The sequence below is a fragment of the Actinomadura montaniterrae genome (assembly GCF_008923365.1).
GTDB lineage: Bacteria > Actinomycetota > Actinomycetes > Streptosporangiales > Streptosporangiaceae > Spirillospora > Spirillospora montaniterrae.
Genome location: NZ_WBMR01000064.1, coordinates 1 through 46,458, shown reverse-complemented (window position 1 = coordinate 46,458; position 46,458 = coordinate 1). Strand labels below are relative to the sequence as shown.

At 73.7% G+C, this 46,458-nt stretch carries 44 protein-coding genes and 1 riboswitch; of the genes, 35 read left to right on the top strand and 9 right to left on the bottom strand.

The features are described 5' to 3' along the window. The 3 genes from F9B16_RS22260 to F9B16_RS22250 all read right to left on the bottom strand — a co-directional run. Positions 1-386: hypothetical protein (locus F9B16_RS22260; RefSeq protein WP_225991849.1), on the bottom strand; the 386-nt coding region annotated here is incomplete at its 3' end. A gap of 72 nt (positions 387-458) precedes the next feature. After that, complete coding sequence (locus F9B16_RS22255) at positions 459-809, bottom strand: arsenate reductase family protein (protein WP_151542038.1); 351 nt, start codon at positions 807-809, stop codon at positions 459-461. A 10-nt stretch (positions 810-819) separates the two neighbouring features. Beyond that, positions 820-1,284, bottom strand: a complete 465-nt coding sequence (locus F9B16_RS22250) for a YbaK/EbsC family protein (RefSeq protein ID WP_151542037.1) — start codon at positions 1,282-1,284, stop codon at positions 820-822. 281 nt (positions 1,285-1,565) lie between these two features. On the opposite strand from F9B16_RS22250, the gene F9B16_RS22245 reads away from it, so the two are divergent. From F9B16_RS22245 to F9B16_RS22235, 3 genes are all read left to right on the top strand, one after another. Next, positions 1,566-2,048 (top strand): SAV_6107 family HEPN domain-containing protein, encoded by a 483-nt coding sequence (locus F9B16_RS22245; protein WP_151542036.1) that lies wholly within the window; start codon positions 1,566-1,568, stop codon positions 2,046-2,048. Between the two features lie 260 nt (positions 2,049-2,308). Continuing rightward, on the top strand, positions 2,309-3,514 hold the full coding sequence (locus F9B16_RS22240) for a CoA transferase (RefSeq protein ID WP_151542035.1): 1,206 nt from the start codon (positions 2,309-2,311) through the stop codon (positions 3,512-3,514). A gap of 89 nt (positions 3,515-3,603) precedes the next feature. Then, the gene (locus F9B16_RS22235; RefSeq protein ID WP_225991848.1) at positions 3,604-5,016 is read left to right on the top strand and encodes an MFS transporter; all 1,413 of its coding nucleotides are present in this window, start codon (positions 3,604-3,606) and stop codon (positions 5,014-5,016) included. A gap of 280 nt (positions 5,017-5,296) precedes the next feature. Here F9B16_RS22235 and bldD read toward each other — a convergent pair whose 3' ends face one another. Next, the gene (gene bldD, locus F9B16_RS22230) at positions 5,297-5,791 is read right to left on the bottom strand and encodes a transcriptional regulator BldD (protein ID WP_030145002.1); all 495 of its coding nucleotides are present in this window, start codon (positions 5,789-5,791) and stop codon (positions 5,297-5,299) included. A 404-nt stretch (positions 5,792-6,195) separates the two neighbouring features. On the opposite strand from bldD, the gene pyrR reads away from it, so the two are divergent. The 13 genes from pyrR to metK all read left to right on the top strand — a co-directional run bounded on the left by pyrR (position 6,196) and on the right by metK (position 21,292). Beyond that, positions 6,196-6,816: a bifunctional pyr operon transcriptional regulator/uracil phosphoribosyltransferase PyrR gene (gene pyrR, locus F9B16_RS22225; protein WP_151542043.1), complete on the top strand. Its 621-nt coding sequence runs from the start codon at positions 6,196-6,198 to the stop codon at positions 6,814-6,816. Next, a complete protein-coding gene (locus tag F9B16_RS22220; RefSeq protein WP_151542034.1) occupies positions 6,813-7,754 on the top strand; it encodes an aspartate carbamoyltransferase catalytic subunit in 942 nt (313 codons plus the stop codon). Before pyrR ends, F9B16_RS22220 begins: the two co-directional genes overlap by 4 nt. A gap of 61 nt (positions 7,755-7,815) precedes the next feature. Then, positions 7,816-9,102 (top strand): dihydroorotase, encoded by a 1,287-nt coding sequence (locus F9B16_RS22215; RefSeq protein ID WP_151542033.1) that lies wholly within the window; start codon positions 7,816-7,818, stop codon positions 9,100-9,102. After that, positions 9,099-10,217, top strand: coding sequence for a glutamine-hydrolyzing carbamoyl-phosphate synthase small subunit (gene carA, locus F9B16_RS22210; RefSeq protein ID WP_151542032.1), 1,119 nt, complete (start codon positions 9,099-9,101; stop codon positions 10,215-10,217). Before F9B16_RS22215 ends, carA begins: the two co-directional genes overlap by 4 nt. Next, a complete protein-coding gene (gene carB, locus F9B16_RS22205) occupies positions 10,217-13,585 on the top strand; it encodes a carbamoyl-phosphate synthase large subunit (protein ID WP_151542031.1) in 3,369 nt (1,122 codons plus the stop codon). The genes carA and carB overlap by 1 nt, the downstream gene beginning before the upstream one ends. A gap of 67 nt (positions 13,586-13,652) precedes the next feature. Next, positions 13,653-14,540, top strand: a complete 888-nt coding sequence (locus tag F9B16_RS22200) for an iron-sulfur cluster-binding protein (RefSeq protein ID WP_151542030.1) — start codon at positions 13,653-13,655, stop codon at positions 14,538-14,540. After that, positions 14,537-15,529 (top strand): dihydroorotate dehydrogenase, encoded by a 993-nt coding sequence (locus F9B16_RS22195; RefSeq protein WP_151542029.1) that lies wholly within the window; start codon positions 14,537-14,539, stop codon positions 15,527-15,529. The genes F9B16_RS22200 and F9B16_RS22195 overlap by 4 nt, the downstream gene beginning before the upstream one ends. Continuing rightward, on the top strand, positions 15,526-16,251 hold the full coding sequence (pyrF, locus tag F9B16_RS22190; protein ID WP_151542028.1) for an orotidine-5'-phosphate decarboxylase: 726 nt from the start codon (positions 15,526-15,528) through the stop codon (positions 16,249-16,251). Before F9B16_RS22195 ends, pyrF begins: the two co-directional genes overlap by 4 nt. A gap of 987 nt (positions 16,252-17,238) precedes the next feature. Further along, a complete protein-coding gene (gene mihF / locus F9B16_RS22185) occupies positions 17,239-17,565 on the top strand; it encodes an integration host factor, actinobacterial type (RefSeq protein WP_021597647.1) in 327 nt (108 codons plus the stop codon). 148 nt (positions 17,566-17,713) lie between these two features. Beyond that, entirely contained in the window at positions 17,714-18,262 is a 549-nt protein-coding gene (gmk, locus tag F9B16_RS22180) for a guanylate kinase (RefSeq protein ID WP_151542027.1), read from the top strand. Between the two features lie 62 nt (positions 18,263-18,324). Beyond that, entirely contained in the window at positions 18,325-18,579 is a 255-nt protein-coding gene (gene rpoZ / locus F9B16_RS22175; protein WP_151542026.1) for a DNA-directed RNA polymerase subunit omega, read from the top strand. Between the two features lie 131 nt (positions 18,580-18,710). Then, complete coding sequence (coaBC, locus tag F9B16_RS22170; RefSeq protein ID WP_151542025.1) at positions 18,711-19,931, top strand: bifunctional phosphopantothenoylcysteine decarboxylase/phosphopantothenate--cysteine ligase CoaBC; 1,221 nt, start codon at positions 18,711-18,713, stop codon at positions 19,929-19,931. A gap of 167 nt (positions 19,932-20,098) precedes the next feature. Then, on the top strand, positions 20,099-21,292 hold the full coding sequence (gene metK / locus F9B16_RS22165; RefSeq protein ID WP_151542024.1) for a methionine adenosyltransferase: 1,194 nt from the start codon (positions 20,099-20,101) through the stop codon (positions 21,290-21,292). 411 nt (positions 21,293-21,703) lie between these two features. On the opposite strand, the gene F9B16_RS22160 is transcribed toward metK, so the two are convergent. Beyond that, positions 21,704-23,374, bottom strand: coding sequence for an MFS transporter (locus F9B16_RS22160; protein WP_225991847.1), 1,671 nt, complete (start codon positions 23,372-23,374; stop codon positions 21,704-21,706). Positions 23,375-23,525: 151 nt separating this feature from the next. Here F9B16_RS22160 and F9B16_RS22155 point away from each other — a divergent pair, with 151 nt between their 5' ends. From F9B16_RS22155 to F9B16_RS22080, 16 genes are all read left to right on the top strand, one after another. Then, a complete protein-coding gene (locus tag F9B16_RS22155; RefSeq protein ID WP_151542023.1) occupies positions 23,526-25,622 on the top strand; it encodes a primosomal protein N' in 2,097 nt (698 codons plus the stop codon). A 50-nt stretch (positions 25,623-25,672) separates the two neighbouring features. Next, positions 25,673-27,499, top strand: coding sequence for a hypothetical protein (locus tag F9B16_RS22150; protein WP_151542022.1), 1,827 nt, complete (start codon positions 25,673-25,675; stop codon positions 27,497-27,499). A 108-nt stretch (positions 27,500-27,607) separates the two neighbouring features. Further along, positions 27,608-28,153 (top strand): peptide deformylase, encoded by a 546-nt coding sequence (gene def, locus F9B16_RS22145; RefSeq protein ID WP_151542021.1) that lies wholly within the window; start codon positions 27,608-27,610, stop codon positions 28,151-28,153. Positions 28,154-28,165: 12 nt separating this feature from the next. Further along, positions 28,166-29,092 (top strand): methionyl-tRNA formyltransferase, encoded by a 927-nt coding sequence (fmt, locus tag F9B16_RS22140; RefSeq protein WP_151542020.1) that lies wholly within the window; start codon positions 28,166-28,168, stop codon positions 29,090-29,092. After that, positions 29,092-30,510, top strand: coding sequence for an RsmB/NOP family class I SAM-dependent RNA methyltransferase (locus F9B16_RS22135; RefSeq protein WP_151542019.1), 1,419 nt, complete (start codon positions 29,092-29,094; stop codon positions 30,508-30,510). Before fmt ends, F9B16_RS22135 begins: the two co-directional genes overlap by 1 nt. A 7-nt stretch (positions 30,511-30,517) precedes the next feature. After that, positions 30,518-31,465 carry a phosphatase PAP2 family protein gene (locus F9B16_RS22130; protein WP_151542018.1) on the top strand — a complete coding sequence of 316 codons (948 nt, stop codon included), beginning with the start codon at positions 30,518-30,520 and terminating at the stop codon, positions 31,463-31,465. Between the two features lie 12 nt (positions 31,466-31,477). Continuing rightward, complete coding sequence (rpe, locus tag F9B16_RS22125; RefSeq protein WP_151542017.1) at positions 31,478-32,155, top strand: ribulose-phosphate 3-epimerase; 678 nt, start codon at positions 31,478-31,480, stop codon at positions 32,153-32,155. A gap of 15 nt (positions 32,156-32,170) precedes the next feature. After that, complete coding sequence (locus tag F9B16_RS22120) at positions 32,171-32,809, top strand: HAD-IA family hydrolase (protein ID WP_151542016.1); 639 nt, start codon at positions 32,171-32,173, stop codon at positions 32,807-32,809. Between the two features lie 266 nt (positions 32,810-33,075). Then, positions 33,076-33,206: riboswitch (FMN riboswitch) on the top strand. A gap of 95 nt (positions 33,207-33,301) precedes the next feature. Further along, positions 33,302-33,928 carry a riboflavin synthase gene (locus tag F9B16_RS22115; RefSeq protein WP_151542015.1) on the top strand — a complete coding sequence of 209 codons (627 nt, stop codon included), beginning with the start codon at positions 33,302-33,304 and terminating at the stop codon, positions 33,926-33,928. Continuing rightward, positions 33,925-34,566 (top strand): nicotinamide riboside transporter PnuC, encoded by a 642-nt coding sequence (pnuC, locus tag F9B16_RS22110; RefSeq protein WP_151542014.1) that lies wholly within the window; start codon positions 33,925-33,927, stop codon positions 34,564-34,566. The genes F9B16_RS22115 and pnuC overlap by 4 nt, the downstream gene beginning before the upstream one ends. Next, on the top strand, positions 34,563-35,801 hold the full coding sequence (locus F9B16_RS22105; RefSeq protein ID WP_151542013.1) for a bifunctional 3,4-dihydroxy-2-butanone-4-phosphate synthase/GTP cyclohydrolase II: 1,239 nt from the start codon (positions 34,563-34,565) through the stop codon (positions 35,799-35,801). The genes pnuC and F9B16_RS22105 overlap by 4 nt, the downstream gene beginning before the upstream one ends. Continuing rightward, entirely contained in the window at positions 35,798-36,310 is a 513-nt protein-coding gene (gene ribH, locus F9B16_RS22100; RefSeq protein ID WP_151542012.1) for a 6,7-dimethyl-8-ribityllumazine synthase, read from the top strand. The genes F9B16_RS22105 and ribH overlap by 4 nt, the downstream gene beginning before the upstream one ends. A 48-nt stretch (positions 36,311-36,358) precedes the next feature. Continuing rightward, positions 36,359-37,234 carry an ATP phosphoribosyltransferase gene (gene hisG, locus F9B16_RS22095; protein ID WP_151542011.1) on the top strand — a complete coding sequence of 292 codons (876 nt, stop codon included), beginning with the start codon at positions 36,359-36,361 and terminating at the stop codon, positions 37,232-37,234. Positions 37,235-37,280: 46 nt separating this feature from the next. Further along, positions 37,281-37,673 (top strand): PH domain-containing protein, encoded by a 393-nt coding sequence (locus F9B16_RS22090; RefSeq protein ID WP_225991846.1) that lies wholly within the window; start codon positions 37,281-37,283, stop codon positions 37,671-37,673. A gap of 58 nt (positions 37,674-37,731) precedes the next feature. Continuing rightward, on the top strand, positions 37,732-38,382 hold the full coding sequence (locus tag F9B16_RS22085; protein ID WP_225991845.1) for a Uma2 family endonuclease: 651 nt from the start codon (positions 37,732-37,734) through the stop codon (positions 38,380-38,382). A gap of 42 nt (positions 38,383-38,424) precedes the next feature. Then, positions 38,425-39,054 carry a Uma2 family endonuclease gene (locus tag F9B16_RS22080; protein WP_225991844.1) on the top strand — a complete coding sequence of 210 codons (630 nt, stop codon included), beginning with the start codon at positions 38,425-38,427 and terminating at the stop codon, positions 39,052-39,054. Between the two features lie 9 nt (positions 39,055-39,063). Here F9B16_RS22080 and F9B16_RS22075 read toward each other — a convergent pair whose 3' ends face one another. Continuing rightward, on the bottom strand, positions 39,064-39,987 hold the full coding sequence (locus tag F9B16_RS22075; protein WP_225991843.1) for a D-alanyl-D-alanine carboxypeptidase family protein: 924 nt from the start codon (positions 39,985-39,987) through the stop codon (positions 39,064-39,066). A gap of 129 nt (positions 39,988-40,116) precedes the next feature. On the opposite strand from F9B16_RS22075, the gene add reads away from it, so the two are divergent. Further along, positions 40,117-41,115 (top strand): adenosine deaminase, encoded by a 999-nt coding sequence (gene add, locus F9B16_RS22070; RefSeq protein WP_151542009.1) that lies wholly within the window; start codon positions 40,117-40,119, stop codon positions 41,113-41,115. 16 nt (positions 41,116-41,131) lie between these two features. Beyond that, positions 41,132-41,896, top strand: coding sequence for a GntR family transcriptional regulator (locus tag F9B16_RS22065; protein ID WP_151542008.1), 765 nt, complete (start codon positions 41,132-41,134; stop codon positions 41,894-41,896). Here the strand turns inward: F9B16_RS22065 and F9B16_RS22060 are convergent. Genes F9B16_RS22060 through F9B16_RS22050 form a run of 3 tightly spaced genes read right to left on the bottom strand, consistent with a single transcriptional unit; the run spans position 41,893 to position 45,255 of the window. After that, positions 41,893-42,531 (bottom strand): hypothetical protein, encoded by a 639-nt coding sequence (locus tag F9B16_RS22060; protein WP_151542007.1) that lies wholly within the window; start codon positions 42,529-42,531, stop codon positions 41,893-41,895. The two genes, F9B16_RS22065 and F9B16_RS22060, sit on opposite strands and share 4 nt — an antisense overlap. Positions 42,532-42,535: 4 nt before the next feature. Beyond that, on the bottom strand, positions 42,536-43,936 hold the full coding sequence (locus F9B16_RS22055; protein WP_151542006.1) for a selenium-binding protein SBP56-related protein: 1,401 nt from the start codon (positions 43,934-43,936) through the stop codon (positions 42,536-42,538). 11 nt (positions 43,937-43,947) lie between these two features. Next, positions 43,948-45,255, bottom strand: a complete 1,308-nt coding sequence (locus tag F9B16_RS22050) for a sulfite oxidase (RefSeq protein ID WP_151542005.1) — start codon at positions 45,253-45,255, stop codon at positions 43,948-43,950. A 127-nt stretch (positions 45,256-45,382) separates the two neighbouring features. Here F9B16_RS22050 and F9B16_RS22045 point away from each other — a divergent pair, with 127 nt between their 5' ends. Continuing rightward, complete coding sequence (locus F9B16_RS22045; RefSeq protein ID WP_151542004.1) at positions 45,383-46,285, top strand: AAA family ATPase; 903 nt, start codon at positions 45,383-45,385, stop codon at positions 46,283-46,285. Positions 46,286-46,458: the final 173 nt, after the last annotated feature.

The window sequence follows — 46,458 nt, the reverse complement described above, 5'->3', positions numbered from 1 at the left end:
GCGACCGTGCGCACGGGGGACGTCCGGCTCGGCGGGCGCACCGGGCGGGGCGTCCCGCCCGGGGTCCCGCCGGTCCGCTTCGGCGCCGGCGCGGGCTTCGGCGCGGGCGGGGCGTCCACCCCGCCGCCCGGGTCCGGATGGGTGATCGCGAAGTTGTACCGCCGCGCCAGCATGCCGAGCTGGCCGGACACCCAGTGCGCCACCTGGTCGGCCTCCCGGTAGCCGGCCGCCGAGACGCCCGCCGGCGGGCGGTGCCCGTTCAGCCAGCCCGCGATCGCGGCCTGCGCGTCGCGCAGCTGCTTGATCACCTGGTCGAGCGCGGGCGGGTCGATGCCCCGGAACTCCGGGTCGCGCGCCGCCGGGCCGGTGCGCATCTGAGCGGTCATCGCCCCTCCCGGACGTCACTCATCGTCGGCGTGGAACGTCGCAGCGTTCCGATCCCCAGAATCACACCCGCATCAGCGGCTGTCGAGGGCCTTCCGGACCGACTCGGGGTCGCGGGCGACCACGGCGTCCGCGCCGTTGAGCACGATCGGGCGCTGGATCAGCACCGGGTTCGCCACCATGATCTCGATCCACCGGGCGCGGTCGTGCTCCAGGTCCTTGAGGCCCAGCTCCTTGGCGACCGGCTCGCCGAGGCGCGCCACGTCCCACGGCTCGGCGCCGATGCGCGTGAGCACCGCGTCCAGCTCGTCCGCCGTGGGCGGCTCGTCCAGGTAGCGCCGCTCGGTGTACTCCACGCCCGCCTCGTCCAGCGCGGCCTTGGCGGCCCGGCTCTTCGAGCAGCGCGGGTTGTGCCAGATCTCCATGCTCAGCCTCTCAGCCCACTTCGGCCGGGTCGCCCCCGGTGATCTTCAGCAGTTCCCCGTAGGTGGTCGGGAAGACGGTGTGCGCGAGCCCGCCGGCGGCCCAGACCTCGTCGTACTTGTCCAGCCACACGTCCACGAGCGTGCGGATCGGGGCCGGGTGGCCGACCGGCGCGACGCCGCCGATCGTCTGCCCGGTCGCCGCCCGGACGAACTCGGGCGTCGCCCGCCGCACCTTCTCCGCGCCGACCAGCAGCGCGACCTTGCCGGTGTCCACGCGGTGCGCGCCGCTGGTCATCACCAGCAGCGGCGTCCCGTCGGCGTCGAACACCAGGCTGTTGGCGATCGCGCCGACCTCGCAGCCGAGCTGGTCGGCGGCGGCCTGCGCGGTGCGGGCCGAGTCCGGCAGCTCGACGATCTCCCCGGTGGCGCCGTGCGCGCGCAGCGCCGCGGCGACCCGTTCGACATTCGGATGCATGCCTGCACCTTACGGTGCGCCGGGCCGCCGGACCTCCTCGTTCGCCTGCGCGAACGGCTCCGGCCTGCGGGAAGCGACACCCGTTCGAACACGTTGACGAATCGGCGGCAGGGCGCTTTACTGTGAGTGCGTCGAACTTATGTTCGATGTGGTGCGGGACTCGCGGCCCGCACCAGGGCGACGTCCCCGACCGGCGCAGCGGTGGCCGGCGGGACGGACGGCCGGGCGGAGTGAGGGGAAGCTCTCCGCCCGGCCGGCCCGAGCCCCGGAAGGAGGCAGTCATGTCCGCAACGACGGCCGCGCGCGGAGTCCACTCCGCCGCCCAGCCCGCGCCGGGCCCGCGCCACCGCGCGCTCCCCGCGCCGCGCCCCGCCCACACGGCGGTCGGCCAGCTGCACGCCGCCCGCATGGGCCTCGCCGAGGCGGCCGAGGCCACCTCGCCCGCCGTCCGCTACGTCTGCGCCCACCTGGCCGCGCTGCGCGCCGCCGCCGCGGTGCTGGCGTCCAAGGAGCCCCTGGAGACCCACCGCCGAGGGCGGCCGCGCAGCGTCTGGGTGCTGCTGCCCGAGGCCGAGCCCGCGCTGCGCGAGTGGGCCGCGTTCTTCGCCGCCGGCGCCGACAAGCGCGCCGCCGCCGAGGCCGGCCTCCCGCGCGCCGTCAGCCCGCGCGAGGCGGAGGAGCTCCTCCACGACGCGGAGGTCTTCGTCACCCTCGTCGAGGACACCCTCGGCGTCACCAGCCAGCCCACGTTGCCGACGTCCTGACCCGAGACCCCCTCGAAGGGCCGCCCGACCCTCCCCAGGGCACGGCCCTGCCGCGGCCGGGCCGCCGCTCTCACCGAGCGGGCGGCCCGGCCCGGCCCTCCCGCCCCCCGACGATCGCGCCGGCGCCGGTCGCATCCCCCCGAGCCGACCGGTGCCGGCGCGGTCCCGCCCGTCGAGGTCGGCGGCGAGGTGCTCGGTGCGGAGGAGGCCGGGCGCTCCCGGCGCGCCGATCGTGATGGCCGCGCGGAATACTCCGTGGAATGCAGAATGACGTGACGTCGCCGCCGCTCGCGGGGCTGCGGGTGGTCGAGCTGTCCAGCTTCGTCGCCTCGCCGCTCGGCGGGATGACCCTCGCCCAGCTCGGCGCGGACGTGATCCGCGTCGACCAGACCGGCGGCGGCCCCGACATCGACCGGTGGCCGCTCGCCCCGTCCGGCCGCAGCCTGTACTGGGCCGGGCTGAACAAGGGCAAGCGGTCCCTCACCGCGGACCTGCGGTCGGCCGAGGGGCGCGCCCTCGTCGCCCGGCTGGCCGCCGACGCCGGCGTGGTGCTGACGAACGCGCCGCCCCGCGACGGCCTCACCTACGAGGCGCTGCGCGAGGCGCGGCCCGATCTGATCCACGTCCAGCTCCTCGGCACCCGCGACGGCGGCAACGCCGTGGACTACACGGTGAACGCCGCGGTGGGCTTCCCGTCGATCACCGGGCCGTCCGGGAGCGCCGAGCCGTCCAACCACGTCATGCCCGCCTGGGACGTCGCGTGCGGGCTGTACCTCGCGATCGGGCTGCTGGCCGCCGAGCGGCACCGGCTGCGGACCGGGGAGGGGACGCGGCTGCGCGTCGCGCTGTCCGACGTCGCGCTCGCCACCGCCGGGAACCTCGGCATGCTCGCCGAGGCGCAGTTCGGGCAGGTCCGGCCGCGGCTCGGCAACCACCTGTTCGGCGACTTCGGCCGCGACTTCGCCACCGCCGACGGGCGCGTCATGGTCGCCGTCCTCAGCGCCCGCCACTGGCGCGACCTGGTCGCCGCCACCGGCCTCACCGAGGTCGCGGACGCCCTGGAGCGCGCGCTCGGCGCCGACTTCCGCACCGCCGGCGACCGCTACGCCTACCGGGACGCGCTCGGCGGCGTCCTCGTCCCGTGGTTCGCGTCCCGCACGTGCGCCGAGGTCGAGGACGCCCTGAAGGGCACCTCCGTGCTGTGCTCCCGGTACCGCGGCTTCGCCGAGGTCGCCGCGGGCCTGCACGACGAGCCGCTCATGGGCGAGATCGACCAGCCGGGCATCGGCCGCCACCTCGCCCCGGCGTCCCCGATGCGGCTGGGCGACGAGGACCCCGTCCCGGCGCCCGCCCCGGAGCTGGGCCGGCACACCGCCGAGATCCTCCGTGACGTGCTGGGCCTCTCCGACGCGGAGATCGCGTCCCTCCGGTCCCGCGGCGTGGCCGGGGAGCCCCGGCCACGCTGACACGCCGCACGCCAGCGGAGCGGTGGGCCGCCGATGTCGCTTTTGGGGGGATGTGGGATCGTTAGGGCGGCGAAGTAAGGGAGGGCGCGGTGCGGTCGCGGGGCGGGCGCGGGCTGGTGCCGCTGCTGGCGTTCCTCGGCGTGATGGCGTACTCGCTGTCGATGGCGGTCGTGACGCCCGCGCTCGCGCTGATCCAGCAGGGCCTGCACACCACGGCGGCCGGCGCCGCCTGGGCGATCACGTCGATGACGCTGTCGGCGGCCGTGGCGACGCCCGTGGTCGGCCGGCTCGGCGACCTGTACGGGCCGCGCCGCGTGCTGCTCGCGGTCCTGGCCGTCGCCACCGTCGGCATGGTGATCGCGGCGGCGGCCGGGTCGCTCCCGCTGATGCTGTTCGGCCGGATGCTGAGCGGGATCGGCGGCGGCGTCTTCCCGCTCGCCTACACGATCATCCGGGACGTGTTCCCGCCCGCCCGGACGGCGTCGGCGGTCGGCCTGATGTCGTCCATGCTGGGCCTCGGCGGCGCGGTGTCGTGGTGCCTGGCCGGCCCGATCATCGACCTGCTGGGCTGGCGCTGGCTGCTCTGGGTGCCGGTGGCCGGGCTGCTGCCGGGCGTCCTGCTCGCCTGGTGGATCGTTCCGGCCGCGGAGCCCCGGGAGGCCGCCAGGGTCGACTGGTGGGGCGCCGCGCTGTTCGCCGGCTGGCTGGTCGCGGCGCTGACCGCGCTCACCGAGGGGATGGACTGGGGCTGGACGTCCCCGGGCGTCCTCGGCCTGCTCGGCCTCGCCGCGGTGCTGGCGGCGGCGTGGCTGCGGGTCGAGGCCCGCGTCGCCGAACCCCTCGTCGACCTGCGGCTGATGCGCGTCCGCGGGGTCTGGACGGCGAACGCCGCGTCGCTGCTGTCGGGGTACGCGCTGATGGCGGGCGGGCTGCTGTTCCCGCTGCTCGTCCAGCTGCCCGCGAGCACCGGGTACGGCTTCGGCGGGACGGCCACGCAGGCGGCGCTGCTGCAGCTGCCCGCCAGCATCGGGATGACGGCGGCGGGGATGACCGCCGGGCTCCTCGACCGCCGGATCGGGTCCCGCCTGGTCCTGCTCGGCGGGGCGGTCCTGACCGCCGCCGGCTACGCGTTCGTGGTCGTCGAGCACGCGGCGATGTGGCAGCTCTACGTCGGCGGGCTCGGCCGCGGCATCGGGCTCGGGTTCGCCTACGCCGCCGTCGCGAACCTCGTCGTCGCGGCCGTCCCGGCGGGGGAGACGGGCGTCGCCACCGGCATCAACACCCTCATCCGCACCGTCGGCGCGTCCCTCGGCACGCAGGTCAGCGCCGTGATCGTGGCGGGCCTGCCGGGCGAGCGCGGCTTCTCGTCCGGGTTCGCGGTCAGCGCCGCCGTCATGGTCGCCGTGCTCCCGCTCGCCCTGCTCGTCCCGCGCCGGGGCCGCCGCCCGGACGGCCGCGTCCCGTCCCGCGGCGAGGAGCGCCGGGCCGCCCCCGTGTCGTGACGCGGCGGGGTGGACGCAGAGTGATGGCTGCGGCCCGCGGGCCGCGGGAACCGCGCGCGTGCGGGAGGGACCGCCGCGCTTTTCGGGAAATTCGCTGCCCCGGGGGAATCCGGGCGGAATCGCTATCGAGTTCCCCGCGCGCCCGGCCGGCCGCGCGCGGGCGAAACGGAACGGGACCCGGCGGTGAGCCGGGCCCCGTCACGGTGATGCGCCGAACTGGTGAAGCGCCGAACTGGTGATGCGTCGAACCGGTGGTGCCTGGAACTGGTGGTGCGGTCGATCAGAACGACTCGACGGCGCGGCGCGCCTCCGGGTCGAGCACGCCCCAGGTGATGAGCTCTTCGGTCAGCTCGGTCGGGGACTTGTCATAGATGACCGCCAGGGAGCGCAGGTCTTCCTGGCGGATGGACAGGACCTTTCCGTTGTAGTCGCCCCGCTGGCTCTGGATCGTCGCGGCGTAACGGGCGAGAGGACCGGCCTTGTCCTTCGGAAGCTGCTGCAGCCGCTCAAGGTCGATGACGAGCTTGGGCGTGGGCCCGAGCGGGCTCGGCGCGGCTCCGCCGGGCAGCAACTCGGAAACCGGCACGCCGTAGAAATCGGCGAGCTCGGCCAGCTTCTGAACGGTGACGGCGCGGTCGCCCCGCTCGTACGAACCCACGACGACGGCCTTCCAGCGGCCGCGGGACTTCTCCTCCACACCGTGCAGCGACAGCCCCTGCTGGGTGCGGATGGCGCGCAGGCGCGCGCCGAGAGCCTTAGCGTATTCAGACGGCATTCTGCGGCCCCCCAGGCTCACTTTCGTCGTCGTTGGACCCCGGCGGATGCCGGGGGGGAGACAGATTCCCGGAGCCTTTCGGGCCCAAGACCCTGTCCCCAGGGATGGTTACGGACAGTGACGGTAAAACGGTGAGGGCCCTAGGTCAAGCTGATTGGAAAAAAGCGGTCGAATCCGCAGGTCTCGATCCGGGCCGTCCGGATCCCCGCAGGCCCTGCCGGGCAGGGCCGCGCGGGCCCGCCGGCGGGCGCCGGACGGCCTCCCGCGCAGGCCGAGTGTGACCCCTCTCACCAGGCAAGACGCGGGAGGCCCGGGTGCGGGGCAGCCGCGCCCGGCTGCTACCGTGTCGGGGACAAGACGTCCTTTAAGACCCGTCCCGTGAGGCGGGAAAGGAGGTTCCGGTGGTGAATGCTGCCTCCAGGCCGGACCGGCCTGCGGGGGCGCGCCCGGACACGGACCCCCGGCCCAAGGCCGTTCTGGAGGGTCCCGACATCAGGCGGGCGCTGACCCGGATCGCGCACGAGATCCTCGAACGCACCAAGGGCGGGCACGACGTCCTGCTCCTCGGCATCCAGACGCGCGGCGTGACGCTCGCCGAGCGGCTCGCCGGGCTGCTGCACGACGTCGAGGGCCGGCCGGTGCCGTGGGGCTCCCTCGACGTGACCATGTACCGCGACGACCTGCGCATGCGTCCCGCGCGCGCGCTCGGCCGCACCGAGCTGCCGTCCGACGGGATCGACGACCGCGTCGTCGTGCTGGTCGACGACGTGCTGTTCTCCGGCCGGACGGTCCGCGCCGCGCTCGACGCGCTCAACGACCTCGGGCGGCCGCGCGCCGTGCAGCTCGCCGTCCTGGTGGACCGCGGGCACCGGGAGCTGCCCATCCGCGCCGACTACGTGGGCAAGAACCTGCCCACCTCGATGCGCGAGAACGTGAAGGTGCTGCTGGCCGAGAACGACGGCCGCGACGCCGTCCTGCTCGGCCCCGCGGCAGGGGCGCCCGTCCCCGCGGAGGGAGCCAAGTGAAACGCCATCTGATCTCGGCGGCCGACCTGACCCGCGACGACGCGCTGCTGGTCCTGGACACGGCCGAGGAGCTCGCGCAGATCGCGAGCCGCGCCGTCAAGAAGCTGCCGACGCTGCGCGGCCGGACGGTCGTCAACCTGTTCTTCGAGGACTCCACCCGGACCCGGATCTCGTTCGAGGCGGCCGCCAAGCGGCTGTCCGCCGACGTGATCAACTTTTCGGCGAAGGGGTCGAGCGTGTCCAAGGGCGAGAGCCTGAAGGACACCGCGCTCACCCTGGAGGCGATGGGCGCCGACGGCGTCGTCATCCGGCACGGCGCGTCCGGCGCCCCGCACCGGCTCGCGGGCTGGGTGCAGGGCAGCGTCGTCAACGCCGGCGACGGCACCCACGAGCACCCGACGCAGGCGCTGCTGGACGCGTTCACGATGCGCAAGCGGCTCGGCGACCTGGAGGGCCGCCGCGTCACGATCGTCGGCGACGTCCTGCACAGCCGGGTGGCACGATCCAACGTGCTGCTGCTGGACACGCTCGGCGCGGACGTCACCGTCGTCGCGCCGCCGACGCTGCTGCCGGTCGCGATCGACACCTGGCCCTGCTCGGTCTCCTACGACCTGGACGGCGTGCTCCCCAAGAGCGACGTGATCATGATGCTGCGGGTCCAGCAGGAGCGGATGAACGCCGCGTACTTCCCGACGGTGCGCGAGTACAGCCGCCGCTACGGCCTCGACGCCGAGCGCATGGCGGCGCTGCCCGACCACGCCATCGTCATGCACCCCGGCCCGATGAACCGCGGCGTCGAGATCGCCGCGGAGGTCGCCGACTCCGTCCGTTCCACGATCGTCGAGCAGGTCGCCAACGGCGTCAGCGCCCGCATGGCGGTCCTGTACCTGCTGCTCGGGGGCTCCGAGCCCGCGATCGGCCAGGAGGTCTCCCAGTGAGCGGTCTTTCCTGCTGCTCGGCGGCAGTGCTGAATCCCGCGATCGGCCAGGAGGTCTCCCAGTGAGCACGTACATCATCAAGGGCGCCCGGATCCTCGGCGGCGAGCCCGCCGACCTCCTCGTCCGCGACGGCGTCATCGCCGAGGTCGGCTCCGGCCTGGACGAGACGGGCGCGCAGGTCGTCGACGCCGAGGGCCTCGTCGCGCTGCCCGGCCTCGTCGACCTGCACACGCACCTGCGCGAGCCCGGGCGCGAGGACGCCGAGACCGTCGAGTCCGGCACGAAGGCGGCGGCGATGGGCGGCTACACGGCCGTCCACGCGATGGCCAACACCGACCCGGTCGCCGACACCGCCGGCGTCGTCGAGCAGGTGTGGCGGCTCGGCCGCGAGGCCGGGTACTGCGACGTCCAGCCCGTCGGCGCGGTGACGCGCGGGATCGCCGGCGAGCAGCTCGCCGAGCTCGGCGCGATGGCCGACTCCGCCGCCGCGGTCCGGGTGTTCTCCGACGACGGGCACTGCGTGTCCGACGCGGTGATCATGCGGCGGGCGCTGGAGTACGTGAAGGCGTTCGACGGCGTCGTCGCGCAGCACGCGCAGGAGCCCCGGCTCACCGAGGGCGCGCAGATGAACGAGGGCGAGATGTCGGCCGCGCTCGGGCTGCGCGGCTGGCCCGCGGTCGCCGAGGAGGCGATCATCGCCCGGGACGTGCTGCTCGCCCAGCACGTCGGGTCGCGGCTGCACGTCTGCCACGTGTCCACCGCCGGCTCGGTGGAGATCATCCGCTGGGCGAAGAGCAAGGGCTGCCCGGTGACCGCCGAGGTCACCCCGCACCACCTGCTGCTGAACGACGCCAAGGCCGGCACCTACGACCCGATCTTCAAGGTCAACCCGCCGCTGCGCACCGCCGACGACGTCACCGCGCTGCGGCACGCGCTCGCCGACGGCACCATCGACTGCGTCGCCACCGACCACGCCCCCCACCCGGTCGAGGCCAAGGAGACCGAGTGGGCGGTCGCCGCGATGGGCATGATCGGGCTGGAGACGGCGCTGCCGGTCGTCCAGGAGGCCATGGTCGAGACCGGCCTGCTGGACTGGGCCGGCGTCGCCGACCGGATGTCGTACCGTCCCGCCGAGATCGGCCGCCTTACCGGACAGGGTCGTCCGCTGGAGGCAGGTTCGCCCGCCAACATCACGCTGTACGACCCGTCGCCGCGCCGCGCGGTGGACCCGTCGGCGATGACCTCCAAGAGCCGCAACACCCCGTTCGCGGGGCTGGAGCTGCCGGGCCGGGTCGTCGCGACGTTCCTGCGCGGCGAGCCGACCGTCCTGGAAGGGAAGCTTCAGTGACCCCTGCACTGCTCGTTCTGGAAGACGGCAGGGTCTTCCGCGGGACCGCCTACGGCGCCACGGGGGAGACCTTCGGCGAGATGGTCTTCAACACCGGCATGACCGGCTACCAGGAGACGCTGACCGACCCCTCGTACGCCCGCCAGATCGTCGCGATGACGTCCCCCCACATCGGCAACACCGGCGTCAACACCGAGGACCCGGAGTCCGCGCGCATCCAGGTCGCCGGGTACGTGGTGCGCGAGCCCGCGCGCGTGGCGTCCAACTGGCGCGCGACCGGCTCGCTCGGGTCGGCGCTGCGCGAGCAGGGGATCGTCGGCATCGCGATCCCCGGGACCCGCGCGCTGACGCGGCACCTGCGCGACAAGGGCGCGATGCGCGCCGCGATCTTCAGCGGCCCGGACGCCGTCGCGCCCGGCGAGGACGCGCTGGTGGAGCGCGTCCGGCAGAGCCCGTCGATGGAGGGCGCCGACCTCGCCCGGGACGTCTCGGCCGCCGAGCCGTACGTCGTCGCGGCGCAGGGCGAGAAGCGCTACACCGTCGCCGCCGTCGACCTCGGCATCAAGGCGATGACGCCGTACCGGATGTCCGAGCGGGGCTGCGAGGTGCACGTGCTGCCCGCGGGCAGCACCGCCGAGGACATCCTCGCGCTGAACCCCGACGGGGTGTTCTTCTCCAACGGCCCCGGCGACCCCGCCGCCGCCGGGTACGCCGTCGACGCGCTGCGCGGCGTCCTGGACGCGGGCAAGCCGTTCTTCGGCATCTGCTTCGGCAACCAGATCTTCGGCCGCGCGCTCGGCCTCGGCACCTACAAGCTGCGGTTCGGGCACCGGGGCATCAACCAGCCCGTCCAGGACAAGGCGACCGGCAAGGTCGACGTGTCCGCGCACAACCACGGGTTCGCCGTGGACGCGCCCGCCGACGGCCCGTTCGACACCCCGTACGGCCGCGCCGAGGTCAGCCACGTGAACCTCAACGACGGCTGCGTCGAGGGGCTGCGGCTCCTGGACCGCCCGGCGTTCAGCGTCCAGTACCACCCGGAGGCCGCGGCGGGCCCGCACGACGCGTCCGGGCTCTTCGACCGTTTCTGCGAGATCATGGAGGCGTCGAAGTAATGCCGCGCCGCGAAGACCTGAAGTCCGTCCTGGTCATCGGCTCGGGGCCGATCGTCATCGGCCAGGCGTGCGAGTTCGACTACTCCGGCACCCAGGCGTGCCGGGTGCTGAAGGCCGAGGGCCTGCGGGTGACGCTGGTCAACAGCAACCCCGCCACGATCATGACCGACCCGGAGTTCGCCGACGCCACCTACGTCGAGCCGATCACCCCCGAGGTCGTCGAGAAGATCATCGCCAAGGAGCGGCCGGACGCGCTGCTGCCCACCCTGGGCGGCCAGACGGCCCTCAACACCGCGATCGCGCTGTTCGAGAGCGGCGTCCTCGCCAAGTACGGGGTCGAGCTGATCGGCGCCGACGTCGACGCGATCCAGGCGGGCGAGAACCGGGAGAGGTTCAAGGAGATCGTCGCCAAGGTCGCGCGCGAGCAGGGCCTGAACGCCGAGTCCGCCCGGTCCGTCATCTGCCACACGATGGACGAGATCATCGCGGCGGCCGGCGAGCTCGGCTACCCGCTCGTCGTCCGGCCGTCGTTCACCATGGGCGGCCGCGGCTCCGGCTTCGCCCACGACGAGGACGAGCTGCGCCGCATCGCCGGCGCCGGCCTCGACGCGTCCCCGACCAGCGAGGTGCTCCTGGAGGAGTCGATCCTCGGCTGGAAGGAGTACGAGCTGGAGGTCATGCGGGACCGCGCCGACAACGTGGTCATCGTCTGCTCCATCGAGAACCTCGACCCGATGGGCGTGCACACCGGCGACTCGATCACCGTCGCGCCCGCGATGACGCTGACCGATCGCGAGTACCAGAACATGCGCGACGTCGCGATCGCGGTGATCCGCGAGGTCGGCGTCGACACCGGCGGCTGCAACATCCAGTTCGCCGTGCACCCCGGCACCGGCCGGATGATCGTCATCGAGATGAACCCGCGGGTGTCGCGCTCGTCGGCCCTGGCGTCCAAGGCCACCGGCTTCCCGATCGCCAAGATCGCCGCGAAGCTCGCCATCGGCTACACCCTCGACGAGATCCCCAATGACATCACCCGCGAGACCCCCGCGTCGTTCGAGCCGACCCTCGACTACGTCGTGGTGAAGGTGCCGCGGTTCGCGTTCGAGAAGTTCCCCGGCGCCGACCCGACCCTCACCACGCACATGAAGTCGGTCGGCGAGGCGATGGCGATCGGCCGCTGCTTCACCGAGGCGCTGCAGAAGGCGCTGCGGTCCCTGGAGCGCAAGGGCTCGTCGTTCAGCTGGGCCGGCGCCGCCGACGACCGGGAGCTGCTGGAGTCGGCCCGGCGCCCGCACGACGGGCGGCTCCGCGACGTCCAGCGGGCGCTGTGGGCGGGCGCGAGCATCCAGGAGGTCTACGAGGCGACCGGGATCGACCCCTGGTTCCTCGACCAGATCGCCGCGATCAACGAGATCGCCGAGGAGATCCGCACCGCCGACGACGCGCTCACCCGCGACAAGATCCTGCGCGCCAAGCGGCACGGGTTCTCCGACGCGCAGATCGGCGAGCTGCGGGGCCTGTCGGAGGAGGTCGTCCGGGAACTGCGGCACGCGCTCGGCGTCCGCCCCGTCTACCTGACCGTCGACACCTGCGCCGCCGAGTTCGCCGCCCAGACCCCGTACCTGTACTCCGCCTACGACGAGGAGACCGAGGTCCCGCCGGGCGCGAAGCCCAAGGTGATCATCCTCGGCAGCGGGCCCAACCGGATCGGGCAGGGCGTCGAGTTCGACTACTCGTGCGTCCACGCCTCGTTCGCGCTCGCCGAGGCGGGCTACGAGACCGTGATGGTCAACTGCAACCCCGAGACCGTCTCCACCGACTACGACACCTCCGACCGGCTCTACTTCGAGCCGCTCACCCTGGAGGACGTCCTCGAGGTGGTGTACGCCGAGCAGCAGTCCGGCGAGGTCGCGGGCGTCATCGTCCAGCTCGGCGGGCAGACCCCGCTCGGCCTGGCGCAGAAGCTCAAGGACGCGGGCGTGCCGATCGTCGGGACGTCCCCCGAGAGCATCCACCTCGCCGAGGAGCGCGGCGCGTTCGGGCACGTCCTGCACCGCGCCGGGCTGCTCGCGCCCAAGCACGGCACCGCCACCTCCTACGAGGAGGCCCTCGAGATCGCCGCGGAGATCGGCTACCCCGTCCTCGTCCGGCCCTCCTACGTGCTCGGCGGGCGCGGCATGGAGATCGTGTACGACGACACCACGCTGGAGTCGTACATGGCGCGGGCGACCGAGGCGAGCCCCGAGCACCCGGTGCTCGTCGACCGGTTCCTGGACGAGGCCATCGAGATCGACGTCGACGCCCTCTACGACGGCGAGGAGCTGTACCTCGGCGGCGTCATGGAGCACATCGAGGAGGCCGGCATCCACTCCGGCGACTCGGCGTGCGCGCTGCCGCCCATCACCCTCGGCCACGACGACATCCGCCGCATCCGGGAGTCCACCGAGGCGCTCGCCAAGGGCGTCGGGGTCCGCGGGCTGATGAACGTCCAGTACGCGCTGTCGGCGGGCGTCCTGTACGTCCTGGAGGCCAACCCGCGCGCGTCCCGGACCGTCCCGTTCGTGTCGAAGGCGACCGCGGTGCAGCTCGCCAAGGCCGCCGCCCGCGTCATGATGGGCGCCACGATCGCCGAGCTGCGCGCCGAGGGCCTGCTCCCCGAGGCCGGCGACGGCGGCACCCTGCCGCTGGACGCGCCGATCGCCGTCAAGGAGGCCGTGCTGCCCTTCGACCGGTTCCGCAACGAGCGCGGCCAGGGCGTCGACACGATCCTCGGCCCCGAGATGCGCTCCACCGGCGAGGTCATGGGCATCGACGAGGTGTTCGGCACCGCGTTCGCCAAGTCGCAGCAGGCCGCCTACGGCTCGCTGCCCACCAAGGGCCGCGCGTTCGTGTCGGTCGCGAACCGGGACAAGCGGCACATGATCTTCCCGGTCAAGCGGCTCGCTGACCTGGGCTTTGAGATTCTTGCCACGGAAGGGACCGCGGAGGTCCTGCGCCGCAACGGCGTGCGTGCCAAGATCGTGCGCAAGCACAGCGAAGGCCCGGGCCCGGACGGCGAGCCCACCATCGTGCGGCGCGTCCTGGACGGCGAGGTCGACCTCATCGTCAATACTCCCTTCGGAAGCCCCGGCCAGTCGGGGCCGCGGCTCGACGGGTACGAGATCCGCACCGCGGCCGTGCTGCGGGGCGTACCGTGCGTGACGACCGTCCAGGGGCTCGCCGCCGCCGTCCAGGGCATCGAGGCCGTCGCGGGCGGCCAGGTCGGCGTCCGCTCCCTCCAGGAGCACGCCGAGCGGCTCAGCGGCGCCCACGGGCGCACCGGCGCGGTCGCCCCGGCGGGTGACGGCACGGTGGCGCCCGGGTGACAGCCGCCCCGCGGGCGGGGCCGCCGGCCCCGCCCGCGCGGCGGACGCGACGAGGAGAGGGAGACGGGTGTCCGACACGCCGGTGCAGACGTCGGCGACGGTCCTCACGGTCCGCCAGGTGCAGGACTACCACGCGATGACGCTGGTGGCGCCCGCCATCGCCGAGCGGTTCCGGCCCGGCCAGTTCGTGGCCGTCGCCGTCGGCGGCGAGCACACCGCCCGGCTGGTCCGCCGCTGCTTCGGCGTCCACCAGGTCCAGTCCGACTACGGCGGCACCGTCGAGGTCGTGTTCGCCGACACCGAGCCCGGCACCGGCTGGCTCGCCGGCCGCCGCGCCCGCGACCAGCTCGACCTGCTCGGCCCGCTCGGCCGCCCCTTCCGGCTGCCCCGCGACCCCGTCAGCTGCCTGCTGGCCGCCGGCGGCCCCGGCGGCGCCGCCGTGTTCGCGCTCGCCGACACGCTGGTGCGGCGCGGCTGCCAGGTCCACTTCGTGCTCGCCGGGCCGTCCGCCAAGCAGGTGTTCGGGTCCCGGATGGCGCAGCGCATCGGCGACTCCGCCACCGTCGTCACCGAGGACGGCTCGCTCGGCGAGAAGGGCACCATGCGCGACGTGCTGCCCCGCGTCGTCCAGGAGACCGGCGCCGACGTCGTCTACGCCTGCGGGCCGACCGGGCTGCTGCGCTCGGTCACCCAGATCGCCGGCGAGTTCGGGCTGCCGTCCCAGGTGTCGGTCGAGGAGTTCCTGCAGCGCACCGGCGCCTGCGGCATCGGCGTCTGCATGACCTGCATGCTGCCCGTCCACGGCGAGGACGGCGTCACCCGCATGGTCCGCGCCTGCGCCGACGGGCCCGTCCTGCGCGGCGACCGCGTCCGCTGGGGCGACCTCGGCACCATCCCGTTCGACGCGCTCGGCGCGCCGCGCGTCCTCAGCGTCACGGAAGGAGGCTCCAAGTGAGCGACCGGGCGAGCGACCGGGTGCGGACCGCCCTCGGCGCCCTGGAGCTTCCCAACCCCGTCCTGACGGCCTCCGGATGCGGCGGCACCGGACGCGAACTCGCCCAGTTCTTCGACCTCGCCCGCCTCGGCGCGTTCGTCACCACCTCGGTGATGCCGCAAGCGCGCGCGGGACGCCCCACACCGCGCGTGACCGAGACCCCCAGCGGCCTCCTCACCGCCATGGGCCTCCCCGGCCCCGGCATCGAGACGTTCCTGGAACGCGACCTTCCCTGGCTCATCGAGCAGGACGTCCGCACCATCGTGTCCATCGCCGGCAACAGCGTCGAGGAGTTCGGCGACCTCGCCCGCCGGCTCCGCCACGTCCCCGGCGTCGCCGCAATCGAGGTCAACGTCGCCTGCCCCAACGTCGAGGACCGCGGCCGCATGTTCGGCTGGCACCCGTCCGCCGCCGCGTCCGTGCTCCGCGCCGTCCGCGCCGCCGCCCGGCCCGGCACCCCGATCTTCGCCAAGCTCGCCCCCGACGTCACCGACATCGTCGGGATCGCGCTCGCCTGCGTCGACGCCGGCGCCGACGGCCTCACCCTGATCAACACCATGGACGGCATGGCCATCGACCCGCACACCCTCCGGCCCGCCCTCACCGGCGTGTCCGGCGGCCTGTCCGGGCCCGCGATCCGGCCCGTCGCCGTCCGCTGCGTCTACCAGGTGCACGCCGCGCTGCCCAGCACCCCGATCATCGGCGTCGGCGGCATCGCCACCGGCCTCGACGCCCTCGAGTTCATCCTGGCCGGCGCGTCCGCCGTCGCCGTCGGCACCGCCCTGTTCCACGACCCCGCGGCCGGCCCCCGCGTCCTGCGCGAGCTGGACGAGGCCCTCGCCGCCCGCCGCATCGGGCGCCTCGCCGACGCCGTCGGGCTCGCCCACAAGCCCGCCGGCTACGTGCCGCCCCAGGTGCGGCCCCAAGAGCCCGAGAAGGAGAAGCTGTGACCGCAGCCCCCATCGCCGTCGCGCTGGACGCGCCCGACCTGGACACGGCCGCGCGCTGGGCCACCCTGGTCACGCCGCACGTCTCCACCGTCAAGGTGGGCCTCGAGCTGTACCTGCGGTACGGGCCCGACGTCGTCGCCAGCGTCCGCGGCGCGAGCCGCGTCCAGGTCTTCCTCGACCTCAAGCTGCACGACATCCCCGCCACCGTGCGCGGCGCCGCCCGCGCCGTCGCCCGGCTCAAGCCGTCCTACCTCACCGTGCACGCCGCCGGCGGCCCCGCCATGATCCGCGAGGCGGTCGAGGCGGCCCCCGCCACCACGATCGCCGCGGTGACCGTGCTGACCTCCCTGGACGACGCCGACCTGCGCGCCGTCGGCATCGAGGGGCCCGCCCCCGACGCCGTCCGCCGCCTCGCCGCCCTCGCCGTCGGCGCGGGCGCCCAGGCCCTCGTCTGCTCCCCGCAGGAGGCCGCCGCCGTCCGCGCCGAGGTCGGCCCCGGCATCACCCTCATCACCCCCGGCGTCCGCCCCGCCGGCGCCGACACCCAGGACCAGGCCCGCGTCGCCACCCCCGAGGCCGCGCTCGCCGCCGGCGCCGACCTCCTCGTCATCGGCCGCCCCATCACCGCCGCCCCCGACCCCGGCGCCGCCGCCGCGGCCATGGCCGCCGCGCTCAGAAAATTCCCGGGGGAGCGACCCCCCGGAACCCCCCGTCACGGCTGACAGGCCGTTTCCCCGCTCCGCTGGCGCTCCGCGGCGAAACGGCCTGCCAGCCGGCGGGCATGCCCGCTGCGCTCGCTGCACTCGCTCCGCGGGCCTGCCCGTGGCGGTGGCCGGGGTCCGGCCTTCCGCGCCGGCGCTCAGCCGGGTTTCACGTCCTGGGGTCGCGCAAGCTCAACTCTTCGCGGCGGCGCTCGGCGGGCCCCGCGTCGTGGCGGTGTTCGGGCGGGATCGCGCGCGGGGGAGTGGGCGCGGGGGGATTGGGGCGCGGGGGATGGATTTGGTTTTGGGGGTGGATTTAGCGCGGGTGTTGTTGGGCGTGCGGGAGCGCGCATTGTCGATTTACTTCGCGTGCGAATGCCGGGCCGGGGATCCGCAAAGCGATACGGGGGGACGGCGAAGTCGGTTCGGCCCGATTCGCGGTCCGGGACGCCCGCGGTGCCGGACGGGGGCGTCCGGGCGCACTGGGGGGAGGCGGGCGTGCGCGGGAGGGGAGCTGGGGGGTGCGGGCGGAGGCGGCTCCGGTCTGCTGAACGATCTTGGCGGGTGTGTTGTCGAGGATGGCAGTTGCGGTGCCCCCGCGACGTGCGGAACGGCCCGGCGTGACGAGCGTCACTCGGTCGGGACCGGCTGTGGGGGACCTCACACGGGCCCGTCGCGGGGGGCCGGATCCGGCCCGGCGGCCGGTGGCGGGATCATGGTGGGGAGGCCCCCGGAGGGAGTGGACCGCCGCGCCGGGGCGGTGCCGAGTGCCGTAAATCGGGGCAGAATGGGCGGATTTTCACGATCATGCGAAAGTCCCAGCAAGGCAAGGGGATGGGCCGCCGGAGGGCCCGAGTCGAGTACACTCTGTATTCAGGACACTCCAGGGAGTGATTTTCGTGATTTTGTGGCGGGCTAAACGGCACTTCACGTTGCCTTATGGGGCGTGAACTCGCTAGTTTCCCAACCCGTCCGACTCCGTCGAGTGGAAACCTGAGGTGACCCGGCGTGGCTCTTCCGCCCCTAACCCCCGAACAGCGCGCCGCAGCCCTGGAGAAGGCTGCCAAGGCTCGCAAGGAGCGGGCCGAGGTTAAGAACAAGCTCAAGCACGGGGGGACCTCGCTCGCCGAGGTTCTCAAGGAGGGTCAGTCCGACGACGTCATCGGGAAGATGAAGGTGTCGGCCCTCCTGGAGTCCCTGCCCGGTGTGGGCAAGGTCCGTGCGAAGCAGATCATGGAGCGTCTGGGCATCGCCGAGTCCCGCCGCGTGCGGGGCCTCGGCGCCAACCAGCGCGCCTCCCTGGAGCGTGAGTTCGGCGGAAGTGCGAACCGCTGACGCGCGACTCACGGGCGGGCGCGGCGGCCCTTCGCACGAAGGAGCCGCCGCGGCCGGGTCCGGGCTCCCCGGATCCGGCACCATCCCGTCCGGCTCCGGCGCACCCATCACTGCGCCGGCGGGCTCCGAACAACCGCATGGCCCGCTCATGTCCCGCCTGACGGTCCTGTCCGGGCCGTCGGGCGTCGGCAAGAGCACGGTCGTCGCCGAGATCCGGCGCTCACACCCCCGGGTGTGGCTGTCGGTCTCGGTGACCACCCGGGCCCCCCGCCCGGGTGAGACCCACGGTGTGCAGTACTTCTTCGTCGACGACGCCGGTTTCGACCGGCTCGTCGCCGAAGGGGAGCTGCTCGAATGGGCCGAGTTCGCGGGCAACCGCTACGGCACCCCGCGCCGGCCCGTGCAGGAGCGCCTCGCCCGCGGCGAGCCGGTCCTGCTCGAGATCGACCTCCAGGGCGCCCGGCAGGTCCGCGAGACGATGCCCGGCGCGCGCCTGGTGTTCCTCGCGCCGCCCAGCTGGGACGAGCTGGTCCGCCGCCTCACCGGCCGCGGCACCGAGCCCCCCGAGGTGATCGAGCGCCGCCTGGACGCGGCCCGCGTCGAGCTCGCCGCCGAAAAGGAGTTCGACGTCACCCTCGTGAACACGTCCGTCCAGGGCGTGTGCCATGAGCTGCTAACCTTGATGGCTGTTCGTTAGTGTCGGCGACCGCCGTGTCCGGCGGCCGGCACCGCAGTGAATCACTAGTGGAAGGCCACGGAGTGGCAGCCAGCAGCGAAGGCATCACCAACCCGTCGATCGACGAGCTCCTCGAGGTCGTCGAGACCAAGTACGGCCTCGTGAGCATCGCGGCCAAGCGCGCCCGGCAGATCAACGCCTACTACGCCCAGCTCGGCGAGGGCCTGCTGGAGTACGTCGGCCCGCTCGTCGAGACGCAGGTGCAGGAGAAGCCCCTGTCGATCGCGCTGCGCGAGACCCGCGAGGGCCTCCTCAACGCCGAGCCGATCGAGGGCTGAGCGCCCGCCGGCCCGGCAGGGGCGGCCGTCGCGCTCTCCGGCGCGGCCGGCCCTCGCGATGCCCCGGAGCGCCGCCCTGAGGGCGGCCCCCGGGTGCGGCCGGGCCCCGGGCCTGATGGGACAGTGTCCGCATGACCTCCCGTAAGCCGCGCGTCGTCCTCGGTGTGAGCGCCGGGATCGCCGCGTACAAGGTGTGCGAGCTGCTGCGGCGGCTCACCGAGTCGGGCCACGACGTCACCGTCGTCCCGACGCGGGACGCGCTGCGCTTCGTCGGCGAGCCGACCTGGGCGGCGCTGTCGGGCAACCCTGTCTCCACCGAGGTGTGGGACGGGGTCGCGCGGGTCCCGCACGTCCGGCTCGGGCAGGACGCCGACCTGGTGTTCGTCGCCCCCGCGACCGCAGACCTGCTCGCCCGGGCCGCGCACGGCCTGGCCGACGACCTGCTCACCAACACCCTGCTCACCGCCCGCTGCCCGGTCGTGTTCGCGCCCGCGATGCACACCGAGATGTGGGAGCACCCGGCGACCCGCGCGAACGTCGCGACGCTCCGCGCCCGCGGAGCGATCGTGGTGGAGCCCGCGTCCGGCCGGCTGACCGGCAAGGACACCGGCCCCGGCCGGCTGCCCGACCCCGCCGAGCTGTTCGAGGTGGCGCGCCGCGTCCTCGCCCGCGGGTCCGCCGGGCGCGACCTCGCCGGACGGCACGTGGTCGTGTCCGCCGGCGGCACCCGCGAACCCCTCGACCCCGTCCGGTTCATCGGCAACCGCTCGTCGGGCCTGCAGGGGTACGCGCTGGCCCGCACGGCGGCGGCCCGCGGCGCGCGCGTGACGCTCGTCGCGGCCAACGTGGCGCTGCCCGACCCGGCCGGCGCGCACGTCGTGCCGGTGGGGTCCGCCGAGGAGATGCGGAAGGCCGTGCTGGAGGCCGCCGGCGACGCCGACGCGGTGGTGATGGCCGCCGCCGTCGCCGACTTCCGCCCCGTCGACTACCGCGGCTCGAAGATCAAGAAGGCGGAGGGCAGCGAACCGGAGCCGATCCGGCTCGCCAAGAACGCCGACATCCTGGCCGAGCTCGGCGAGCGCCGCCGCGCCGGGCAGGTGATCGTCGGGTTCGCGGCCGAGACCGACGACGTGCTCGCCAACGGCCGCGCCAAGCTCGCCCGCAAGCGCAGCGACCTGCTGGTCGTCAACCAGGTCGGGGAGGACCTCACCTTCGGCCGCCCCGACAACGCCGCGGTGATCCTCGGCGCGGACGGGTCGAGCACCGAGGTCGAGCGCGGCGCCAAGGAGGCCCTGGCCGACGTCGTCTGGGACCTCGTCGCCGCGCGCCTCGACCCCCTGCCCGCGGATTGACCGGAGGCTGCCCGACCGCGACCAACGCCATACCGGCGTCCGGGGATGATCCCGCTAGACTGCGGGCTTACCACCCTTGAATGCCCGTGCGGGGAGGTCCCCGCCGAACTCGAAGACATATCCGTCCTGCGACGTCAGTCAGCAGCCGCTGCAAGGAGCTCACGTACGTGTCTCGCCGCCTGTTCACCTCGGAGTCCGTCACCGAAGGACACCCCGACAAGATCGCGGACCAGATCAGCGACGCGATCCTCGACTCGATGCTCAAGGACGACCCGAAGAGCCGGGTCGCCGTCGAGACGATGATCACGACCGGTCAGGTGCATGTGGCCGGTGAGGTCACCACCGAGACCTATGTGGACATCCCCGGCGTCATCCGGGAGAAGATCCTCGAGATCGGCTACGACTCGTCCAAGAAGGGCTTCGACGGCCACTCCTGCGGCGTGTCGGTGTCCATCGGCGCGCAGTCCCCCGACATCGCGCAGGGCGTCGACGACGCCTACGAGACCCGCGAGGGCGAGGGCGTCGACGACCTGGACCGGCAGGGCGCCGGCGACCAGGGCCTGATGTTCGGCTACGCCACCAACGAGACCCCCGAGCTGATGCCGCTGCCGATCACGCTGGCGCACCGGCTCGCGCAGCGGCTGTCCGCGGTCCGCAAGGAGGGCACCGTCCCCTACCTGCGCCCGGACGGCAAGACCCAGGTCACCATCGAGTACGACGGCGACCGCGGCGTCCGCCTCGACACCGTCGTGGTGTCCAGCCAGCACGCTCCCGACATCGACCTGAAGGAGCTGCTCGCCCCGGACGTCAAGGAGCACGTCGTCGACCCGGTGCTCGCCCAGTTCGACCTGGAGACCGACGGCTACCGGCTGCTGGTCAACCCGACCGGCCGCTTCGAGATCGGCGGCCCGATGGGCGACGCCGGCCTCACCGGCCGCAAGATCATCGTCGACACCTACGGCGGCATGGCCCGGCACGGCGGCGGCGCGTTCTCCGGCAAGGACCCGTCCAAGGTCGACCGGTCCGCCGCGTACGCGATGCGCTGGGTCGCCAAGAACATCGTCGCCGCGCAGCTCGCGGACCGCGCCGAGGTCCAGGTCGCCTACGCGATCGGCAAGGCGCACCCGGTCGGCGTGTTCGTCGAGACGTTCGGCACCGAGAAGGTCGCCCCGGAGAAGATCGAGAAGGCCGTCGCGGACGTCTTCGACCTGCGTCCGGCCGCGATCGTCCGCGACCTGGACCTGCTCCGCCCGATCTACTCGCAGACCGCCGCGTACGGCCACTTCGGCCGCGAGGTGCCGGACTTCTCCTGGGAGTCCACGGACCGCGCGAAGGACCTGGCCTCCGCCGCCGGCCTCTGACGAGCCGTAAGCGTCCCTGACGCACCGGAAGGGCCCTGGAGCACCTCCAGGGCCCTTCCGCATGCCCGAGCCGTCCTGACCGCTCTCAGCCCCGCCCAAGCCCCTCTGCCTGCACGGGACGGCCGTGTGGAGGCTGGAGAGCCGCTCAGGGCCGTCGCAGACGGCCCCGGCGCGCGCGGGAAGCCGCAAGCCGATCAGCGAGCGGACCGGCGGAACCGCCCAAGGACCTCAGCCGTCACGCGAGCGCGTTATCTGACCGGTGGGGGCGAAGCCGAAGGCGAGCCCCCACCGGGAAGCTCGCGAAGCGAGGCCGCGCTCGCCCAAGCACGGTCAAGGCGCGAGCCGCTAGGCGAGTGCCTTGGGCCGGGATTGAGTGAACACAGCCGCTAGGCGAGCCCTTTGGGCTGGGATTCAGCCAACACAGTGGTTGCCGCGGTGGAGGCCGTAGTGGGCGGCGATGGTGTAGTGGCCGGGGTCTTTGGCGGTCATGCGGACGAAGTCGCCGGCGCGGGCGAGGCAGGCGTCGCCGCCGGTGACGCTGAGCCAGGGGGACCAGGAGACGCGGACGAGGACGGAGCCGGGCGACGGCATCTCCACGACGAGTTCGCCGGAGTTGAGGGTCTGGACGGTGGCGGGCGGGTCGACGAGCGGTGTGGGGTAGGCGACGCGGTAGAGGCGCCAGTGCTCGTCGTGCCAGACCTCCGCCAGGTACGGCTGGCCGGCCTTGACGAGGGCGGCCTCGTTCTTGCCGGACCAGTCGGCTTCCTGTTCGGGCAGCACGACGTACTGGACGGCCCATTTCCGCAGCCAGTCGTGGTAGCTGGCGGGGGTGAGGGCGCCGTCCTTGTAGAAGAGGCCGTGGCGTTCGGCGTCGACCTGGCGGTTCCAGCCGCGGGCGAGGATGAAGTGGCGGCTGAGGCCGGCGGCCTCCCAGTGGGAGCGGAGGGGGACGACCTCGATGCGGGTCCGCTGGGCGCCGAGGGCGTGGAGTTCGTCGACGAGGCCCTGGGCGTTGGCGGCGGCGGACGCGGCGGGGGTGGTGTGGACGAGGTCCTCGATGGGTTTCACGACCTGCCATGAGCCGGTGATGATGAACGCCAGGGAGAGCACGGCGATGCGGACGCGGCCGTGTGCGCGCGCGACGGCGGCCAGGCAGAACATCGCGCCGAAGACCAGGGAGAGGCGTTCGACGTTGCTTCCGACGGGCGAGGGGATCGCCCAGGTGAGCAGGATGCCGAGCAGGTAGACGCCGGCGCCGACGCGGACGAACCGCCAGCTGGGCGGGGCGAAGACCAGGACGGCGACGACGCTGATGACGGCCCACAGCACGATCGCGGTGAAGGAGATCGGCTGGACGCCGTTGAAGGGGAACAGCAGGCTCGTGGTCCCGACGACGACGGGCATGCCGATCGCGACGGAGATCCCGGCGCGGCGCCGTCCGGTCAGGAAGAGGGTGGCGGCGAGGACGAGCAGGAACAGGCCGGCGACGGGGCTGGACGCGGTGGCGAGCAGGCCGAGGCCGACCATCCCGGCGAAGCGGAGCGCGGGCGTGCCGCGCGGGGTGAACGCGACGATCACCGCCATCAGCGCGAACATGAGGCCGAGCCCGAACGTCACGCGTCCGGAGGCGGTGTTGCACGACAGCGCGAACGCGGCCCACAGCGCGGCGGGCAGCGCCATGCGCGCCTTGAACCGCCTCAGGAGGTGCGCGGTGAGCCCCGCGGAGACGGTGCCGGCGATCACGGCGACGGTCCGGATGCCGAACAGCGCCATCAGGTACGGGGACAGGAGGCTGTAGGAGGCGGGGTGCATGCCGCCGTACCAGGCGAAGCTGTAGGCGGCGGTGGGGTGCTTCCAGGCGAAGTCGGTCCAGGCGGCCTGGGCGGCGAGGTCGCCGCCCTCGGTCGCCAGGTAGAGGGCCCAGATCAGGTGCATGACGGCCGCGGCGACCGTGGCGGCCACGACGGGGTTGCGGGGGTTGGTCCACCGCTTCCACCAGGCCGCGCCGGGGCGGCCCGGGCGGGCCGATGATCCGGCCCGGGTCCGGGCGTCGGTCAGCTCTGGAGTATGCGCTGTGGTCACATCGCCTGCACGTGCTCGTCGGACGGCGGGTGCGCGAAGGGCGTCGGGCGATCTCACTTGTTCGCGGATCGGCCGGATGCGCGCCCCGTTCAAACGGACCACACCTTAGCGCGCGCCGATGGCTGTCGGGCTGATCTGGTAGGACGGGGGCGTGACGGAGGACGGAGGGGGAGCGGACCTGATCCCGGGCCTGGACGACGTGCCCAGGGTGCCCGCGGGCAAGGCGCGGCAGGCGAAGGGGCCCGCCGGGAAGAGCGCTGGCAAGGCCCCCAAGAAGGGGGCGCGGCGCCCGGCGGAGGAGCGGCCCGTCGCCCGTGTCGCGGTCGACATGTCCCTTCCGCATCTGGACCGTCCGTTCGACTACCTGGTCCCGGTGGAGCTCGACGGGAAGGCCGTGCCGGGGTGCCGGGTGAGGGTGCGGTTCGCGGGGCAGCTCGTCGACGGGTTCCTGCTGGAGCGCGTCGAGGAGAGCGGGCATGGCGGGAAGCTCCTGTACCTGGAGCGCGTGACGTCTTCGGAGGCCGTCCTCACGCCGGAGGTCGCCTCGCTGGCGCGGGAGGTCGCCGACCGTTATGCCGGGACGTTCGCGGACGTGCTGCGGCTGGCGGTCCCGCCGCGGCACGCCCGCGTGGAGGCGGAGCCCGTCAAGGACGACGCGGGCGAGGAACCCGCGAAAGGTCACGACGAGGGGGACGACCCGTGGCTGGAGTATCCGGCCGGTGCGTCGTTCCTGAACGCGCTGGCGGAGGGGAGGGCGCCGCGGGCGGTGTGGACGGCGCTGCCGGGCCCGGAGTGGGCGGCGGCCATCGCGCGGGCCGTGGCGGTGACGCTGCGCGCCGGGCGCGGGGCGCTCGTCGTGGTGGCGGACGGCCGTGACGTGGCGCGGGTGGACGCGGCGCTGTCCGCGGAGCTGGGGGAGGGGCGGCACGTCGCGCTGACGGCGGAGCTGGGCCCGGCGGAGCGGTACCGGCGGTGGCTGGCGGTGCTGCGGGGGAAGGCGCGGGCGGTGGTCGGGACGCGGGCCGCGATGTTCGCGCCCGTCGCGGATCTGGGGCTCGTCGTGCTGTGGGACGACGGCGACGACGTGCACGCCGAGCCGCACGCCCCCTATCCGCATCCGCGCGAGGTGCTGGCGCTGCGCGCGCACCGGGCGAAGGCGGCGGCGCTGATCGGCGGGTTCACCCGGACCACGGACGCGACCGTGCTGGTCGAGACGGGATGGGCACACGCCTTGGCCGCCGACCGGGCGCGGGTACGGCGCGCGATGCCGCGTGTCCGGTACGTGGGGGAGGACGCGCAGCTCGCCCGGGACGCGGCGGCGCGCACGGCGCGGCTTCCGAATCTGGCGTTCGAGGCGGCGAGGCGCGCGCTGGAGGAGGGGCCGGTGCTCGTGCAGGTGCCCAGGCGCGGTTACGTGCCGGGCATCGCGTGCGGGCGATGCCGTACTCCGGCGCACTGCGTCGCCTGCCAGGGGCCGTTGGCGTTGCCGTCGTCGCATGCGGCGCCCTACTGCCGGTGGTGCGGCCGCATAGCGGGCGACTGGCATTGCCCCGAATGCGGCTTCTTCCAGGTGCGCGCGATCGTGGTAGGCGCGAAGCGCACGGCGGAGGAGCTGGGCCGGGCGTTCCCAGGCGTGCCGGTGCGGACGTCCGGGCGGGAGGCGATCCTGGAGCGGGTCGGCCCGGAGCGGGCGCTGGTGGTGTCGACGCCGGGCGCGGAACCCCCCGCCGACGGCGGTTACACGGCCGGGCTGCTGCTGGACGGCTGGGTGCTGCTGGGGCGGCCCGACCTGCGGGCGGGGGAGGAGACGCTGCGGCGCTGGATGAACGCGGCGGCGCTCGTCCGGCCGGAGGCGCCGGTGGTGGTGGCGGCGGAGGGGGCGCTGCCGGCGGTCCAGGCGCTCGTCCGGTGGGATCCGGTCACCTACGCCGAGCGGGAGCTGGCCGAGCGCCGGGAGGCGGGGTTCCCGCCGGCGGCGCGGATGGCGTCGCTGACCGCGACCCCGGCCGCGATCCGGGAGCTGCTGGCGGACGCGCGGCTGCCGGACGGGGCGGAGGTGCTCGGGCCGGTGCCCGTCCCGCGGCAGCCGGGAGCGGAGGGGCCGGAGAAGGAGCGCGCTCTTGTCCGGGTGCCACGTGCGGCGGGGCCCGCGCTCGCGCGCGCGCTCAAGGAGGCTCAGGGCGTCCGCAGCGCCCGCAAAGCGACCGAGACCGTCCGCGTCCAGATCGACCCGCTGGAACTCATCTGACCGCGCCGGAGTTGGCCCGCGCGGGAGGCGCGGGCCAATAGGGTTCTCGGGTGGCCGACAACTGGGTGGAGACGACCGCGGGCGACCTGCGGCGCTGGGCGGACGAACGCGGCGAGAAGGTCGACGGGCAGGGCGCTCACCTGCTGTTCGACCTCGCCGCGCGGGAGATGGGGCTGGAGGGCCCGGACGCCCTCACCCCCGGCGCGCTCCGCGCGCTGCTGCTGGAGGTGTTCCCGGAGACGGTGGTCGCGGGCGCCGACGAGGTCCCGTCCGTGCTGGACACGCTGCGCGCCGTCGCGGCGTTCCTCGGCGACACCGGCGCCGTGACCGCGGAGCGCGCCGCGGAGCTGGCCGCCGAGATCGACCGGCTCGCGCCCGAGTTCGCCGCGGTGGTCGCCGAGACCGACAGCGCCGAGCGGCAGGTCGCCGCCGAGGTCGTCGCCGGGCTGATGGAGGCCGACGGGATCCCCCTCGACGACCAGGACGCCGTCGAGGAGTGGATGCGCGAGTTCGAGGCGCTGCCCGACGAGGAGCGCTACGCCCGCGCCGAGGACTACCTGCGGCGCACCGAGGACCTCGTCGTCCCGCCGGTCCGGCTGGCCCCGGCGGCCGAGCTCGCGGACGCGGCGCGCCGCTCCGGCCTGACCGCCGAGGTCCGCGCGCTGGCCGAGTGGACGGGCGAGCGGGTGCTCACCGAGCTGGACGAGCTGACCGCGGCGGACGCCGAGGCCGCCGTCGCCGCGCTGGGCCTCGCCACCCCGCGCCGCCTCCCCGGCGTCGAGGTCGGCGACCAGACCGACCTGCCGGAGCTCGACCGCCTCTGGTGGGCCGCGACCGAGGCGGAGGTGATCCGCGCGGAGGGCGGCAAGGCCGCGCCCGGGCCGGCGCTGCCCGACCTCGGCTCCGGCGACGACGAGCGCGCGCTGCGCGTCTGGCTGCGGCTGCTGGACTCCGTCGCCGTCCCCGAGCACGACCCGTCCGACGGCCTCGACGCGATCGAGCTGGTGCAGAACGAGCTGACCGGCGTGCTGATCCACCTGTACGAGCAGGAGGAGCCCGCCACCCCCGGCGAACTGGCCGACGCGCTGCTCGGCCACGTCGCCGAGGCCTACGAGATCTCCGACGAGCGGTCGCTGGCGACGGCGGTGCGCGACGCGCTCACCCTGGAGCTGGACGACCTGGCCCGCTGGGGCGTCGTCGAGCCCGCCGGCGACGGGGGCCGCGCGCTGACCCCGCTCGGCGTGTGGGGCGTGCGGGAGCTGCTGCTGTCGGACGGGTTCACCGCGCCGGTCGTCGGGGAGCTGGCCGGCGCGCCGGCCGCCGAGCTGGTCGCGGGGCTCGCCTGGCACCGGCCGGAGACCGCCGACGAGGAGATCGACGGCTGGCTCGCGTCCCACGACGTCAAGGACGCCGCCGCCGACCTGCTCGACGTGATGCGCGGCGGCGGGCCCGGTGCCCGCAACCTCGCCGCCGCCGTCCTGCACCGCGTCGGCCCGGAGGCCGCGCCGGTGGTGCGGGCCGCGCAGGAGCACCCGCTCGTGTCGCCGTACGCGGCGCTGTGGCTGAACGCGGCGGGCGACCCGGCGGGCCGGGAGCTGTCCCGCGCCGAGTACCTGTGGGTGTTCGTCGACACGGTCGCCGGGATGCTGGAGACCGCCGAGCCGGAGGAGGCCGTCGCCGCCGCGCTGGTCGACGCGCCGCCCGGGGCGGAGATGCGGGAGATGGTGGACGAGCTGTGGCGCACCGACCACCCGGGCGTCGCCGACGTCCTGGAGGCGCTCGGCGACCACCATCCCGACAAGGCGACCGCCAAGGCCGCCCGTACCGCCGCCTACAAGGCCCGCTCCGCGCACGCCGCCGGGAACGGCGGCGTGTGAGGTCCGCGTGATCCCTCCGTAGACTGGAGGCCGCGACATCCACGGTCCCGCCCGGCGCGCCCCCTTCGAGCGGCGCGCGGCGCCCCACCCGCAGGAACGGAGTCCTCGTTGGCCGTCAAGCCCATCCGCCTCTTCGGCGACCCTGTGCTGCGCACGCCCGCGGAGCCGGTGAAGGACTTCGACAAGGAGCTGCGCCAGCTCGTCAAGGACCTCACCGACACGATGATCGACGCGCCGGGGGCGGGCCTGGCGGCGCCGCAGCTCGGCGTGGGCCTGCGGGTGTTCACCTACTACGTCGACGACCGGCTCGGGCACGTGGTGAACCCGACGCTCGACCTGTCGGACGAGCAGGAGACCGACGACGAGGGCTGCCTGTCGCTGCCCGGCCTGGCGTTCCCGACGCCGCGCTCGGTCGGCGTCGTGGCGAAGGGCTTCAACATGCACGGCGAGCCGATCACGCTGGAGGGCACGCACCTGCTGGCCCGCTGCGTGCAGCACGAGACCGACCACCTGGACGGGATCATCTTCATCGACCGGATGGACCCCGAGCAGCGCAAGGCCGCGATGAAGGCGATCCGGGAGGCCGAGTGGTTCGGCGACCCGGCGCCCGTCGTGAAGGAGTCGCCGCACCGCACCTTCGGGAAGGCGATCTGAGGTGAGCGCCTGATGCGGCTGGTCTTCGCCGGCACGCCGGAGACGTCCGTTCCCGCCCTGGACGCGCTGCTCGCGTCCGACCACGAGGTGGCCGCGGTGGTGACGCGACCGGACGCCCGGTCCGGGCGCGGCCGCCACCTGGAGGCCAGTCCGGTCGCCGTACGGGCCGCCGAGGCGGGCGTCGAGGTGCTGAAGCCCGCCAAGGCCCGCGACCCGGAGTTCCTCGACCGGCTCCGCGCGATCGCGCCGGACTGCTGCCCGGTCGTCGCGTACGGGGCGCTGCTCCCGCGCGAGGCGCTGGACATCCCGCGGCACGGGTGGGTGAACCTGCACTTCTCGCTGCTGCCCGCGTGGCGCGGCGCGGCGCCCGTCCAGCGGGCGATCCTGCACGGCGACGACGTGACCGGCGCGGCCACCTTCCAGATCGAGGAGGGCCTCGACACCGGCCCGGTCTACGGGGTCCTCACCGAGCCCATCCGCCCCACCGACACCACGGGCGACCTGCTCGGACGGCTCGCCGTCGCGGGCGCCGGCCTGCTGCTCGACACGATGAACGGCATCGAGGCGGGCGTGCTGGAGCCGCGCCCGCAGCCCACCGAGGGCGTGTCGCACGCGGCCAAGCTGAACCCGGAGGACGGGCACGTCGACTGGCGGACGCCCGCCCTGCACATCGACCGCCTGGTCCGCGCCTGCACGCCCGCGCCGGGCGCGTGGACGACGTTCCGCGACGCCCGCGTCAAGCTCGGCCCCGTCCGCCTCGTCCCGGAGGCGGAGAAGCTGGCGCCGGGCGAGCTGCGTCCCGGGAAGAAGGAGGTGCTGGTCGGCACGGCCACGCACCCCGTCGCGCTCGGCGACGTGCAGCCGCAGGGCAAGCGCCGCATGGCCGCCGCCGACTGGGCGCGCGGCGTGGACCTCACCGGCAAGGACGCGTTGCACTGATGCCGCCGACCCGTGGCCGACGAGGCCGTCCCGACACCCGCAGGCCCGGCGGGCCCCGCCGGACGGGCCGTCCGGAGGACCTCGTCCGGCGTACCGCGTTCGACGTGATCCGCGCCGTGGAGACCCGCGACGCGTACGCGAACCTGCTGCTGCCCACCCGCCTGCGCGACCGCGGCATCACCGGCCGCGACGCCGCCCTCGCCACCGAGCTGACCTACGGCACGCTGCGCGGCCGCGGCACCTACGACGCGGTGCTCGCGCTGTGCAGCGACCGGGAGCTGCGCCGGATCGACGCGCCGCTGCTGGACGTGCTGCGCCTCGGCGCGCACCAGATCCTCGCCACCCGCATCCCGCCGCACGCCGCGGTCGGGACGGCGGTGGAGCTGGCGCGGTCGGTGTCGGGCCCCGGCCAGGCGAAGTTCGCGAACGCGGTGCTGCGCAAGGTCGCGACCCGCGACCTGGACGCGTGGCTCGCGATCGTCGCGCCCGCCGACGCCGACGCCACCGCCCGGCTGTCGATCGCGCACAGCCACCCCAAGTGGATCGTGTCGGCGCTGCGCGACGCGCTCGGCCCCGACCGCGGCGAGATCGGCGCGCTGCTGGAGGCCGACAACGCCCGCCCGCGGGTGACGCTGGTCGCCCGTCCCGGCCGCGCGACCCCGCAGGAGCTGTACGACGCGGGCGCCGAACCCGCCCCGTACTCGCCGTACGCGGCCGTGCTGGCGGAGGGCGACCCGGGGCACATCGGCGCCGTCCGGGACGGCCGCGCCGCCGTCCAGGACGAGGCGAGCCAGCTCGTCGCCCTCGCGCTCGCCGCGGCCCCGCTGGACGGCGCGGACGCCCGCTGGGCCGACATCTGCGCCGGTCCCGGCGGCAAGGCGGGCCTGCTGTCGGCAGTGGCGGCCGAGCGCGGCGCGCGCCTGCTCGCCGCCGACGTGCAGCCGCACCGCGCGGGCCTCGTCCGCCGCGCGGTCGACGACCGGACCGGCGTCGTCGCGGCGGACGGCACCGCCCCGGCGTGGCGGCCCGGCGCGTTCGACCGCGTCATGGTGGACGCGCCCTGCACCGGCCTCGGCGCGCTGCGGCGCCGTCCCGAGGCGCGCTGGCGCCGCGGCCCCGAGTCGGTCGCCGAGCTGGGCCCGCTGCAGCGGCGGCTGCTGGCGACCGCGCTGGAGTCGGTCCGTCCCGGCGGCGTCGTCGCCTACGTCACCTGCTCCCCGCACCTCGCCGAGACGCGGGTGGTGGTCGACGACGTGCTCCGCGACCGCGACGGCGTCGAGCGGCTCGACGCGCCCGCCGTCCTCGCGTCCGTCGCGGCGGATCTCACCGGCGTGGGCGACGGCCCGTACGCGCAGTTCTGGCCGCACCGGCACGGCACCGACGCGATGTTCCTCGCCCTCCTGCGCCGCGGGGACTGACACGCCGGTGCTCACCGGCTTCATGTTCGCGATGACGTACCTCGGCAGCGCCGGGTTCTATATCCCGGCGCTGGTCGTCCTTTTCTGGTGCGTGCATCCGCGGCTCGCCGCGCGCGCGATCGTCATCCTGTCGTTCGGGTCGACGCTCAACACCGTCCTGAAGCTGGTGTGGCACGCGCCGCGCCCGTTCTGGACGGACCCGGCCGTCCGCGGGCGGCAGCCGCTCGCCTCGTTCGGCATGCCGTCGGGGCACGCGCAGAACGCCGTCGTGACGTGGGGCTTCTTCGCGTCCCGCACGCGGCGCGCGGGCGTGTGGGCGGCGGCGGCCGCCGTGATCGTGCTGATCGGTGTGTCGCGGGTCTACCTCGGCGTGCACTCGTGGGGCCAGGTCCTCGCCGGCTGGGCGATCGGCCTGGGCGTCCTGATCCTGGCGCTGTGGCTGGAGCCGCGCGCCGTCCCGTGGTGGAGCCGCCGCCCGCTGCCCCTGCAGCTGGCGATGGCGCTGGTGATCTCGCTGGCGTTCCTGGGCGCCGCCTGGCTCGCCGTCCGCTCCCTGCACGGCTGGCGGTGGCCCGCCGCGTGGGCGGAGGCCCTCGTCGCGGCCGGCGGGCACACCCGTCCGATCACCGTGAACGAGGCGGCCGCCGCCACCGGCGGCCTGTTCGGGATCCTGGCGGGGATGTCGGTCCTCGCCGCGCGCGGCTGGTTCGACGCGGGCGGCACCCTCGGGCGCCGCCTCGCGCGCCTGGTCGTCGGCGCCGCGGGCGCGGGCGTGATCTCCTCGCTCGACCTGCTCCCGTGGCCCCGCGCGGGGGAGGCGTTCGCGGTGCAGGCGCTGCTGGCCCTGTGGGCGACGGCGGGCGCGCCGGAGGCGTTCGTCCGGCTCGGGCTGGCGTGCCGGGCCACCCCCGCGCTCACCCGGCCGGGTGATGGGCAGGACGAACCGGCCCAATAGACTCGGGGCATCATGGCACCACAGATCGCACCCAGCATCCTCTCCGCGGACTTCGCCCGCCTGGCCGAGGACGTCGCGCTCATCTCCGGCACCGCCGACTGGGTGCACGTCGACGTCATGGACAACCACTTCGTGCCCAACCTGACCCTCGGGCTCCCGGTCGTCGAGGCGCTGCTCAAGCACAGCGCGCTGCCCCTCGACTGCCACCTGATGATCGAGGACCCGGACCGGTGGGCGCCGCAGTACGCCGAGGCCGGGGCGGGCAGCGTCACGATCCACGCCGAGGCCGCCAAGGCGCCGATCCGGACCCTGCGCGCCATCCGCGCCGCCGGCGCGCGCGCCGGGCTCGGTGTGAATCCCGCCACGCCGGTCGAGGGCTTCGAAGACCTCCTCGGCGAGATCGACATGCTCCTGCTCATGACCGTCGAGCCCGGGTTCGGGGGGCAGAAGTTCCTCGACGTCGTGCTCCCGAAGGTCCGCCGCGCCCGCGACATGATCAAGGGCCGCGACCTGCCCGTCTGGGTGCAGGTGGACGGCGGCGTCAGCGCCGAGACGATCGAGCGCTGCGCGGACGCCGGCGCGGACGTGTTCGTCGCGGGCAGCGCCGTCTACGGCGCCGACGACCCGTCCGAGGCCGTCCGGCGGCTGAAGGCGCAGGCGGAGAAGGCGACCGCCGCCGCCTCCTGGTGAGGGCCGGGTGACCTCATGGTGACACTGCCCTGTACGGCCGTCCTGTTCGACGTGGACGGCACGCTCGTCGACTCGACCCCGCTGGTCGAGGCGGCCGCCCGCGTCTGGGCGGCGGAGTACGGGCTCGACGCCGACGAGTTCCTGTCGGGCGCGCACGGCCGCCGCACGAGCGACCGCGTCGCCGACTTCCTGCCCGCCGACCGGGTCGCCGCGGCCACCGCGCGCCTCGACGCCCTGGAGGCCGAGCGCACCGACGGGATCACCGCGCTGCCGGGCGCCCTGGCCCTGCTCACCGCGATGAACGGCATGCCGTGGGCGATGGTGACGTCGATGGACAAGGAGCAGCTCCGGGTCCGCACCGGGGTCGCCGGCGTCCCGCTGCCGCCCGTCGTGATCACCGCCGAGGACGTCCCGCGCGGGAAGCCCGACCCGACCGGCTACCTGCTGGGGGCCTCCCGCCTCGGCGTGGACCCGTCGGCTTGCGTGGTGATCGAGGACGCCCCGGCGGGCATCGCCGCGGGCCGTGCCGCCGGCGCGACCGTCCTGGCGGTCGCGACCAGCCACGACCGGTCGGAGCTGACCGCGGCGCACGCGGTCGTCGCGGACCTGACGCACGTGGCCACCGGCCCCGGCGGCCTCCGCCTCGCCCGCTGACCAGGGGCGGTCGTGGCGCGGTCCCCGCGGGCCGCGCCGCCGGGCCCACGTTGGGAATGGCGGTCACCACGGGCCTCGGCGGCGCGGAGTCGGGTGCGGGGAGCGGAGGCGGGTTCCGGATCGGGGTCTACCCGGTGCCGGAGATCGTTGAACGTTGAACCGGGCAAGGATAACCCGAGCGAGCGCTTGGTCAGCGGAAGGCGGCCGTGGCGATGCTCACATAGGGCGGGCGGCGGTTCGCATGGCACACTGTTCCCAAAGCATGAACGCGTGCTCCGGGGTCGGTGAAATTCCGAACCGGCGGTGACAGTCCGCGACCCGGCCGAAGCCATCGGCCGGTTGACCTGGTGGAACTCCAGGACCGACGGTGAAAGTCCGGATGGGAGGCAGCGCGCAGCACACCCCTGTGACGGCAGGGGTGCCCGCGACGTCGACGCACGTACACCCCCGGAGCCGGGTTCCGTACCGAACGGAACTGAGGAGGCCCGGGGAATGTTCACCGGCATCGTCGAGGAGCTCGGCGAGATCGTCGCGGTCGAGGCCGAGGGAGACTCGGCCGTCCTGACGATCCGCGGCCCGCTCGTCACCGAGGACGCCGTCCACGGCGCGTCGATCGCCGTCAACGGCGTTTGTCTCACCGTGGTGGACGTCAAGGACGGCACCTTCACCGCCGACGCGATGAAGGAGACGCTGGACCGGTCCAGCCTCGGCGCGCTGGAGCCCGGGTCCAAGGTCAACCTGGAGCGGCCCGTCCGGCTCTCCGACCGGCTCGGCGGCCACCTCGTCCAGGGTCACGTCGACGGCGTCGGAACGATCCTCTCCCGCGAACCGGGCGAACGCTGGGACGTCGTCACCGTCTCGCTGCCCGGGGAGCTCGCCCGCTACGTCGTCGGCAAGGGCTCGATCACGGTCGACGGCATCAGCCTCACCGTCGTCGACGCCGCCGCCGACCGGTTCAGCGTCGCGCTCATCCCGACGACGCTGGCCCTCACCACGCTCGGCCACAAGAAGCCCGGCGACCCCGTCAACCTCGAGGTCGACGTCGTCGCCAAGTACGTCGAGCGGATGCTCGGCGACCGCGCGGCAGGAGCCCCGGACCCGGTGGGCGGCGCGGCATGACCTGGCTGGACGCGGGCTTCGACGTCTTCGGCGAGCACATCCTGTGGACCGACCTCGCCGGCAACATCCTGTCGCTCGCCGTGGTGTGGCTCGCCATGCGCAAGACCCTCTGGACGTGGCCGGTGCAGCTGGCCGGCGCGCTGCTGCTGCTCGCCGCGTCCGTGCACGCCGACGTCCCCGGCAACGCCCTCAAGCAGGTGCTGTTCGGCTTCCTCGCCGTCTACGGCTGGGCGATGTGGGCGCGCGGACGGCGCGGCGGCGACCCCCTCGTCGTGCGGAGCGCCACGGCGAAGGAGCGCGCGGTGCTGATCGCGGCCCTCGTCGTCGGCACCGCCGCGGTCGCCGAGCTGTTCCTCCACGTCGACTGGCTCAAGGCCGCCTGGTCGCCGTGGGCGAACGCCTACATCTTCGTCGGCAGCGCCGTCGCGACGTTCGCGCAGAGCCGCGCGCTCGTCGACTTCTGGATCGTGTGGGTGCTGGTCGACCTGGTCGGCGTGCCGGTCGCCCTGCACTCCGGGCTGTACGTGTCCGGCGCGGTCTACGTGATCTTCTTCGTGATGGTGATGGTCGGGTTCAGGAACTGGCTGCGGGAAGCGAAGGCAGTGCCGGCCCCCGGGAACAAGGCGGTGACCGCATGAGCGGCGACGACGGACTGAACGGAAGCGGGATCTTCGACCCGATCGAGGAGGCGGTCGCCGACATCGCGGCGGGACGCGCCGTCGTGGTCGTCGACGACGAGGACCGCGAGAACGAGGGCGACATCATCTTCGCCGCGTCGAAGGCGACGCCGGAGCTGCTCACCTTCACGATCCGCTACACCAGCGGCGTGATCTGCGTCCCGATGGAGGGCGCCGACCTCGACCGGCTGCAGATCCCGCTGATGACCGCGCAGAACAGCGAGCGGATGCGCACCGCCTACACCGTCAGCGTCGACGCCCGGCTCGGCGTCAGCACCGGCATCTCCGCCGCCGACCGGGCCCGCACGATCCGGACCCTCGCCGACTCGGCGTCCGAGCCCCGCGACCTCGTCCGCCCCGGGCACATCTTCCCCCTGCGCTACCACGAGGGCGGCGTGCTGCGCCGCCGCGGGCACACCGAGGCCGCCGTCGACCTCGCCCGGATGGCCGGGCTCACCCCGGCGGGCGTCCTCGCCGAGGTCGTCAACGAGGACGGCACCATGGCGCGCCTCCCCGAGCTGCAGGTGTTCGCCAAGGAGCACGGCCTCAAGCTGATCTCCATCGAGCAGCTCGCCGAGCACCGCCGCCGCACCGAGGCGATGGTCACCCGGGTCGTCGAGACCCGGCTGCCGAACCGGTACGGGATGTGGCGCGCCGTCGGGTTCTCCAGCGAGATCGACGGCGGCGAGCACCTCGCGCTCGTCCTCGGCGAGATCGGCGACGGCGAGGACGTCCTCGTCCGCGCGCACTCCGAATGCCTCACCGGCGACGTCCTGCACTCCGAGCGCTGCGACTGCGGCACCCAGCTCGACGCCGCCATGGAGCGCATCGCCGCGGAGGGCCGCGGCGTCGTGGTGTACCTGCGCGGTCACGAGGGCCGCGGCATCGGCCTGCTGGCCAAGCTGCGCGCCTACGCCCTGCAGGACCACGGCTCCGACACCGTCGACGCCAACCTCGAACTCGGCCTGCCCGCCGACGCGCGCGAGTACTCCAACGCCGCGCATATGCTGCGTGACCTGGGCGTCCGCTCGATCCGGGTGCTCACCAACAACCCCGACAAGCTGGCGGGCCTGGACGGGTTCGGGCTGGAGGTGCGCGGCCGCGAGACGATGCCCGTCGTCGTCACCGAGCACAACCGGCGCTACCTGACGGTCAAGCGCGACCGTCTCGGACACGAGATCGAAGGACTCTCATGAGCGGTGCGGGACGCCCCGAGGACAGCGTCGTCGACGCCGCCGGGCTGACGCTCGGCGTCGTCTGCACCCGCTGGCACGGGCAGATCACCGACCAGCTGCTGGAGCGCGCCGTCGCCGCGGCGAAGGCGTGCGGGATCGACGCGCCCGTCGTCGTCCGGGTCGCCGGCGCCCTCGAGATCCCCGTGATCGCCCAGCAGCTCGCCCGCGACCTCGACGCCGTCGTCTGCCTCGGCGCGGTCATCCGGGGCGCGACCGCCCATTTCGACTATGTCTGCGACTCCGTGACGACCGGTGTGACACGCGTTGCACTGGACGAGTCGACTCCGGTGGGCAACGGGGTCCTCACATGTGACACCATTGAACAGGCGCTGGAACGCAGCGGGCTGCCGGGCAGCTCCGAGGACAAGGGATGGGAGGCGACTGTGGCCGCACTCGACACGGCACTGACCCTGCGAGGTCTGCGGCATCACGGTCACGCCGGGCACGGCCTGGAGCATCTGGGCTCCTGAGGTCCCCCCCGGCATCCGCAAGCCCAACCCATTCCGAAAGGCAATTCCGTGCTGTCACTCGTCCTGCCGAAGGGGTCGCTGGAGAAGGCGACCATGCAGCTGTTCGACGCCGCCGACCTCACCGTCCGGCGCGCCTCGGACCGCGACTACCGCGCCTCCATCGACGACCCGCGCATCGACCGCGTCCGGGTCCTGCGCCCGCAGGAGATCCCGACCTACCTCGAGCAGGGCCTGTTCGACCTCGGCATCACCGGCCGCGACTGGATCACCGAGACCGACTCCGACGTGGTCAGCCTCGGCGAGCTCCAGTACTCCAAGGCGACCTCCAACCCGGTCCGCGTGATCATGGCGGTGCCGGAGGACGCGCCCTGGCAGAGCGTGTCGGACCTGCCGGAGGGCGTCCGGATCTCCACCGAGTTCCCCGCGATGACCAAGCGGTTCCTCGACAAGCACGGCGTGAAGGCGAAGGTCGTCCCGTCCTACGGCGCGACGGAGGCGAAGGTCCCCGACATCGTGGACGCGATCGTCGACCTCACCGAGACCGGCTCGTCGCTCCGCAAGAACGGCCTGCGCATCCTCGACACCCTCCTGACCAGCTACACCGAGCTGGTCGCCAACCGGGAGGCCTACGAGGACGCCGAGAAGCGCGCCGCGATGGAGGACGTCTCCCTGCTGCTGCAGGGCGCGATCCGGGCGCGCGGCAACGTGCTGCTGAAGCTGAACGTCGCCCAGTCCGACCTGCCGAAGGTCCTGGACATCATGCCGTCGATGTCGTCGCCCACGGTCACCTCGCTGGCCGGCGGCGACTCCAGCGCGGTCGAGTCCGTCGTCGCCAAGCGCGGGGTGAACACGCTGATCCCCGCGCTGAAGGCGGCCGGCGCGCACGACATCCTCGAGATCCCCATCTCGAAGATCGTTGACTGAGGTCAGGGCCCTTCCGGTCGTGTGGCGTCCCCGCACCACACGGCTCGTGGCCTACATCACGGCGGGCGTGGTCGTGCTCGGCCTGATCGCGCTCGCCGTGGTGGTGGCCCCCCAGTTCAAGCTGTTCGACCGGATCCTCATCGTCGTGTTCGGCCTGGTCGTCGCGTGGGTCCTGCACATGCTGGCCCGCTGCCGCGTCACCGCCGACGAGTCGGGCCTCACGGTCGTCAACGCGTTCCGCACCCGCCGCCTCGACTGGCCCGAGGTGCTCGGCGTGTCGATGACCGAGGGCGACCCGTGGCCCACCCTCGACCTCGCGGACGGCACGTCCATCGGCGCGATGGGCATCAACGGCGCCGAGAAGACCCTCGCCGCCCGCCAGCTCACCGAGCTGAAGGCCCTCCTCCGCACCCGCAGCGAAACCCCCGACCCCGCCTGACACCCCGGTGTCGGCGTTCGCCGGGCAGGGGGCCGTATTCCTGCGCCAGAATGCCTGCATGAGTGCGGAGAGTGTCGATGTGGGCGCAAAGAGTATCCGGGCGAGCGTCGATTCATTGCCTCACTGGGTGTTCCCGCCGCCCGGCGGGTTCACCGCCGATCATTTTCTGCGCATGCGCGACCTGCCGCGCCAGTCCGAGCTGATCGACGGAGCTCTGATCTTCGCCGCTCCTCAGACGCGCTGGCACTCGCACACGGTGAGCCTGCTGACCGCCGAGCTGCGGCGTCAGGCTCCTGAGGACCTGGATGCCATCCACGGCATGACGGTGAGACTCGACGAACGCCAGGCACCGGCAACGGACGTGGTGGTCGTGACGGCGGAGGCCATGCGTCGTGAACGGCCGGATCACTATTTCTTCCCGGAAGACGTCCGGCTCGTCGTAGAGGCCGTCCTGCCGGACTCGGCGATCCGCGACCGGGATGTCAAGCCGCGCCGATACGCCGCCGCCGGGATCAAGCACTTCTGGCGCGTCGAGCAGGACGACGGCCGGACCATCGTGTACGTCTACCAGCTCGATCCCGCCACCGGCTCCTACGTCCCCACCGGCATCCACCATGACCGGCTCAAGCTGACCCTGCCCTTCGGCATCGACATTGACATCGATCTCACTTCCACCGGTACACTCCGCCGGCCTCCCGGCCCCGCCTAGGTACCTCGCGGGACGAGTGCGCCTGAAGTCGTGGGGTGGAACGTGAGTACGGAGGACGCCGATGAAGGCGCGGGAATCATCCTGGCGAGCGTCGAGTCCTTGCCGGACTGGGTGCGCCCGCCGGCGGGCGGGTTCACCGCGGATCACTTCCTTCGCATACGCGGTCTGCCCCGTCAGACCGAGCTGATCGACGGTGCCCTGGTCTTCGCCGCCCCGCAGACGCTGTGGCATTCCTGTGTGAAGCACTTGATCGGCGAGGATCTGCGGCGCCAGGCCCCGGACGGGTTGATCCCGGTCAGCGGTATGACCGTGAAGCTCGATGACCGGCAGGCGCCGGCGCCGGATGTGGCCCTGGTGACGCTGGAGGCGTGCCGTCGAGGGGGACCGGACCTGTACTTCTTCTCCAGGGGAGACGTCCGGCTCGTGGTGGAGGTGGTCCTGCCGGATTCGGAGATCCGCGACCGCGACGTCAAGCCCCGAAGGTACGCGGCCGCGGGGATCCCGCACTTCTGGCGGGTCGAGGACGTCGGTGACCGGACGGTCGTCTTCGTCCATGAGCTCGATCACGCAGCCCGGTCTTATGGGCCGCCCAGTGTTCATCGTGGGCGGCTCAAGGTGACGGTGCCGTTCGATATCGAGATCGACCTGGCGGCCATCGACGCGCGGTGGTGAGTGCGCGGGTCAGTCGGTGGTGGTGTTGGTGGGGGCGGGTGGGACTCGGTAGGGGTCGGTGGAGCCGAAGGCCCAGTCGAGCATGCGGGCGGCGTCGGTGAAGCGGGCGCGCTCGTCGGTGGTGGAGCTGTTCAGGACGATCCCGGTGAGGGCGCGGCCGTCGCGGCGGGCGGCGAACAGCAGGGAGTAGCCGGCGGCGTCGGTGGTGCCGGTCTTGATGCCGGCCGCGCCCCGGTAGGAGCCGAGGAGCCGGTTGGTGTTCGACCAGGTGTAGGCGTGATGGGTCGTGGTTCTGGCGAGCCTGTACGTCCTGCGGCCGACGGTGGTGCGGAAGACGGCGTCGTCCATCGCGTAGCCGGCGAGGCGGACCTGGTCGCGGGCGGTGGAGCGGGTGGACGTGGCCGTCGGCCAGGGCAGGCCGTCGAAGTTGGCGTAGACGGTGTGGTCGAGGCCGAGCTCCCGGGCGGCCTCGTTCATCTTGGCGACGAACCGGCCCTTGCCGGGGCCGTAGGCGTCGGCGAGGGCGTAGGCGGCGTCGCAGCCGGACGGCAGCAGCAGCGCGTTGAGGAGCTGGCGCACTGTGAGCCTGTCGCCGGCGTGCAGGCCGGCGGTGCTGCCGTCGTGCTTCTTCGCGTACGTCAGGTACTTGCGCTTGATCTTGATCTCGCGGCCGAGCCCGCCCTCGTGCAGGACGACGAGCGCGGTCATCACCTTGGTGATGCTGGCGATGGGGCGTTCGGTGTCGGCGGCGCGTGACCACACGGTGGTGCCGGACGTCGCGTCATAGAGCAGCGCCGACCTGGCGCCGACACCGGCCGGTCCGGCGGCGGGACGCGCCGCCGCCGCGCGGGCCGGGGCCGCCGCCAGCGAGGGGACGGCGGCCAGGGTCAGGACGGCGATCGTGCGGTGGCGGGCGGCGAGTCTGGTGATCACATTCGGACACTGCCACCCGGACGGGCCGTCTTCAAGCACCGTGCAGGCCCGCCACCAGCGAAAACGTGACCTGTATGGTTCACCGTACAGATTTACCTGTATGGTCGACCGTACAGATCGGAGGGGGTGATGGGAATCGACGCGTGGATCGGGCGGCTGCCCAAGGTCGAGCTGCATGTGCACCTGGAGGGCTCGCTGCGGCCGGCGACGCTGCTGTCGCTGGCGCGGCGCCACGGCGTCGACCTGGCCGGCGACGTCGAGGCGCTCTACCGGTTCGAGGACTTCGGCGACTTCGCGCGGCTGTTCCTCGCGGGGCTGAACGTCCTGCGCGGCGTCGAGGACTTCGCGGACGCCACCGTCGCGCTGGCCGGGGAGCTGGCGGCGCAGAACGTCCGGTACGCCGAGGTGACGACGACGCCGGTGCAGCATCACCGCCGCGGCGTCGTGCTGGAGGAGTACGCGGACGGGCTGGACGAGGGCCGGCGGCGCGCGCGCGACGAGCACGGGGTGGAGATCGGCTGGATCTGCGACATCTCCCGCGAGTCGGAGGTGCCGGACTCGCACCTCACGGTGGACTTCCTGCTCGGCCGGACGGCGCCCGGCGGGGTCGTCGGCCTCGGTCTCGGCGGGGTGGAGGAGGGGTTCCCGCCCGAGCCGTTCGCGTCCTCGTTCGCGAAGGCGAAGGCGGCCGGGCTGGCCGCGCTGCCGCACGCCGGGGAGACCGTCGGCCCGGAGAGCATCTGGGGCGCGCTGCGGTCGCTGAAGGCCGACCGGATCGGGCACGGCATCCGCTGCCTGGACGACCCCGCGCTGGTCGCGCACCTCGCCGAACGGCGGATCCCGCTGGAGGTGGCGCCGACGTCCAACGTCGCCCTCAAGCTGGCGAAGAGCCCGGGGAGCCACGTGCTCGGCGAGCTGGTGCGGGCGGGGCTGGTCGTGACGCTGAACACCGACGATCCGGCCTATTTCCGGACGACGCTGAACGACGAGCTGCGCATGGCCCACGACCTGCACGGCTTCACCCGCCGCGCGCTGCTGGACGCGCAGGTCACCGCGCTGGAAGCCTCGTACGCGCCCGCTGCGACCAAGGCCGCCGTCCGGCGGGAACTCGACGACGTCGCTCTGTGACGAGGAGGCATCTGCCATGGCACGCCCGCCTGGAGCGGACCGTCCGCTGTACGTGCGCATCGCGATGTCGCTCAAGAGCCGGATCCTGGCCGGGCACTACGCGCCCGGGCAGCGGCTGCCGGGGGAGGACGACCTCGCCGCCGCGATGGGCGCCAGCCGCAGCACCGTCCGCCAGGCGCTGACCGAGCTCCGCGACACCGGTTATGTCACCAGCCGCCGCGGGTCCGGCAGCTACGTCGCGGACCCGCTGCCGATCGAGCCGCTGTCGCCGCGGTCGGGCCCGGTCTACACCGGCTTCCTCGATGACCTGGACAACGAGGCCCACCACGTCGTCGAACGCGACCGCGTACAGGAAGAACTGCTTGCGGACGAGGCCCTAGCCGCGCGCCTGAAGGTCCCGGTGGGCGCACCCGTGGTCCGCTACCGCGCCACCCGGCTTCGCCACGGCGTCCCGTACGGCGTCGCGACCGACGTTCTGCCCCGGGCGGTCGCCGACCGCATCACCCCGGACGTCCTCGACGCGAGCCCCACGATCGTCGACGCGCTGGCGCTCGCGGGAAGCCGCGTCGCCGAGAGCCTGCAGCGCCTCGAACCCGCCGTCCTGGACGCGGCGGACGCGCGGCGCTGCGGAACGTCCGCCGGCGACCCGGCGCTCGCCATCACCGGCACCGCCTACGACGCCGGCCGCGCGCCGATCGACGCCTACACGCTGACGGTCGTCACCGGCTACGGCATAGGCCTGCACCTGACCCGCGCCACCACCGCGGACGGCAGCGACTAAAGGGCGGCCACGAGCGTGACGGCGCCGGCGGTGATGAGCGCGGCGGCCCACACGCGGTCCAGGTTGAACCAGGCGCGCCGCAGGATCGCCAGGCCCACGATCTCGTAGACGGCGACGGCGATGATCCCGGCGACCGCCAGCATCGCCAGCGTGTGCACGCCGGTCACGAAGATCGCGGCGGACACGGCGTTCCCGGACGCCGACGCGAACCCGTGGTGGTGGCCGGCGGGGACCGTCCCGGACGAGGTGAGCACGGGCAGCAGCATCAGCCCCGCGCCGTGCGCCGACGACATCAGGAACGACCAGGCGGCGAGCTGCCACAGCGAGATCCGCATGCCGACCCAGCGGAAGTGCCGCCGCGACAGCAGCCGCCACAGCCCGAACCCGACCAGCACGATCCCGCCGCCGATCGCGACCGCCTGGGTCGCCACGACCGACCGGGTCAGCGCGACGAGGACCGCGACGGCCCCGACGGACGCGGCGTGGCCCGCGGCGATCGCCGGCAGCGACTGCAGGACGAGCGCCCTGCTGCGCTCCTGGAGGCCGCGGGCCACGGCGAACAGCCAGCCCATCGCCGGGTTGAGGCCGTGGAAGGCGCCCATCGCGACGAGCGCGGCGAGCGAACCGTCCTTCACCGCTCTACGGGTAGCAGTAGGAGTCGGACGACGCGTCGCCGCCCTGCAGCCGCGTCTGGTGGGGGCGCCTGCCGCGGAACGCGTCGCCGTGCGGGAAGAACCGCTCGTCGAGCGCGAAGCCGTCCGCGGTGGAGTCGAGCTTGGCCATCCAGGCGCCGACGCCGTCGGGGTAGAACTGGTCGTCCCAGGAGCCGTAGAGGGAGTTGGTGACGTAGACGCGCTTCCCGTCGCGGCTGACCTCGACCATCTGCGGCCCGCCGGCGAGCGGCAGGTCCGGCGCGGCCGGGTGCGGGGTGCGGCCGACGATGCCGCCGATGCGCACCGAGCCGGCCTCGACGGGGTGGAACGGGTCGCTGACGTCGTAGCGCTTCAGCTCGCCGGTGCCCCAGCACGACACGTACAGCCACTGGTCGTCCACCGACAGGTCGATGTCGGTGACCAGCGGCGGGACGGCGCCGAACGGCGCGATGACCTCCGGCAACCGCGACGCGTCGGCGGGCTCGGCGGGGATAGTGATGACCTTCGTCGCGGCCCACCGGTCGCCGTCGCGGTGCCACAGCCACACCGACGCCGACAGGTCCTCGACGCTGACGACGACGCCGGCGAAGCCGTACTGCTTCGTCGGGTCGTGCGCGGGCCGCAGCTCCAGCACCATCTGGTGCTCGTCGCCGAGGTCGACCTCCTGGACGTGGCGGCGCTTGCGCAGGTCCCAGAAGTGCAGCGAGTGCCCGTACTTGCGGCCGAGCAGCAGCTCCCCGACGACACCGTCCTCGATCATGGACGGGGTGCCCCATTCGGAGGTGATGAGCACGTCGTGCGCGATGTGCCACCAGGCGTCGTAGGCGAAGTACTGCGGGCCGCGGTCGACCTCCCAGCGGCCGAGGACGTCGAACGAGGTGTGGTCGAGGAGCGCGATCCCGCCCGGTCCGTCCTCTCCGTTGGCGCCGCCGAGCGCGGTGAGGTACAGCCCCTCGGGGCCGCAGTGGACGGTGTGGGGCCGCGAGTATCCGGCGCGTTTCGCCAGCTCGTCCGGCTCCAGCACCTTGATGATCTCCGGCGCGGTCGGCTTGTCCTTCGTGTCGATGACGTAGACGCGCGACGACCGCAGCCCCGGCACGATCAGGTAGCGGCGCTCCACGTGCGGGTGCGGCGCGTAGGGGCACAGGGCGCTGCTGCACGCGTTCCATCCGAAGTGGTGCAGCTCGTCGCCGAGGTAGGGCAGGTCCGTCCAGCCGACGACGTCGCCGTAGGACGCCGAGCCCGGGTCGACGTCGAGGACGGCGATCGCGTCCGGCTTCTCCGCCGCGCGGTCGAACGCCGCGACGTAGGCGAGCTTCTCCGGCGGCGCGGACACCGCGTCCCGCGGCGAGGCGTAGAAGGTCGGGTCGGGCTTCCACAGTGCCATGGCGGGTCCCTTCAGGAGACGGTGACCGGGTGGCGGACGACGGCGCCGAACAGGTAGCCGAGCGTGTTGTAGGGCGCGGTGGCCGGCTGGGACGCGCCGGTGTCGTCGGTCGCGCGGGCGAGCAGCTCGTGGCCTCCGGGGCCGTCCGGCCGCCACGGGAACTCCCAGCGGACCCAGCCGCGCGCGTCGGCGTGCCGGTCGCGCAGGCGGGCGTGCCGCCAGGTGCGGCCGCCGTCCACGCTGACCTCGACCTTCTTCACGCGTCCCGTCCCGGACCAGGACCGTCCGTGCAGGACCTGGGGGCGGGCGGGCAGCGGCGCGTCCCACGGCAGCTCGAACGCCGACTTGACGTTCATGCGGGTGAGCGGCGCGCTGCCCTCGGGCGGGTAGCCGGGGCCGAAGAACCGGTAGTAGCGGGTGTTCCATGGGGAGAAGAGCGGCTCGTCTGCGACCTGGATGTCGCCGACCCACTTGATGTTGGCGACGCCGACCCAGGACGGGACGACTAGCCGGACGGGGAAGCCGTGGTCGGGCGGCAGCGGCGCGCCGTTCATCTCGTAGGCGAGCAGGACGTCCTTGAGCGCCTTGGCGACGGGTAGGGGACGCCTGACCCGGCCGAGGTTCTCGCCTTTGTCCACGAAGTCAGCGTCCAGCCCGCGCGGGAGGATGTCCACCGCCTCAGGGGTGAGACCCGCGCGTTCGAGGACGGCCGACAGCGGCACGCCGCGCCAGCGCGCGACGCCTACGGCGCCGAGCTTCCACGCGGTGCCGGACACCTGCTGTCCCTGCTGGGAGGTGTAGAAGCTGCGCGCGTTGCCGGTGCATTCGATGAACGAGGTGATGGTCTCGGCGCGCATGCCGAGGAGGTCCTCGTAGGAGAACTCGACGGGACGCTCCTCCGGCGGTGCGCCGTGCAGGCCGGTGCCCCAGAGCTTGAGCCGCCAGGTGCGGGCGTCGATGCGCGGGGTGGCGATGTGGTTGCGGACGAAGAACCGGTCCACGGGCGTGAGGTGGCCCTGCCCGCGCATGGCCTCCCAGCGCATCTCCGCGTTGGTGCCCTGCGGGATGAACAGTTCGGGCGGCAGCGGTTTGACGATCCCGGTGGCGGGGGCGGTGTCGGCGAACGCCGGGCGCGGGACGGCGGCGGCGCCGAGGGCGGCGCCGAGGCCCGCGCCGGCGGACAGCCGCAGCATGCCGCGCCGCGACAGCGCCTGGCCGGCTGGTGCCTGGGCCGCGCGGACGCGCTGGTAAGTAGCCTCGTCGGTCAGGTCGCCGTCGTGGCCGGGCTGGGGACGGTGGGGGGTGTCACCGGTTCGCATGTGCTCGATGCTGCTGACCGGCCGCCCGAAAGTCAACTTTCCCTACAGCTTTACCATGGAAACGGAGCCGGAAACCGGGGATGCGGACGTCTGGGAGTCCGCCGCTCCGCTGGGTAGCCTGGCGACCATGGCGGAGACGGCGCCGACGGCGGCGGGCGAGGTCGACTCGCCCGCGGACCTCGCGACCCTGCTGGACCGGCACGCCTACCTCTGCGACGAGGGCCTCGCCACCGCGTGCTTCCTCGCGCTGCGGATGGGCCGGCCGCTCTTCCTGGAGGGCGAGGCCGGGGTCGGCAAGACGGAGCTGGCCAAGACCCTCGCGACCGCGCTCGGCGCGCCGCTGATCCGGCTGCAGTGCTACGAGGGCCTCGACGCCTCGCAGGCGCTCTACGACTGGGACTTCCCCCGCCAGCTCCTGCACCTGCGCGCGGCCGAGGCCGCGGGCGTCGGCGACGTCGCGCGGCTGGAAGGCGAGCTGTACGACCGGCGGTTCCTGCTCGCCCGGCCGCTGCTGCGGGCGCTGGAGACCTCCCCGAGCGTGCTGCTCGTCGACGAGCTGGACCGCGCCGACGACGAGTTCGAGGCGTTCCTGCTCGAGGTGCTCAGCGACTTCACCATCACCGTCCCCGAGCTCGGCACGATCCGCGCCGAGCGCCCGCCGGTCGTCGTCGTCACCTCCAACCGGACCCGCGAGGTGCACGACGCGCTGAAGCGCCGCTGCCTGTACCACTGGCTGGAGCACCCGTCGTTCGACCGCGAGGTCGCGATCATCCGGCGGCGGCTGCCCGCCGCGGCCGCGCGGCTGGCCGGGCAGGTCGCGGGCGCGGCGCAGCGGCTCCGGACCCGGGACCTGCTCAAGCCGCCGGGCGTCGCGGAGACCCTGGACTGGACCGAGGCGCTGGTCGCGCTCGGCGTCCGCGAGCTGGACCCGGGCACCGCCGCGGTGACGCTCGGCGCCGTGCTCAAGTACCGCGAGGACCAGCAGCGCGTCCTCGCCGGCGGCCTCGACGCCCTGCTGAACGGCGGGTGAGCGGCGGTGCGGGACGTCACCGAGACGATGGTCGGGTTCGCCAGGACGCTGCGCGCCCTCGTCGCCGCCCGGATCGACACGCTCCCGCTCCCCGAACGGGCCGTCCTGCGGGACGCCACGACCTTCCCGGAGAGCGGGTTCCGGGCCGAGGGCGTGGCCGCCGTCTCCGCCCG

Bases quoted from the DNA above. Each gene is read 5' to 3' on its own strand.
- F9B16_RS22105 (WP_151542013.1), top strand. From the start codon at position 34,563: ATGAGCGGCGACGACGGACTGAACGGAAGCGGGATCTTCGACCCGATC.
- F9B16_RS22120 (WP_151542016.1), top strand. From the start codon at position 32,171: ATGGTGACACTGCCCTGTACGGCCGTCCTGTTCGACGTGGACGGCACG.
- fmt (WP_151542020.1), top strand. From the start codon at position 28,166: ATGCGGCTGGTCTTCGCCGGCACGCCGGAGACGTCCGTTCCCGCCCTG.
- F9B16_RS22255 (WP_151542038.1), bottom strand. From the start codon at position 809: ATGGAGATCTGGCACAACCCGCGCTGCTCGAAGAGCCGGGCCGCCAAG.
- carB (WP_151542031.1), top strand. From the start codon at position 10,217: ATGCCGCGCCGCGAAGACCTGAAGTCCGTCCTGGTCATCGGCTCGGGG.
- coaBC (WP_151542025.1), top strand. From the start codon at position 18,711: ATGACCTCCCGTAAGCCGCGCGTCGTCCTCGGTGTGAGCGCCGGGATC.
- bldD (WP_030145002.1), bottom strand. From the start codon at position 5,791: ATGCCGTCTGAATACGCTAAGGCTCTCGGCGCGCGCCTGCGCGCCATC.
- F9B16_RS22045 (WP_151542004.1), top strand. From the start codon at position 45,383: ATGGCGGAGACGGCGCCGACGGCGGCGGGCGAGGTCGACTCGCCCGCG.
- ribH (WP_151542012.1), top strand. From the start codon at position 35,798: ATGAGCGGTGCGGGACGCCCCGAGGACAGCGTCGTCGACGCCGCCGGG.
- rpe (WP_151542017.1), top strand. From the start codon at position 31,478: ATGGCACCACAGATCGCACCCAGCATCCTCTCCGCGGACTTCGCCCGC.
- gmk (WP_151542027.1), top strand. From the start codon at position 17,714: ATGTCCCGCCTGACGGTCCTGTCCGGGCCGTCGGGCGTCGGCAAGAGC.
- F9B16_RS22065 (WP_151542008.1), top strand. From the start codon at position 41,132: ATGGCACGCCCGCCTGGAGCGGACCGTCCGCTGTACGTGCGCATCGCG.
- F9B16_RS22250 (WP_151542037.1), bottom strand. From the start codon at position 1,284: ATGCATCCGAATGTCGAACGGGTCGCCGCGGCGCTGCGCGCGCACGGC.
- pnuC (WP_151542014.1), top strand. From the start codon at position 33,925: ATGACCTGGCTGGACGCGGGCTTCGACGTCTTCGGCGAGCACATCCTG.
- F9B16_RS22240 (WP_151542035.1), top strand. From the start codon at position 2,309: ATGCAGAATGACGTGACGTCGCCGCCGCTCGCGGGGCTGCGGGTGGTC.
- F9B16_RS22245 (WP_151542036.1), top strand. From the start codon at position 1,566: ATGTCCGCAACGACGGCCGCGCGCGGAGTCCACTCCGCCGCCCAGCCC.
- F9B16_RS22050 (WP_151542005.1), bottom strand. From the start codon at position 45,255: ATGCGAACCGGTGACACCCCCCACCGTCCCCAGCCCGGCCACGACGGC.
- F9B16_RS22085 (WP_225991845.1), top strand. From the start codon at position 37,732: ATGAGTGCGGAGAGTGTCGATGTGGGCGCAAAGAGTATCCGGGCGAGC.
- F9B16_RS22055 (WP_151542006.1), bottom strand. From the start codon at position 43,936: ATGGCACTGTGGAAGCCCGACCCGACCTTCTACGCCTCGCCGCGGGAC.
- add (WP_151542009.1), top strand. From the start codon at position 40,117: ATGGGAATCGACGCGTGGATCGGGCGGCTGCCCAAGGTCGAGCTGCAT.
- F9B16_RS22115 (WP_151542015.1), top strand. From the start codon at position 33,302: ATGTTCACCGGCATCGTCGAGGAGCTCGGCGAGATCGTCGCGGTCGAG.
- F9B16_RS22135 (WP_151542019.1), top strand. From the start codon at position 29,092: ATGCCGCCGACCCGTGGCCGACGAGGCCGTCCCGACACCCGCAGGCCC.